Annotated in this window: 43 protein-coding genes, 1 tRNA gene, 1 pseudogene and 1 riboswitch (2 of these 46 cut by a window edge); of the genes and pseudogenes, 21 read left to right on the top strand and 24 right to left on the bottom strand. The window is 60.0% G+C overall.

Annotated features, from left to right (window positions below; genetic code table 11):
• Together dnaN and dnaA are read right to left on the bottom strand one after the other, a co-directional pair.
• Positions 1 to 181, bottom strand: partial view of a DNA polymerase III subunit beta gene (gene dnaN / locus H3V08_RS06750; protein ID WP_198182034.1) — the start only. 944 nt of this gene lie to the left of the window's left edge; only the first 181 of its 1,125 coding nucleotides appear in the window; its start codon is at positions 179 to 181; the stop codon falls past the left edge of the window.
• Between the two features lie 411 nt (positions 182 to 592).
• Positions 593 to 2,362 (bottom strand): chromosomal replication initiator protein DnaA, encoded by a 1,770-nt coding sequence (gene dnaA, locus H3V08_RS06745; protein WP_198182033.1) that lies wholly within the window; start codon positions 2,360 to 2,362, stop codon positions 593 to 595.
• A 440-nt stretch (positions 2,363 to 2,802) separates the two neighbouring features.
• Between dnaA and rpmH the strand changes: the two genes are divergently transcribed.
• The 7 genes from rpmH to H3V08_RS06710 all read left to right on the top strand — a co-directional run bounded on the left by rpmH (position 2,803) and on the right by H3V08_RS06710 (position 9,069).
• Complete coding sequence (gene rpmH / locus H3V08_RS06740; protein WP_033491033.1) at positions 2,803 to 2,937, top strand: 50S ribosomal protein L34; 135 nt, start codon at positions 2,803 to 2,805, stop codon at positions 2,935 to 2,937.
• Positions 2,938 to 2,961: 24 nt separating this feature from the next.
• Entirely contained in the window at positions 2,962 to 3,426 is a 465-nt protein-coding gene (rnpA, locus tag H3V08_RS06735) for a ribonuclease P protein component (RefSeq protein WP_081830847.1), read from the top strand.
• Positions 3,423 to 3,734 (top strand): membrane protein insertion efficiency factor YidD, encoded by a 312-nt coding sequence (gene yidD, locus H3V08_RS06730; protein WP_052108982.1) that lies wholly within the window; start codon positions 3,423 to 3,425, stop codon positions 3,732 to 3,734. Before rnpA ends, yidD begins: the two co-directional genes overlap by 4 nt.
• Before the next feature lie 2 nt (positions 3,735 to 3,736).
• Positions 3,737 to 4,759 carry a membrane protein insertase YidC gene (gene yidC, locus H3V08_RS06725; RefSeq protein WP_033498480.1) on the top strand — a complete coding sequence of 341 codons (1,023 nt, stop codon included), beginning with the start codon at positions 3,737 to 3,739 and terminating at the stop codon, positions 4,757 to 4,759.
• Between the two features lie 145 nt (positions 4,760 to 4,904).
• Complete coding sequence (locus H3V08_RS06720) at positions 4,905 to 5,489, top strand: Jag family protein (protein WP_033491035.1); 585 nt, start codon at positions 4,905 to 4,907, stop codon at positions 5,487 to 5,489.
• 121 nt (positions 5,490 to 5,610) lie between these two features.
• The gene (locus tag H3V08_RS06715; protein ID WP_232340181.1) at positions 5,611 to 6,453 is read left to right on the top strand and encodes a 16S rRNA (guanine(527)-N(7))-methyltransferase RsmG; all 843 of its coding nucleotides are present in this window, start codon (positions 5,611 to 5,613) and stop codon (positions 6,451 to 6,453) included.
• Positions 6,454 to 8,076: 1,623 nt separating this feature from the next.
• A complete protein-coding gene (locus tag H3V08_RS06710) occupies positions 8,077 to 9,069 on the top strand; it encodes a ParA family protein (protein ID WP_332461786.1) in 993 nt (330 codons plus the stop codon).
• Positions 9,070 to 9,190: 121 nt separating this feature from the next.
• Here H3V08_RS06710 and H3V08_RS07695 read toward each other — a convergent pair whose 3' ends face one another.
• Positions 9,191 to 9,475, bottom strand: a complete 285-nt coding sequence (locus H3V08_RS07695) for a hypothetical protein (RefSeq protein WP_198182166.1) — start codon at positions 9,473 to 9,475, stop codon at positions 9,191 to 9,193.
• 352 nt (positions 9,476 to 9,827) lie between these two features.
• On the opposite strand from H3V08_RS07695, the pseudogene H3V08_RS07690 reads away from it, so the two are divergent.
• A pseudogene (locus tag H3V08_RS07690) lies at positions 9,828 to 10,542 on the top strand (ParB/RepB/Spo0J family partition protein); the annotation flags it as partial.
• A 547-nt stretch (positions 10,543 to 11,089) separates the two neighbouring features.
• Here the strand turns inward: H3V08_RS07690 and trxB are convergent.
• On the bottom strand, positions 11,090 to 12,031 hold the full coding sequence (gene trxB, locus H3V08_RS06695; RefSeq protein WP_033491039.1) for a thioredoxin-disulfide reductase: 942 nt from the start codon (positions 12,029 to 12,031) through the stop codon (positions 11,090 to 11,092).
• Between the two features lie 111 nt (positions 12,032 to 12,142).
• On the opposite strand from trxB, the gene H3V08_RS06690 reads away from it, so the two are divergent.
• Complete coding sequence (locus H3V08_RS06690) at positions 12,143 to 12,469, top strand: hypothetical protein (protein WP_033491040.1); 327 nt, start codon at positions 12,143 to 12,145, stop codon at positions 12,467 to 12,469.
• A gap of 3 nt (positions 12,470 to 12,472) precedes the next feature.
• On the opposite strand, the gene H3V08_RS06685 is transcribed toward H3V08_RS06690, so the two are convergent.
• From H3V08_RS06685 to H3V08_RS06665, 5 genes are all read right to left on the bottom strand, one after another.
• On the bottom strand, positions 12,473 to 13,639 hold the full coding sequence (locus tag H3V08_RS06685; RefSeq protein ID WP_232340177.1) for a D-alanine--D-alanine ligase family protein: 1,167 nt from the start codon (positions 13,637 to 13,639) through the stop codon (positions 12,473 to 12,475).
• 1 nt (position 13,640) lies between these two features.
• Positions 13,641 to 14,936 carry an aminotransferase-like domain-containing protein gene (locus tag H3V08_RS06680; protein ID WP_198182032.1) on the bottom strand — a complete coding sequence of 432 codons (1,296 nt, stop codon included), beginning with the start codon at positions 14,934 to 14,936 and terminating at the stop codon, positions 13,641 to 13,643.
• A 127-nt stretch (positions 14,937 to 15,063) separates the two neighbouring features.
• On the bottom strand, positions 15,064 to 19,254 hold the full coding sequence (locus H3V08_RS06675; RefSeq protein ID WP_198182031.1) for a murein biosynthesis integral membrane protein MurJ: 4,191 nt from the start codon (positions 19,252 to 19,254) through the stop codon (positions 15,064 to 15,066).
• Entirely contained in the window at positions 19,251 to 21,581 is a 2,331-nt protein-coding gene (locus H3V08_RS06670) for a DUF6049 family protein (protein ID WP_198182030.1), read from the bottom strand. The genes H3V08_RS06675 and H3V08_RS06670 overlap by 4 nt, the downstream gene beginning before the upstream one ends.
• A complete protein-coding gene (locus H3V08_RS06665; protein WP_198182029.1) occupies positions 21,578 to 22,294 on the bottom strand; it encodes an NUDIX hydrolase in 717 nt (238 codons plus the stop codon). The genes H3V08_RS06670 and H3V08_RS06665 overlap by 4 nt, the downstream gene beginning before the upstream one ends.
• Positions 22,295 to 22,376: 82 nt before the next feature.
• Between H3V08_RS06665 and H3V08_RS06660 the strand changes: the two genes are divergently transcribed.
• Positions 22,377 to 23,798 (top strand): CCA tRNA nucleotidyltransferase, encoded by a 1,422-nt coding sequence (locus H3V08_RS06660; RefSeq protein ID WP_198182028.1) that lies wholly within the window; start codon positions 22,377 to 22,379, stop codon positions 23,796 to 23,798.
• Positions 23,799 to 23,816: 18 nt separating this feature from the next.
• Here H3V08_RS06660 and H3V08_RS06655 read toward each other — a convergent pair whose 3' ends face one another.
• From H3V08_RS06655 to H3V08_RS06625, 7 genes are all read right to left on the bottom strand, one after another.
• Positions 23,817 to 24,428 carry a LytR C-terminal domain-containing protein gene (locus H3V08_RS06655; RefSeq protein ID WP_033491045.1) on the bottom strand — a complete coding sequence of 204 codons (612 nt, stop codon included), beginning with the start codon at positions 24,426 to 24,428 and terminating at the stop codon, positions 23,817 to 23,819.
• 39 nt (positions 24,429 to 24,467) lie between these two features.
• The gene (locus tag H3V08_RS06650) at positions 24,468 to 25,397 is read right to left on the bottom strand and encodes a 4-(cytidine 5'-diphospho)-2-C-methyl-D-erythritol kinase (protein ID WP_198182027.1); all 930 of its coding nucleotides are present in this window, start codon (positions 25,395 to 25,397) and stop codon (positions 24,468 to 24,470) included.
• A complete protein-coding gene (rsmA, locus tag H3V08_RS06645; RefSeq protein WP_198182157.1) occupies positions 25,394 to 26,332 on the bottom strand; it encodes a 16S rRNA (adenine(1518)-N(6)/adenine(1519)-N(6))-dimethyltransferase RsmA in 939 nt (312 codons plus the stop codon). Before rsmA ends, H3V08_RS06650 begins: the two co-directional genes overlap by 4 nt.
• Positions 26,332 to 27,759, bottom strand: coding sequence for a G5 domain-containing protein (locus H3V08_RS06640; RefSeq protein ID WP_198182026.1), 1,428 nt, complete (start codon positions 27,757 to 27,759; stop codon positions 26,332 to 26,334). Before H3V08_RS06640 ends, rsmA begins: the two co-directional genes overlap by 1 nt.
• Before the next feature lie 409 nt (positions 27,760 to 28,168).
• Positions 28,169 to 28,242 (bottom strand) — tRNA-Thr (locus H3V08_RS06635).
• 148 nt (positions 28,243 to 28,390) lie between these two features.
• Positions 28,391 to 29,329: a DsbA family protein gene (locus H3V08_RS06630; protein WP_033491053.1), complete on the bottom strand. Its 939-nt coding sequence runs from the start codon at positions 29,327 to 29,329 to the stop codon at positions 28,391 to 28,393.
• 65 nt (positions 29,330 to 29,394) lie between these two features.
• Positions 29,395 to 31,536, bottom strand: a complete 2,142-nt coding sequence (locus H3V08_RS06625; protein WP_198182025.1) for a serine/threonine-protein kinase — start codon at positions 31,534 to 31,536, stop codon at positions 29,395 to 29,397.
• A 227-nt stretch (positions 31,537 to 31,763) separates the two neighbouring features.
• Between H3V08_RS06625 and H3V08_RS06620 the strand changes: the two genes are divergently transcribed.
• The 3 genes from H3V08_RS06620 (at position 31,764) to H3V08_RS06610 (ending at position 35,302) form a co-directional block, all read left to right on the top strand.
• On the top strand, positions 31,764 to 32,162 hold the full coding sequence (locus H3V08_RS06620) for a carboxymuconolactone decarboxylase family protein (protein WP_198182024.1): 399 nt from the start codon (positions 31,764 to 31,766) through the stop codon (positions 32,160 to 32,162).
• Positions 32,163 to 32,492: 330 nt separating this feature from the next.
• The gene (locus H3V08_RS06615) at positions 32,493 to 33,620 is read left to right on the top strand and encodes an ABC transporter ATP-binding protein (RefSeq protein WP_033491057.1); all 1,128 of its coding nucleotides are present in this window, start codon (positions 32,493 to 32,495) and stop codon (positions 33,618 to 33,620) included.
• A gap of 200 nt (positions 33,621 to 33,820) precedes the next feature.
• Entirely contained in the window at positions 33,821 to 35,302 is a 1,482-nt protein-coding gene (locus tag H3V08_RS06610) for a DUF4032 domain-containing protein (RefSeq protein WP_045921926.1), read from the top strand.
• Between the two features lie 82 nt (positions 35,303 to 35,384).
• Here the strand turns inward: H3V08_RS06610 and rlmB are convergent, their stop codons facing one another.
• The 5 genes from rlmB to H3V08_RS06585 form a co-directional block, all read right to left on the bottom strand.
• On the bottom strand, positions 35,385 to 36,368 hold the full coding sequence (rlmB, locus tag H3V08_RS06605) for a 23S rRNA (guanosine(2251)-2'-O)-methyltransferase RlmB (protein WP_033491245.1): 984 nt from the start codon (positions 36,366 to 36,368) through the stop codon (positions 35,385 to 35,387).
• Between the two features lie 49 nt (positions 36,369 to 36,417).
• Entirely contained in the window at positions 36,418 to 37,149 is a 732-nt protein-coding gene (locus H3V08_RS06600) for a carboxymuconolactone decarboxylase family protein (protein WP_198182023.1), read from the bottom strand.
• A 270-nt stretch (positions 37,150 to 37,419) separates the two neighbouring features.
• Complete coding sequence (gene dcd / locus H3V08_RS06595) at positions 37,420 to 38,001, bottom strand: dCTP deaminase (protein ID WP_033491059.1); 582 nt, start codon at positions 37,999 to 38,001, stop codon at positions 37,420 to 37,422.
• Between the two features lie 713 nt (positions 38,002 to 38,714).
• The gene (locus H3V08_RS06590) at positions 38,715 to 40,118 is read right to left on the bottom strand and encodes an MFS transporter (protein WP_198182022.1); all 1,404 of its coding nucleotides are present in this window, start codon (positions 40,116 to 40,118) and stop codon (positions 38,715 to 38,717) included.
• An 11-nt stretch (positions 40,119 to 40,129) separates the two neighbouring features.
• Entirely contained in the window at positions 40,130 to 41,122 is a 993-nt protein-coding gene (locus tag H3V08_RS06585) for a nucleoside hydrolase (protein WP_033498467.1), read from the bottom strand.
• A 317-nt stretch (positions 41,123 to 41,439) separates the two neighbouring features.
• Here H3V08_RS06585 and fbaA point away from each other — a divergent pair, with 317 nt between their 5' ends.
• The 4 genes from fbaA (at position 41,440) to ilvC (ending at position 46,539) form a co-directional block, all read left to right on the top strand.
• Positions 41,440 to 42,501, top strand: a complete 1,062-nt coding sequence (gene fbaA, locus H3V08_RS06580) for a class II fructose-bisphosphate aldolase (RefSeq protein WP_198182021.1) — start codon at positions 41,440 to 41,442, stop codon at positions 42,499 to 42,501.
• Between the two features lie 262 nt (positions 42,502 to 42,763).
• Positions 42,764 to 44,062, top strand: coding sequence for an adenylosuccinate synthase (locus H3V08_RS06575; protein WP_045921643.1), 1,299 nt, complete (start codon positions 42,764 to 42,766; stop codon positions 44,060 to 44,062).
• A 91-nt stretch (positions 44,063 to 44,153) separates the two neighbouring features.
• A complete protein-coding gene (locus H3V08_RS06570) occupies positions 44,154 to 45,164 on the top strand; it encodes an FAD:protein FMN transferase (RefSeq protein ID WP_198182020.1) in 1,011 nt (336 codons plus the stop codon).
• 271 nt (positions 45,165 to 45,435) lie between these two features.
• On the top strand, positions 45,436 to 46,539 hold the full coding sequence (gene ilvC / locus H3V08_RS06565) for a ketol-acid reductoisomerase (protein WP_332461787.1): 1,104 nt from the start codon (positions 45,436 to 45,438) through the stop codon (positions 46,537 to 46,539).
• 122 nt (positions 46,540 to 46,661) lie between these two features.
• On the opposite strand, the gene H3V08_RS06560 is transcribed toward ilvC, so the two are convergent.
• The 3 genes from H3V08_RS06560 to H3V08_RS06550 all read right to left on the bottom strand — a co-directional run bounded on the left by H3V08_RS06560 (position 46,662) and on the right by H3V08_RS06550 (position 51,780).
• Positions 46,662 to 48,134 carry an amino acid permease gene (locus tag H3V08_RS06560; protein WP_198182018.1) on the bottom strand — a complete coding sequence of 491 codons (1,473 nt, stop codon included), beginning with the start codon at positions 48,132 to 48,134 and terminating at the stop codon, positions 46,662 to 46,664.
• 274 nt (positions 48,135 to 48,408) lie between these two features.
• Positions 48,409 to 49,923, bottom strand: coding sequence for an amino acid permease (locus H3V08_RS06555; RefSeq protein ID WP_198182017.1), 1,515 nt, complete (start codon positions 49,921 to 49,923; stop codon positions 48,409 to 48,411).
• A 103-nt stretch (positions 49,924 to 50,026) separates the two neighbouring features.
• Positions 50,027 to 50,204: riboswitch (Lysine riboswitch) on the bottom strand.
• An 85-nt stretch (positions 50,205 to 50,289) separates the two neighbouring features.
• Complete coding sequence (locus tag H3V08_RS06550) at positions 50,290 to 51,780, bottom strand: amino acid permease (protein ID WP_198182016.1); 1,491 nt, start codon at positions 51,778 to 51,780, stop codon at positions 50,290 to 50,292.
• A 305-nt stretch (positions 51,781 to 52,085) separates the two neighbouring features.
• Between H3V08_RS06550 and H3V08_RS06545 the strand changes: the two genes are divergently transcribed.
• From H3V08_RS06545 to H3V08_RS06530, 4 genes are all read left to right on the top strand, one after another.
• Positions 52,086 to 53,609 (top strand): amino acid permease, encoded by a 1,524-nt coding sequence (locus H3V08_RS06545; protein ID WP_232340174.1) that lies wholly within the window; start codon positions 52,086 to 52,088, stop codon positions 53,607 to 53,609.
• A 233-nt stretch (positions 53,610 to 53,842) separates the two neighbouring features.
• The gene (locus H3V08_RS06540; RefSeq protein WP_198182015.1) at positions 53,843 to 55,561 is read left to right on the top strand and encodes an FTR1 family iron permease; all 1,719 of its coding nucleotides are present in this window, start codon (positions 53,843 to 53,845) and stop codon (positions 55,559 to 55,561) included.
• A gap of 85 nt (positions 55,562 to 55,646) precedes the next feature.
• Positions 55,647 to 56,285, top strand: coding sequence for an iron transporter (locus H3V08_RS06535; protein WP_033491077.1), 639 nt, complete (start codon positions 55,647 to 55,649; stop codon positions 56,283 to 56,285).
• Between the two features lie 184 nt (positions 56,286 to 56,469).
• Positions 56,470 to 57,671, top strand: partial view of a Fe-S-containing protein gene (locus H3V08_RS06530; RefSeq protein WP_198182014.1) — the 5' portion only. 73 nt of this gene lie beyond the right edge of the window; 1,202 of the gene's 1,275 nt are visible here — the first part of the coding sequence; it begins with the start codon at positions 56,470 to 56,472; the stop codon falls past the right edge of the window.

Below are 57,671 nucleotides of genomic sequence, written 5' to 3'. Positions count from 1 at the left end.
CTCCTGCTTCGATGTGGTTCCGTGCGGAAACCTCGTAATCGAAAGCGGAAAGTTTCAGTGTTCCGTCGCTTGCTTCAAGCTTGATGCCGGCCAGGATGGGCGATGCCGGACGCGACGGGATGACGCGCGTCGTCCAGGCGATGGCGTCCGATAAGGCGGCTGAGTTGACTTCGACTTTCATGTGGGCCTTCTTTTCGATGAGTGATCTGGATTCATTCTATCGAACCGGTCTGCTTTTCAATCAGGCCTGCCCTGGTTGTCTGATTGAGACGATGATGAGTTGCATAAATATTCATGAGTTCGTAGTAGTAAGCATGGTGGATTGTGTGGATAAGTTTTAATTTCCGTGCAACCAGGTGGATAAGAGCAGATTGGTGATTGTGGATAAGCTGGTTAGGAAGTGTGCATAAGAAGCCGATTTATCCACAGGAGCCGAGAAATTCTGAAATATCCACATTTTCAGGGTGCTTATTCGCTGGTACTCCACCACTTTTCCACGATAAATCGGTGGGTTATTCCCAAGGTTTGCCCACATCTGGGGATAAGTGGGTGGATAACTTTTCTGATTCGTCCCCCGCATACCAGCGTGTCGCTATGCGTTTGCGGGCTGTTTGAGTCTGACCGTCAACTCCATGACATAGTTGTAGATTTCCCGCTTCTCCTGCATCTCATTGGATATTCGGGTATAGGCATGCATGACCGTGGTGTGATCCCTGCCTCCGAAGACCTCACCGATATCGACCAGGGACATGCTGGTCATCTCCCTGGCCAGGTACATGGCAATCTGCCTGGCCAGAGCGATGTTCTTGGTCCTGGTGCGGCCCACGATGTCATCAAAGGTCAGATGGAAGTACTTGGCCACCTGGGTAATGATGTCGGTCGGCTTGATTTCTATGTCGGTTGCGAAGAAGTCCTGCAGGGTCTGTTCGGCCAGTGCCGGAGTGACCGGCTGATTGTTCAGGCTGGCTACGGCCGTGACCCTGGTCAGAGCCCCCTCCAGTTCCCTGATATTCTCGGTGAACCGCTCGGCTATCAGATCCAGGACCTCGTTGGGGATGCTGACCCCGTTCATCGAGGCCATCATGCGAAGGATGGCCACACGGGTTTCACGGTCCGGGGGCTGGACATCGACGGTCAGTCCGGAATCGAAACGGGAAATCAACCGTTGCTCAAACCCTTTGAGGTTCTTGGGTGGAACGTCCGAGGCGATGACGATGCGCTTGTTGGCATCATGCAGGGCATTGAAGGTATGGAAGAACTGGTCCAGGGTAGCTTCCTTGCCGCCCAGGAACTGGATGTCGTCGATCAGGAGGACATCCACCTCCCTATAGCGTCGGTTGAACTCGGCGATCTGCCCGTTCCCCTGGGTGGAATTCTGGAGGGCGTCAATGAACTCGTTGGTGAATTCCTCGGAGTTGACGTATCTCACCCGGAGCGACGGATCCTTGACCAGGGCGTAATTTCCGATGGCATTGAGCAGGTGGGTCTTGCCCAGGCCCGAACTGCCGTAAATACAGAGCGGGTTGAAATTCTGCCCGGATCCCTCGGCCACGGCCAGGGCGACGGTTCTCGCGAAGCGGTTGGAGTCGCCGGGGACGAAGGTGTCAAAGGTCGCGTTCTTGTTGAGATGGGTTTCGGAGTCCCTCTCCACCCTGTTCTGACCCATGGGGAACTGGGGGACCGAGAAGGGTTGGTGCTTCTGAGGTAGGGAGGTCTCACCCGGTTGCTCACCCTCATGTATCCCAACGGGAACAACGGAAGGCTGTTCAGCGAGTTCCGCCTGCATATCAAGGGTCATGGGTACATAGGTGCCCTGATGGAAGTCGCTGCTCGAAATAATCGGGGTCTTTTGACCGGTGTCCTGAGCGGCCCCTGCCTGGGAGACGGGGTTTCCCTGGTTCGGCTGCCATCCGGTTGAAGTCTGCTGCTCGCCCTGATCGGTTTGGGCCGGCTGGGAGGGCTGATATGAGGGAAGGACTTCAGCTTCCTTGGCTGCATCTGGCTGGGTGTTGGGGACCTGCCTGAATTCCCCGCTGCCCACGAAGCCTGCCTGAGGATTCTCGCCCTGTTCCGAATTGGCCTGCTGGGGGTAGACGATTTTGATGGCGGGGAACATTTCCTGATTGGTGACCAGCTGGAGGGCGTTGAAGAGGGGCTGGCTCAGCGGACCCTGTACCGCCTCCTGGGTTTCCTTTGAGGAGACACGCAACACGATAGTGGTGCCGAACACGGCCTCGGGGGTGATGTCCTCCAACCATCCCTTATCGCGGGAGGTGAGTGAGTTGCTGTAGCGAAGCACCTGCAGAACCGCGTCCCAGATTCTCTTGGCCTGGGCCGTGGCATCCAGCGGATCCTGCGCCATCTCCAACTCCTCTCATACGTCCAGGCCGTTCCCGATGCATCGCGTGTGCTCAGTGGCGTCCTTACGGATAGACAGTAGACCATTGTTACACCCTTGTAAGGAGGTTATCCACAGGCTCGCGTGTTGTTCCATGGTCGAATGTGAATAACAGTGATGTAATTTGTGGATAAGTCCGATGCTTGATTCCCCTCTGTTTACGGGGATTTCACCAGCCTGGAGGGCACGAATCCAAAAGCTGATGGCCGGGAAAAGTCGTCTCAGGTTCTCTTCCATTTCGACCTTCGCCTGAACGTGACTCAAGAGGTTCCTCGAGGAAGGGGCAAATGTGGCGAACTCGGGACCATTTTGTTTTGACTCGGTCCCGCCTGATGTGTACCGTAGTATAGCTTGACTCATGACGAGCCGTACTCGAGTATGACTACAACCAGGAGCGATTAATCATGAAGAGGACATTCCAGCCCAACAACCGCCGTCGCCACATGAAGCACGGATTCCGCGCCCGCATGCGTACCCGCTCGGGCCGCGCCCTGATCAACCGTCGTCGGGCCAAGGGTCGCAAGTCCCTCTCTGCCTGAGTCGGACTCGACCTCCCGCAGACGGTGGAACGGCTGAAAAGCCACCGCGATTTCACCACGGTGCTCAGACGGCGTAGGCGAGTCAGCAGTCATGATCTGGTCATCCATTATCTGATACCTGATTCTGTGGCGGTTACCTCACCTCCTGCTCGGGGCGATCAAGCAGCCTGTGACGAGCTGGTTCAAGACCGTCGTCGCATGGGTCTTGCCGTATCCAAGAGCGTGGGCAATGCCGTAACCAGAAACAAGGTAAAGCGGCGGTTCCGCCAACTGGCCCGCGCCAAGGAGGGTCTCCTCCCATCTTGCTGTGACCTGGTCATCCGAGCAAAGCCCGGTGCGGCCGATGTGCCTTTCCAGGACTTGGATCAGCAGATGGACCGTCTTTTCCGTGATCTGACCTTGAGGGTCGGTGGAGGCCGGTCGGTTCCCGGGGGTGCGGGAAGAGCTGACCACTTGACGAATGAAACCGGAGAGGCAGGTGTGGCGTGACGCTGTCTCCGACCGGTGTGCTTGAGGGTGCCATCCGCTGGTACCAGAGACACCTGTCACCGCTGTCACCGCCACGTTGCCTGTACTACCCGACCTGTTCCCAGTACGCCCTGACCGCAGTCGGGCGTTTCGGCGCCCTGAGGGGGTCCCTCCTGGCCCTTCTGCGTCTTTTGCGGTGTACCCCCTTCAACAGCGGGGGCATCGATGATGTGCCACAACGGTATTCACCCTTCTATCGATTCTCATGGTCCAAGGCCCATGAAGAACCAAGACTGACGCCTATGGTCTCGGACAAGGAGACGGCCTGACAATGTTCCAGAACACGCAAACCTTTACTTTCGATACGGGCATATACGGCTTCTTCTATAAGATTCTGTACCCCATTGAGTGGCTGATGACCTACATCATGTACTTCTGCCACGAGTTCCTGACCCTTATCGGTCTGCCCGACGGGCCGGGGCTGGCCTGGGCCCTGTCTGTGGTTCTTCTGGTGATCGTGGTCAATATCTGCGTCCTGCCGCTCTTCATCAAGCAGCTCAGATCCATGCAGCGTATGCAGGCCATCCAGCCCAAATTGATGAAGATCCAGAACAAGTACAAGAACAAGAATGATCCGGCCAGCCGTGAAGCCATGAGTCGCGAGACCATGAAGCTGTACCAGGACCACCACGTCAATCCTGCAGGATCCTGCCTTCCCATGCTGGTCCAGGGACCGGTCTTCATGACAATGTTCTATGTGCTCTCTGCGGTCCCCTTCATTGCCCGGGGGGTACGCAAGCCACTGGGCGCCTTCAACGTCGATGTGGCCAAGGAGTTCGAAGACACCACCTTCTTCGGCCTGAAGATATCCGACAACTTCACGTCGGCCCAGGGAGCCGGCCGCATCGTCATCGTCGTTTTCATCATTCTGATGTGCCTGGCCATGTTCTACTCGCAGTTCCACAACGTCCGTAAGAACATGCCGCGCTCGGCCATGCAGGGCCAGCAGTACAAGATGCAGCAGATGATGGCCTTTATCTTCCCGGTCATGTATATCTTCTCCGGCATCTACTTCCCCTTCGCCGTGCTGATCTACTGGTTGACCAATAACCTCTGGAATCTGGGACGGACCCTCTTCCAGGTGAGGCACATGCCCACTCCCGGGTCTCCTGCAGCTGAGGAGAAGGAGGAGCGCGATCACCGTCGGGAGAACGCCCGCCGTAGTCATCAGGGCCTGCCATCTCTGGAAGAGGAAGAGCTGATTGAGGCCAAGAAGGCCGAGGAGGAAGCCCGTAAGAACAAGGGTGTATCCCACCAGCGCACTCAGCCCCGCCGCAAGCGTAAAGGTCATTGATTCGAAGTGGTGAATCACCAGATGAATGGTGGTTTGCAATCGTCCCGACCGTGTATCCTCGGTATTGGACACTCGTTCTATGGCGATTGAAGAAGTGGCCCGACCAGTCATCGGACGAATGTAAACGCGTGTAAGGAGATTATGAATGTCTCAGGAGCAGGAAAAGACGATTGACCAGCTCAATGAGGAAGCGGATATTGCCGCCGACTATTTGGAAGGTCTCTTGGATATCGCCGATTACGAGGGTGATATCGAGATGGGAGTTCGGAACCATCGCCCGACTGTGCAGATTGTGGCTGATGATGACGAAGATATCAAGCATCTGATTGGGCATGATGGCGAAGTTGTGGATGCCCTTCAGCAGCTGACGCGTCTTGCAGTGCAGCAGAAGACGGGGGAGCGGTCGCATCTGATCGTCGACGTGGATGGCTTCCTGCAGAAGAAGAGGTCGCTCCTGCGTGAGCGGGCCCTCGATGCCATCGATGAGGTCCGTGAAACCGGTGAGCAGGTTGATATGCCGCCGATGAACTCCTTTGAGCGCAAAATCGTTCACGACATGGTTCGTGAGGAGGGGCTCAAGTCCCGGTCTCATGGCGAGGAGCCACACCGTTACGTTTCCGTATACATCAAGGCTGCAGGTCATCAGGACGACGACAAGCCCGTCCCTGAGACATTCGATACCCCTGACCAGGTCGATGAGGTTGATGGGGATTTCGATTCCAAAGAGTAGGGCTTGCATGACCAGGGACGCTGGTGCGTGAGCGTCCCTGGTTCTCTCCTGCATTGATATTGGGATTGTTGTGAGATGCCGGCTTGTTGGAGCAGGTCTATGAGGTTGGAAAGAATACAGCATGATTAAGGATGCAGGGAATGGAGTCTCTGCGGGCATGGATCTGCCCCAGACCGATGTTCTGGAAGGGAATCAGGTCCTGGCTCAGGTGCTGGGTGATGCTCTGGCCCCTCTGAAGGTCTTCCATGAGAAGCTAGCCCGTGAGGGTGTAGAGCGCGGAATCATAGGTCCGCGCGATCAAGGAATCATCTGGGAACGTCATATCCTCAACTCTGCGGCCATTGTTCCTTTTGTTAAGGAGGCCTTGGCTGAAGGAATCGGGCCAAGAATCGCGGATGTTGGTTCAGGTGGAGGATTCCCCGGGATTGTGCTCGCCTCCTGCATGCCCAGTTGCGATGTGACCCTCATTGAGCCCATGGAGCGTCGGGTTCTCTGGCTTGGTGAAGTCATTGACGAGATGAACCTGGAGAACGTGACTGTGCTTCGGAAACGTGCCGAGGAGGTCATGCCTTCTTCCAAAAAGGTGGATAAGTCAGGTCGCCGGAAAGTACGTCGTCTAGAGAATCATCCCCGTCATGGGAACTCGGGCATGGGCGGCTCTAATCATCGAGGCTCCGAAAGAGGAGCGAATGAGTCCGAGATTGTCGGAGATTCTTCTCAAGCGCCATATGATATGGTGACCTGCCGCGCTGTGGCACCCATGACCAAACTGACTGGCTGGACCCTGCCCCTGCTTCATGCAGGCGGCCGGCTTATAGCACTGAAGGGTAGGTCGGCAGAGGCTGAAATAGACAAGGCCGCAAAAGAGATAAAGAAGAATCGTGGGATGAATCCCCGGGTCTGTGAAGCACCTGTTGGTCCGGGTCTTGAAGAAACCCATGTGGTTCTCGTCGATAAGGTGTGAGTGAGTAGAGTTCCTGGAAATTACAAGCGTGTAGTTTGTGGAGCCGGATCGTTTGGAATTCCTTGTTGGTGAGCGCTTAGCCGTAGATCAGTTCTATAGATTAGTCTTGGCGTAACTGCTCTAATAGAACTGCTTCGATGTTTCACGTGAAACAATCCCGCTGCAGACGTTCAATCTGCACTGCGCTGCTGCAGTAATTGTCTTCTGCCATTTTGATTTACGATCGGTGGAGTGAGCGGTACATATCTAATAAGCATTGGGGGCAAGCCGCATCATATATGATTAGGACCTGCTGTTCTCCGAACAACAGTGTGGCTACAGAGCAGCTGAAGTGTGATTACTGCTCCCGACACTGTCCTCGTGATAAGACTTCAAGTAATAATGTGTACGAGATGGTTGGCCAGAGCTCTACCTTCTGAAGAAACTGTCTTGCAGAGTCTTATGGACTACTAGACTGCTTGTAGACTGCATAATACTCGATTACTGATTAGCTTCCCCGGCCATTTGTTTCACGTGAAACATGCAGTCTCTTGCTTGGACTTTGGAAACCTCTGGTGTTTCTTCGAGAAAGAGTGAACAGACCTCTTGGAGTGGTTGTTAAGGATGGCCGAGCTCTGATATTTGGCTTTCGGTGTACTGACAGAGCGAAGATGAGCTTCTCGATTCAGTTTTATAACCCCTTAGATTCCGTTAGTGAGACTAGAGCAAATGAGGTCTGGCGCACTCTGCTGCATAAGACAAGACTGTCTTCGGTGAGCACCCTTTTACTAGGGAAGTGAGTTTCCCCATGGTCCAGCGCTCTTCAGTGAACTGATAACCGTAATGCGGGGGATGGAGCAGTTAGGCTGTCGATGTTTCACGTGAAACAGTCTCATTAGAAAGGTAGGAGATGGAGGATGTAACGTTGCCCTCTGTTCACTTAGAAACAAGTCAATCAAGGTAGGAACGAACAGCAGACATAGTTGGATAGAAGATGTTCTCGATCTCACCCGCTGTCTGAAACATGCTGAGGCGACGTGGTAGCGGAGTTCCTATAAACGAACCTGTTTTAAGGTGGTTTGTTTATGCCCAACTAAAGTGCTAATTTTATTTGGCCATGCTAAAGACTGAGGAGCGCTCGACTATTTGAAGTCTCAGCCGTCGAGTGAGCGAAGTTGCAAAAAACATGTTTCACGTGAAACGTACTCTTCAGAGATATGCAAGAAAAACGGTTTCAGGGTGCTGTACAAGATTTTGAGCTGCAGAACCTCAGAGAGCTTAGTGTTAGAAGAAGACCGAATATGCTCACTGGCGCAATGGGTGAAAAGAGGAGAGCAGAAACTCAAGAGCAGTTATACACAATTTGGGGGACCTTTGAAACTTATCCACAACCGATGAAACGGATCTCAAGAAGAGTGATTTGCGGTCTAAAGAACCACCTTATTTCAACGGATTTGATTCGACAGTCAGAAATAAGTGATAAATCAAGAGGGCCGAAACCTGTCCACACTTATCCACAGTTATACACAACGACTGTGCACAACTGTGGACAATACACATGTCCATGAGGAACGGGAAAATTGTGCGAAGTATAAGGAGGAACGATTGGTGTCTGAATCGAAAAAGAGGGAACCGGGTTCTCAAGTGACCTCGGATACCGGGCAGCGGAGCGAACCCGGATCTGAGGGTATTGAAACCGCCTCCGATATTCTTACAAAGATCTTCTCCGACGGGTCGGGCTCCTCCGCGGGAGCCGAGATGGCCGATCTCAATGCCAGGTATCAGGCACTGCAGAAGGTCACCGTCCCGCAACCTCCTCAGACGCGGTTTATAGCTGTGGCCAATCAGAAGGGGGGAGTGGGGAAAACAACCACGACCGTCAATCTGGCTGCGGCCTTTGCCTCATTAGGGTCCCAGGTCCTGGTTATAGATATGGACCCTCAGGGGAACGCTTCCACGGCACTCGGGGTACCTCACGAAAGCGGCGTCCCCTCCACCTATGACGTGTTGGAGGGCCGATACGGCATCGAAGAGGTCAAGGTTGCATCACCCGGTTTCGATACTCTTGAGGTTGTGCCTTCTTCCATTGACTTGAGCGGTGCCGAACTTGAGGTGGCGGAACTGCCCGAGCGCAATCACCTTCTTAAGAACGCATTGGCGAAGTTCCTCAAGGGGAGCAAGAAGCACTACGACTACATCTTTATTGACTGCCCTCCGAGCCTCGGACTTCTGGTTTTAAATGCGATGTGCTCGGTGAACGAGGTGCTGATCCCAGTACAGGCTGAGTACTACGCCTTGGAAGGGTTGCAGCAGCTCTTGCACACTATAGGGCTGGTTCAGCAGTCATACAATCCGTATCTGGTCATCTCGACCATGCTCCTTACCATGTATGACAAGCGGACCCTGCTCAGCAAGGAGGTCTTCGACGAGGTGCGTGAGCACTATCCCGAGATTGTGCTGAACACCACCATTCCCAGGTCAGTCAAGATTTCTGAAGCTCCGAGTTTCCAGCAGAGTGTCATCACATATGATCCGCGGGGAGCAGGAGCAATTTCATACGAAGAAGCTGCTTTGGAAATAGCGTCGAGATCAGAGCAGGTTTTGGAGCGCATCACCAAGAGGAAGCAAGGGGAGTGAAGAGCATGGCAAGCCGGTCACGTTTAGGTAAGGGCCTGGGGGCCTTATTCCCCGCACTTCCTGGTGAGGACTCTTCGGATCAGGCCACTGGTTCGGAGGATTCAGCAGCTCAGGAGGCCAGTCAGGCAAAATCGGCTCCTGCGCATTCCGGTACCCGAAAGCGGGTTGGCGCCAAACCAACGACAGCGGATTCTGCTGCCTCACCCTCTGCCGGAACCAAGGCTTCGAGTAGCGGGTCGTCAAGTACAAAGTCAAGCACCGCAAAGGCTTCGGCGGGATCAGGTGCGAAGAAATCAAGTCGCAAATCCGCTGCCTCTACGACCAAGACGGACGGCAAGTCCGGTAGTAAAGGCAAAATTACTCGCACTTCCCAGGCACAGGGCAAAGCAAGTGCAAAGAAGACCAAGAGCAGCACCTCGGGGGCGGGGGACTCTGCTGGTGCAGAAGGCGCACAGACCAGGCAGGAGTCTCCAACTGGTACCGCAAAGACGAAGAGCGTTTCACGTAGAACCTCTGCCTCCGGCGGACGGAAGAGCATCTCCAAGATGCCGGATTTGGACAGTCTGAAACATCCAAGCGATCTGTTCTTTGGCTCGACAGTGACCGGTGTTTCACGTGAAACATATCGGGAAATGTCGTCTGCATCCGAGGCAGGGAGTGAAAGCCAGAAGAGCCTCGCGCATTCGGCAACCCGTCCTGTACGGGAAAAAACCGTTGAGTCCGGCAAAGCTGTTCAGGATGCCGTATCCGACCATGACCTGAAGCCGGTCCAAGGCGGATATCTCATGGAGTTGAGGACTGACGAAATCGGCCCCAATGCCCAGCAGCCCAGGCATATCTTCGATGAAGACGAGTTGTTGGAGCTCTCCCGCTCCATACAAGAGGTCGGTGTCCTGCAGCCCATTGTTGTCAGGAAGATTGCCAAGGGTGGTAGTCAAGAACCCTATAAGGACTCAGCTTCCGAAAAGTCGGTGAATCAGCCCGTCGAGAAGAAGACGGGGGCGCTTGCTGGCAAGACCGCCGGGTCGGAAAACCAGGGTCCTACCTATGAAATCATCATGGGAGAGCGGCGGTGGAGGGCCACACAGCTGGCTGGTCTGGAAACCATCCCGGCTATTGTCAAAACCACCGCTGATGACGCCATGCTCAGGGACGCCTTGCTGGAGAACCTTCACCGGGTTGCCCTCAACCCGCTGGAAGAGGCGGCGGCCTATCAGCAGATGATTGATGAATTTGGTCTGACCCAGGAAGGGCTGTCAAAGTCGGTCTCCAAGTCGAGGCCGCAGATAACCAACACCCTGCGACTTCTGAAGTTGCCGCCCAGCGTTCAGAAAAAGGTCAGCTCCGGAGTTCTTTCGGCCGGGCACGCTCGAGCCCTGCTGACGTTGCCCACTGAAGATGATATGAACGCGTTGGCCAATAAGATCATCGCGGAGGGTCTATCGGTGCGTTCCACCGAGGAGTTGGTGGCGCTGAAAACCGGCCAGGTCAAGCAGAAGGCCAGGAAGTCCCGGCCGGATATTTGGAGCGACAGCCCGGTTAGACAGAACCTGGAAAGCAGATTCGATACCAAGGTTGCCATCAAGGGAACGAAGAAGCATGGAAGGATCGAGATCGTCTTCTCTTCCCCTGAAGACATGGATCGCATCCTCACCATGCTGCTTGATGGTGGGCAGAACGGCACGGGCCCATCCGACAAGGCAGACGGTTGGGTCTGACGGGGCGAACGGAGATGCTGGATAGCCGGCTGGCTGCCGCACCCCTTAAGGCAGACAGAAGGTAGGGAACAAAGAAATGAGCTGGGGCTCTGACCGGTTGGGTCAGCGCCCCAGCTTCGTATCAATGATGGCAAAGGTGCCTGCAACGAAGACATGAGGGTAACGGTAATTTACCTGTGCAGGCTGGTCGGCTCCACGGTCCTGACGCGAGGGCGCCGAAAAGGAGTGTGCTTGGTGCTTCCGATCTGCTGCAGAGGGCGAAAGTCAGAACATGCCCAAAAAGGTACCTGGGAGGGCCGCTATCAGCCTTCCAGGGTGTTGAGGTACTCCTGAGCGTCTAGAGCTGCACGGCAGCCCATGCCGGCCGCAGAGACGGCCTGACGGTATACCTTATCTGTCGCGTCGCCTGCAGCGAAGATGCCTGGGGTGGATGTTCGGGTGGAGGCCCCCTCGACCAGGATGTACCCGTCCTCGTCCAGATCGACCTGCCCTTTCAGGAAACCGGTCTGGGGAACAAAACCGATTGCCACGAAGACACCGTTGGCCGGGACCGTGGTCGTCCGTCCGGTGGTGGTGTCGCGGATGTCGATTGAGGTGACCCCGCTTTCATCCCCATTCACCTTGGTGACGACGGAATCAAGGACAAAGTCAATCTTCTTGTTCGCCTGGGCCCGATCAACCATGATCTTTGAGGCACGGAAGCCCTGACGACGGTGAATGAGCTGCACCGAAGAACCGAATCGGGTCAGGAAGTCCGCGTCACCCATGGCGGAATCGCCGCCCCCGATGACCACGATGGGCTTGTCCTTGAAGAAGAACCCATCACAGGTGGCGCAGTAGGAGACGCCCCTCCCCGAGAACTCGCGTTCTCCGGGAACCTCCAATTTGCGATATTGGGAACCGGTGGTGACCACCACGGCTCTGGCGAAGTACTCCTCGCCGCCGTCCGTGGTGATGCGCTTGATATCGCCGGAGAAGTCAACGGAAGTGACATCGTCATACTCGATTTGGGCACCGAAGTGCTCGGCCTGATCGCGCATCTGATCCATCAGGTCCGGTCCCATGATTCCCTTTGGGAAGCCCGGGTAGTTCTCAACCTCGGTAGTGTTCATGAGCTGCCCGCCAGGTGTCAAGGCGCCTGCGATAACCAGGGGGGCATATCCGGCTCTACTCAGGTAAATTGCGGCTGTGTAGCCGGCGGGGCCGGATCCGATAACTATGGCATCATGAACGGTTCGGGTCATGATGCCACTCTATCTTTGAAGCCTGACCGGGTGGCAAGCGGAGGGCGTAACAGGTCCGTCTTCTCTGGCGGGGAGGGGCCGGTCGAGCCGGGAAGGGGATATGGTTGCTGTATGGAGAAAACAGTCATCGTGGCCATCATTACCAATCTTGGTACCTTGATTGTGCTCTTCTGGTTCCTGGGCAGGGTTCAAAAACTCCTGCGTGAGCACCCCTCGCAGGACCAGGGCGACGAAAGCAAGGTCGATGACGGCTGGCACAGCTGGCGCTTCTGGTTGCGGTCCGACGACAGTGAGACCGACCAATCGGCCCAACCCGTTGAGGGTGATGACCGGGCAGAGACCAGCTCTGAGCCAGGAAAATCGGGGGAGGATGGTCCTTCTCTGCGTCAGAAGGGCCTCGGGACATGTCAGGAAGGCCCCGAGGCTCGGCGAGGATAGGTCTCAGTCAGCGCGGTTCTGGTCAAGAACGGACTGCACCAGGGCCGTATAAAGGTCCGGAAGCTCATAGCCGGCGGCCACGGCGGACTGGGGCAGAAGAGAAGTGTCGGTCATTCCGGGTGCGACATTGGCCTCAAGGAACTGGGGTCTTCCCATCTCATCAACGATGAAATCCGTGCGGGAGATGTCTCTCAGTCCGAGGACTCTATGGACAATCAGGGCGGCCTCCTTGACGGCGTGCATTGCCTTGGAATCCAACCTGGCAGGCACATAGAACTCTGTTGGCCCTGGGGTGGTTCTGGCCTCGTAATCATACGTGCCTGAAGGGGTCCAGACCTCCAGAGGAGGCAGAATCAGCGGGTGTCCGTTCAGCTCGAGGATGGACACCGACACCTCGGTTCCGGTGACGGCCTGTTCCACCAGGGCGACCTCTCCGTAGGCGAAGCAGTTGATCAGAGCCTGAGGGAGGTCCTTCCCCTCCTTGACGAGGGTGCATCCCATGGCGGACCCACCCTTGGTCGGCTTGATGAAAAGGGGAAGCCCCAAGGATTTCAGCAGGAGGTCGATAACAGGCTTGACTCCCAATTCCCTGAACATGGATTCCGGCAGGGTGACCGAATGCGGGGTGGCCAATCCGGCCATTCGGACCAGGTTCTTGGCGATGGGCTTGCTCCAGGCTGTACGCGAGGCCTTGGCCCGGGACCCTATGTACGGCAACCCCACCATTTCGAGTATGTCGCGGATGGATCCGTCCTCACCGTTGGCTCCGTGCAGGAGGGGCCAGACCAGGTCGGGGCGTGTCTTCTCATCAGTCAGGAGACCAAGCAGATCACCGTCCATATCCTGAGCACTGACCGTCCATCCGGCCTCTTCCAGGAACCCCTGGACCCGATGGCCTGAGCTCAGGGAGAAGTCGCGCTCATGGCTGAGTCCACCACAGATGACAAGTATGGACTTGTCATCGCGACGGGTTGCCTTCTGCACCAGAGACCCAACATCCTCCTTGGTGGCAGGGGCGATTCCGTTCACATGGAGGGAAGTATGCCCATGGCGGCCCAGTTTCCTGCCATGACGGGTCTCGCTGGCCCTCCCGGCTCCCTCTGCCGCGGCCTGGGACTGCTCTCTCCGGGCATCAACCTGCTCGGGTGCCTTGTTCTGCCTGGTCTCCATGTCAGCCCCTTTCCTTGCGAGTGCCTGTGCCGACCTCTGGTTCAAAAAGACGCACTGTGTCGAGTTCGTTGTCGATGACCGTCGAGAGCCTACGGATGCCTTCCCGGATTCGCTCGGGGGTGGGATAGCAGAAGGAGAGCCGCATGTGGTCGGCTCCCTGCCCGTCATCGTAGAAGGCCGTACCGGAAACATAGGCCACCTTGGCTGTGATGGCCCTGGGCAACATGTCCTTGGCGTTGAGTCCGTCGGGAATCTTCAGCCAGATGTAGAAGCCGCCCTTGGGCTTGAGCCAGGAGCAGTAGGGCAGATACTCCTTCAGGGCCTCATCCATGGCATCGCAACGCTCCTTGTACATCCCCCGGTAGTCGTTGATCTGTGATTTCCAATCGAAGTTGTCGAGATAGGTGGTAATGGTCATCTGACTCATGTTCGATGGGCAAAGAATGGCGGATTCGTTGGCCAGAACCAGCTTCTGCCGAATTCCCGGAGGAGCCACCATCCAGGCCACACGCATACCCGGGGCGATGATCTTGGAGAAGCTGCTCATGTAGACGATCCCCTCGGAGTCATAGGATCGCAAGGCCGGGTAGGTCTGGCCGTCGAAGGCCAACAGTCCATAAGGGTTGTCCTCAACGATCAGCACGTGGTACTTCTTGGCGATCTCGATGACCTTCGGGCGGCGCTCACGACTCATGGTGGCACCCGCCGGGTTGTGGAAGTTGGGAACCGTATAGAGCATCTTGACCTGTTTACCGGCCTTGCGCTGCTCGATGATGGTCTGCTCCAGGACCTCCGGAATCAGACCGTCCCCATCCATGGCCACGTTGACCACGTCCACCTGGAAGGACTGGAAAACCCCCAGGGCACCCACGTAGTTCGGGGCCTCGGCCAGGATTACATCGCCCGGGTCGCACATGACGCGGGTAATCAGGTCGATGCCGGACTGGGACCCGTTGACGATGACCACATCATCAGGCTGAGCGTCCTTGATGCCCTCCAGCTCCATGATCTGCAGAACGTCTTCGCGCAGGTGGGGGTCACCCTGGGCTGACCCGTACTGCCAGGCCACCTGGCCCTGCTTGCGGAGCATGTCGGCCACCTGATCGGCCAGCTCACCGAAAGGCATCCGGCCCAGATAAGGCATCCCACCCGCCAGAGAGACCACTTCAGGGCGGTTTGCCACGGCGAAGAGGGCGCGAATCTCAGAGGCCCGCATCCCTTCGGCTCGCTTGGCATAGGAGCCGAACCAGGGATCGTTCCGGATGACCTTGGACGGGATATTGGGATTATCCGCCATGACTGCAGCCGCCTTCCTGGGTTTACCGCCGCGTCCGATCGGATGGCGCGACCGGCAAGGTTATATGTATCGAAACTGTATTACCAATCGAGGTAACGGGCCAGGAAAAGCCCAATCACTCACCAATTCAGTACACAGAGACGGATGAGAAGTGCAGGGTGTTTCCGGGCATTCCGTCCATGGGCACCCAGATGACCAGATCCTGGGTTTTGACCGGTGCCTTCAGGGTCACGTGGGTGGTTCCTGAAGGGTCGAAGCTGAAGTCTGCCAGAGGCTGGCCCTGGTTGGGCTGGGTGGCCGTGGAGTTGGCGAAGATCTGTGCATGCCCGCCGCTCTGGCGAACCTTGATATCCAGGCGGGATACCTCCTGGGGTTCAGTCAGATGCATGTACCACCCGAAGCCCTGCTTGCCGGCTGGCTGGTTCAGGAAGGTCTCGTGTTCCACCTGATAGGGGGTGGTGTTTACGGACGCGCGGGGCGCAGGGACCTTACCGACCTTCCTGTCTGCTTTGCGGGCGGACTTTCCGGCATGGTGGTCGGCCTGTTTTCCATCCTTGTCGCTCGTTGCCGTCCTGGCCTGGTTACCGGTATCGCTTTGTTCCTCCGAGTCCTCATCGTCCGAGGATTGGCCAGGGAAGGGAACGTTCGACATGACCGGCCATCCGCCATCTTCGGTGGACTCGTGGGGGCGTCGTCCGATAACCGTGGACATGGCCCAGACCAAGGCCACCACAACAACCAGGACGGCCACGGTGATGACGACCGACCGGGTGGTGAAGTGCCCGAAGAGGCGGGTATCGGCCATGTCCCCGTCTTCAAGACCATCCTCCTGCTCGTCCTCCCCGTCGACTCCGTAGGTGTAGGGTGCGGGGGTGGAGTGGGCCTCAGGGGTGAAGCTGGGGGGCAGTGGCTCCATGGCGGTGGCATCGGGGCTGGAAACGGCCCTGGTTTCGGTCAGGGCAGCCCGGCCATCAAGGTTCTTATCCGAACCTGTTCCCAGCGTCGAAACAGCCGAGGCCCTACGGGCACTGTCTACTGTATCGCCGGCCTCCCGAGGCTGGAGGGCCTGTCCTGTTTGCTCGTCGGATTTCTCATCGGGCTTGTGGAAGTCCCACTCGGAGAAGCCTTGCTTGATTGAGGTTTCCGAGGTGGTGCCGGTGCCCAGGATGCCCCCATTATTCTGGTTAGGCGCAATAACCGGCATTCTGCCTGTCACGGCATTGGAATCCTCCAGGCTGCGGGGGGAGGCGGCGGTTCTCAGGCTGCTTACATCCATCGGGATAGTGGATTGGGTGCGGCCTGTGCCGGCATCTCTCCGTTGCCGTTCGTCGAAGAGGGAGAAGAGGTCGCTGCTGGTATCCTCCGGATTGATTATCTCAATCTCGCTACGACCGGGGAAGAGCAACTGGTTGGTGCCCCAATGCGGCTCATCCTGGCTCAAGATACGGGCGGCGGGTATATCGGAGACTGTCAGCTCCTGGGGGAGAGGAAGCACGTAGGCTGAATCGGTCCTGCGAAGGGAGACCGTCTCTACTGAGGCCCGCCCGTCCATATCAGGCCAGATAAGGTCGCTATCGGTCAGCTCCTCGGGCGGTACCCAGGGGCTGAGCAGGGCAGACAACTCGGCCAATGTGACCAGGGGGATGGGTCGCATACCCTTAACCCGGCTGAGGCCCAGACCGCGCTCGCAGACAATTCTGAACTCCTCGGGGGTATCTTCAGGCAGGGAACCGAGGCTGCGCTCGTCGTCTGCATGACCGGAGTGACCGGTCAGCATGTCGTAGAGGACGGTGGACAGTTCCCGGATCAGGCGCTCCTCATCGGTCAGTCCCTGCTCGTGCTTGGTCCTGAGAGGTGTGATCAGGGGGCCAATCGGGGCGTCCGCAAGCACGACCGAAGACCTGGAGAGTCTGATGGTCCTGGTGGATACGGTGTAGTCGGTCAGCCCGACTCTGCCCAGGATTCGCATTGCCTCGGTGGCCTCACCCAGGATGGTCCGCATGGCCTTGTAGCTCAGGGTCTCGGCCGCCGGACCCTGCATATAGTCCTGCAGGGCCAAGCCGGCATCCGGAGCGGTGACGATCAGGGAGACCCCGTCCCTGGTATGAAGCTGATAGACCGGAGTGAAGTGTCTGTCCTTCCTCAGGGCCAGCCCCGAGGTTGTGGTGTTGATCAGGTCGGTGGAGGAGGAGTCGTTGACGATGAAGAGTTGGCAGTCCCTGTCCAGTACCTTGTCACGGGCCCGCCAGGCACTCATACCGGCAGCTCGGCGCATGAGGGTGGTCAAGGTGTATCTGCCGAGAACGGTATCTCCGATATGCGGTTTCATGGTTTCAGGACTCTCGCGAAGGTTGGAGCGCTGCTCCCGAGGGGCGGCGCCACGGTTGACGGGTGGAGCACCCCCGGGATTGTTTGCCCGCAACACCGGAATCCTCTTTTGGGTGGTGCCTACAGGAACAATCCTAACGGGTTCCTTCTCATTTGACGGTTCCTTGGAGCCGCCTGTCGCGGTTTCTTCATCTGATGGGAAGGGCTGTTCTTCGAAGTTCTCCAGAGCGGCATCGAGCCCGACCTCGGCGGAGTCGGGTGAGGAGGAGTGGACCACCCTCACCGACTTGTCGGCAAGGCGGGAGGGTTTCTCAGCCAGGTCGTCAAGACTCTGGACCGGGTGGGTGAGGGACCTGCCCAGCTTGGCGAGCAGAGAGTTCAGGAGCTGGGTGAACTCGGTGGTTCTCAAGGCTATGAGGACCACCGAATAGACGATGCCCACCACCAGGGTGATGATGACGCAGATCAGAACGGCCTGAATCCAACTCATGTGCCCCTGCCGCCCCTGGACCCAGGCTCCGACCAGGTGGGTGACGGGTGTCTTGAGGAAGAGGGCTGCGCCCAGGGCCAGGAGGGCGGCCAGGAAGGCCTTGGCGTAGGTGGTCAGGATACGACGACCGTCCAGGTAGCCGTTGAAGGGCTTACGCAGCATTCTTGCCAGGACCGGGAAGCTGAGGATGTTGCTCAGGGCCAGGGTCGCACCCACCAGGGCCGCCCAATAGCGAGGAGGCGAGAAGCGAATGGCCACAAGGACCAGGATGACCTGGATCAGGTTGGAGACAGCCGCGAAGATGAAGGGGTGGCGGCCATCCTCGAAGGCGTAGAAGGTGCGCTGGATGAGCAGGAAGGCACTCATGGCTACCAGCCCCAGAGAAAGGCCCAACAGGGGACCCGAGATGAGCACGGCCTCATGGATGCCGACCGAGGGGAGGAGGGCCCGGGTGATTGGCACGGGTATGGCCAGCATGACCGTACTGAAGAAGAACATCATCAGTCCGACGTTGCGTAGAGCCCGGCTGAGTTCCTCCCTGGCATCATCAATCCGCCCATCCGACACCGACTTGGACAGGCGGGGGAAGATGGCCGTGCTGACGGAGACGGCTATCAGGGAGTAGGGCAGGATGAAGAGGGTGTAGGCGTTCTGGTAGGACCCGTTGCCGGCTATGTCGAAGGGGTTTCCCTCCAGGGGGGCGCCGTTGGTGATTCGGGCATTGACCACGTTGGCCAGCTGGTCGATGACGACCACCCCCAGGCTCCAGGCCGCCACTGACCCCATGGAGCGCAGGCCCATACCCCGAAGACCCCATCGGGGCCGATACCGGAAGCCACACTTCACCAGGGGGAGGAAGAGGATCACGGCCTGGAAGGCCACCCCCAGGCTCCAGGCACCGGCGGTCAGCGCGACCTTGCCGTTGTCCCAGAAGGTGACCGGCTGCCTCTGCGCATTGCCGAAGAGTTTGATGAAGGCCATGAAGCCCAGGCAACTGATTAGATTGGCACCGACCGAGCTCCAGGCGTAGGCCGTGAAGCGGCCCTTGGCTGCCAGGATCTGCCCCAGGACCGTATAGAGGCCGTAGAAGAAGACCTGGGGCATGCACCAGAGGGTAAAGGAGTTCGCCAAGGCCCGCTGTGCCGGGTTCCACTTGGAGTTCAGATAAATCGAGGTCAGGGCCGGCGTCGCCAGCATCAGGATCAAGGTAAGCCCGGCCAGGAGGACCATGGAGACCGTAATCAGCTTGTTGAGACGGTCGGTGGCGTCCTTTTCCTTCAATGTCCGGACGATTTGAGGTACCAGAACGGCGTTGAAAATGCCTCCGGAAATCAGTGTGAACATGACCTGGGGAATCATCGCCCCGGTCTGGTAGGCGTCAGCGGCGATACCGGTGGTCCCGATGGCCGCGGCCAGGAGGATGGTGCGAATCTGCCCGGTGACCCGGGAGGCCGCAGTACCTGAGGCCATGATGACTGAATTACGGCCCACAGAGCTCATTCGTCTGCATCCTTCTTGCGGTGGAACTGACGCCAGAGTCCGCACAGGCCCAGCAGAACGGCGATTACCACGATGATAAGGCCGCTCATGTCGCTCAGGCGGAGGTTGCTGGTGATGTGTGCCTGCCTGGTCTGGCCAAAGGGTTTGCCGTCACGGTCGATCAGGGAGATATCGACATTCGCCTGACCCGCCGTGGCGACCCTGACCTTGAAGGTGACCTGGGCCTCGGAGCGGGCCGGGATGATGGTATCGGCCGTGCGGGAGGTGACGATCTCCATGGAGTCGGTCTTGGCGCTGACCCTGGCATAGACCGGATAGGGGTGGCTGTTGCTGATTGTCACCGGCATCGAGGCGGTTTCGCTCACGACGGTCAAAGACTCGCTGGGGGTGATGCTGATTCCGTCCAGGAGCTGGTTCGATATGGCCCGAGCCTGGTCGGCCAGGCCTGGTGCGGACCGGATACCAGCCATGGCATGCAAGGCCAGGCAATCGTGGGCCTTGGTGATCCGCTCCAACCAGTTGGCGGGGTCCTTGGACTGACGGGCGGTGGTATCCGCATCCTGTCGTGCCAGGGCCTGGCTGTCGGACTTGCCGGTCGTGGCACTGGCGGTGGGGTGTGAGGAGGAGGGGTCGGCCAGGATGGCTTTCGAGAAGCGGGTGATGTCGTTGCGACTGTTCGTCAGCGAATCCAGGGTACCGGCGATGTCGGAGTCCAGCTTCTTGCTTGACTCGCGGTTCTCCTGAAGTCGGGAGGCACCGAGACTGTAGTCGTCGGCCTTGTCCAGGGTTTCCAAGGAGCCTAGGGATATCCAGGGCGCGTGTTCCAGCCCGGCCATGATCTGGTCAACCTGCTGGGAGTTCTGGCTGGTTTCGAAGCAGACCATCAGGTCGCGCTGATCGTAGGGCTGCTCCATCTGGTAAAAGGCGCTCTGAGCCATGAACCTGGCAACCTGTCCGGCCTGGGTCCGTTCTCCCGAGGCCTTGGTGGAGGTCGGATTCCCCTGGGCCAGATTGCTCAGTTCCCGCTGGGCCGTGAGGACCGTTACCTGTCCGGCCTGGGTGTCGACCGTGAACTTGCCGGTGTGGGCCGAGGCCCCTGCTCCAGCCTCGAACCCTCGGGGGGCTACGACATGGGTGTATCCGGCCTTGCGGGCTTCGGTGACGGATTCGACGGACCACTCCTGCCTTCCCTGCCAGGCGTAGGCATGGTCTGTTGCCACCTTGCCCTGATCCGGGTGGGTCCTGGCATAGAGGTCCGCTCCGGTCTTGGCGCTCCATGAATCCGGGGAGATGCCGGCCTTGAGGTATCGTCCGGCATCCTGCCCGGCATAGGTGCTGATGTCGAAGTCGGCGGGCTGGATGAGGCCGTTGATCTTCGGGTTTCCGTCGATGGCCGTCAGGTAGGTCGGGTCAGCCAGGACCTGCAGGGTGGGGTGCCGGTTCAGCAGTTGTCGCTGGGTTTCCTGGGTCTTGGTCGCTTGGCGGCTGAGGGTGATTACCTTGCCCTCGTTGGTTCGGGTGGAGGACTGGTCCTGTTGGTCCTGGGTCCTGGTCGCCGAGGGAGAGGGGGAAGATCCGTTGCCTCTGTCGGCCTCCTTTTTGGCGTCCTCAGCCACGGCCTCGTCGGTCTGGGTCATCAGGGCCTGCATGTTCTTGTCCTCCACCGTCCACTCCGAGGTGGTCAAGGGGAGGACCATGGTCATCGACATGGCGGGGGTTCCTGAGTTGGGCAGGCCATCCCAGGTCCTGGTGAGGAAGGTCCAGGTCTCTGCAAGAATTCGATTGTCCTTGCCGGTCAGTGAAAGGCGTACGGGCTTGGGACCCCAGGTCACCATTTTCCTGAGGCCCCCCGCGTCGGCAGGCACGGTAACGGTGACTTCGGCGCTTTGCCCGGGCTTGACGGAGTCCAGATCCCTGCTGTCCAGATTGTCTGGTGTTGGTATGCGTGTCTTCCCCTCGGACCAGGACTGCATGTCCGTGCGTGAGCTGAACGAGTAGAGGGCGTTGGTCCCGACCGTAAAGGTGGAGTCGCGCAGCTCCTGGCTCTCCAGGTTGGTCACGGTCGCCTTGAGGGTGTACCCGGACTTGTCGGTGACCACCGGGGTGGCTGATTTGAGGCTGATTTGGGCCTGATGCCCATGGTCGTCGCCAGGGACAGCCATGGCGGATGGCAGGAACATGCCCGGGGTCGCCCCCAGGATCAGGGCCAGGGTCAGGAGGAGTGTTCCCAGGATTGTGATCCAGGACGTTGCCCGCGCAGCCGATTCTTGACGGGCACGGGTTGACTGGGGGGTGCGCCGCCCAGGGCGCAGTGGGCTCTCGGTCATATCTGCTTCTTGTACTTCCTCGCGTACAGCCAGGCTATCTTCCGCTCATTGGGGTAACTCAGCACCGAGGCCAGATCCGAGAAGTCCACCCAGATGGCATCCTCAGCCTCGTGGTCCGGGTCGCCCTCAACGCTCAGGGTTCCGCCGATCATCTGCAGGACGAAATGATGCACCAGCTTGTGGACCCGCTGGTTGGTTCCGGTGAACCAATAGTCTATCGTGGCGATCGAATCGGTCACCTGCCCCAGGATTCCCGTCTCTTCCTGGACCTCACGGACGGCCGTCTCCTCGGGCGTCTCCCCTTTTTCGATATGCCCCTTGGGTAGGCACCATTCCAGGTGTCCCGACCGAGAATGGCGGGCGATGATGGCCACCCGCTCCTGGTGGTCGAAAATCAGGCCTCCTGCCGAGTACTCCCTGACCACGGGGAGTTCCTGGGCATCCAGGGACGCGAAGGTGGCCGGCTTGCCTGCGTTCTTGTGGCGAGGCATCAGGGCGGGGGTTGGTGTACCGTCGGCGGCTTCCTCCTGTTCCAGGGGTTGCCGGGCGAGGTGGCCATCGCGTAGCAGGGGGTCCAGGGACTCGCCCACCGAATACAGGAGGGGCGATCTCGGACCGGTCTCCCGGGGGGCATCCTTCGATTTGGAGGCATGACTGTCCGCAGGGTCGGCGCTTTGCGAGAGCATGCGCGCAAGGTCTGCGGGCGTAATCATAATTCCACTTTACGTAGGTTAATGTGCAGGTGGGGTAACGGTAAGCTAGTAGGCGCATGAACTCTATATGGAAAGGGTGAGCGTGGATTTCCAAGTCTGGCCCGAGGCTATCGAACTCGGACAACTGTTTGCCGATCAAGGATTTGAACTGTCGCTGGTGGGGGGTCCCGTCCGTGACCTGCTCCTGCATCGGCCATCGCACGACCTGGATTTCTGTACTTCGGCCCGGCCCGAGGAGTTTGAACCGATTCTGCACAAGTGGGGTTCCGGATTCTGGGACATGGGCCGCAAGTTCGGCACCTTGGGAGCCATGCGCCGCCGCCCGGATGGAACGGAAATCAAGGTCGAGGTGACCACCTATCGCAGGGACACCTACGATCCGGACTCGCGCAAGCCTGACGTGGATTATGGCGACAGCCTGGAGGGGGACCTCTCCCGAAGGGATTTCACGGTCAACGCCATGGCCCTGCGGGTGCCGGACCTGGTTTTCGTCGACCCCTATCGGGGTGCCAATGATTTGGCCAAGCAGGTGCTGCGTACCCCTGTGGATCCCGAACAGTCCTTCGAAGATGATCCGTTGAGGATGATGCGGGCCGTTCGTTTCGTGGCTCAGCTGGGTTTCACCATCGCCCCTGAGACGGCCGAGGCCATAACCCGGATGACCGACCGAATCAGTATCGTCTCGGCCGAGAGGGTCCGCGACGAGTTGACCAAACTCATGCTGAGCGCCCATCCCACCAAGGGAATCGAGGCCCTGGTCGAATCAGGTCTGGCCGATATCGTCCTGCCCGAGATTCCCGCCCTGGAACTGGAGCTTGATGAGCATCATCGCCATAAGGACGTTTTTGAGCACACCCTGATGGTGGTGGATCGGGCCATCGCCCTGGAGACCGGCCCAGACGGACCTGTGCCGGCCCCTGACCTGACCCTGCGCCTGGCGGCTCTCCTGCACGACATAGGCAAGCCCAAGACCAGACGTTTCGAATCCGGTGGGAAGGTGAGTTTCCACCACCATGATGCAGTCGGTGCCCGAATGGCCCGTACCAGGTTGAAGGCCCTGCGCTTCGACCACCACATCATCGATGACGTCTGCGACCTGATTGGCATGCATCTGCGCTTCCACGGGTACGTGGACGAGCGGTGGACCGATGCTGCCGTCCGGCGCTATGCCAAGGAGACAGGACCGCTCTTCGAGCGGCTGAACCGCCTGACCAGGGCCGATGCGACCACCAGGAACAAACGCAAGTCCCAGATATTCTCGGCCGCCATGGACGAGTTGGAGGAGCGGGTGCGCCAGCTGCGCAAGCAGGAGGATCTGGATGCCATCCGACCCGACCTGGATGGCGGGCAGATCATGGAGATACTGGACCTTCAACCCGGACCAATGGTGGGCAAGGCCTACCGGCACATGCTGGACTACCGCCTGGATATGGGGCCGGTCGATCAGGACCAGGCTGTGGAGGAGTTGAAGAGCTGGTGGGCCCGGGAGGGAGCCGAGGACTAGGCCCTGGGGGAATCCCGATCAGGCCTTGGGCGCCTCGGGCAGGTCTTTCATGCTTGCCGGATCGGCCACACACCCCTTGATGCCTTCGATGTCCTTGCCGACCGTGGAGGATTTGTCTTCATCGTTCAGGTCGTTGAAGGTTGCTCCGATGACCACATCGACCAGGTCATCACTCCGGTCGTCCATGATCATGATGGCGTCGTTGAACTGGGTCGCGACCGTATAACCACGGTCGATGCCCTGGATGCCGAAACGGATTTCGGTGCGTGCCGTCTCCGTCTTGTTGGGGTAGTCGCCGACCCCCTGCATGTTGAAACCGCGATTACGCAGGGCAGCTGCCACGGCCGTGCCCAGGCCGGATTTGCTGGTTCCGTTGAGGACCCTGATACGGATATCGGGGTGGTTGACCAGCTTGGAATCCTGGGGGGGACAGGGCAGACTGACCCCATAGTTGGGCTTGACGACCTTGCTTTCCTTGGTGGAGCGACCCACGGTACCGAAGATGACCAGACTGGCGACAATCATGATGACCACCAGGGCACAGACCGCGATGGTGAATACCATCTTCTGCCTGCGCCTCACGAACTGTCGGCGAGCCTCACGTTCATCGAGTGGTTCGGGATTCGTCATGGTCCACCTTCCGCAAATTACCTAGTCAACACTCTACCTTCAATGGGTGACGCTCACCGGTCTCACGACGGGTGCGACCGGTGAGTCGGCTTCGATGATCCAGTCCACGGCGCCTTCCCGCTCCCAGATCGCTTTCAGGGTCGCTGCCCTGTCCCCTTCGGGAACCATGGCGACCACTGAGGGTCCTGACCCGGAGATGAAGGCGGGGCCGGCTCCGAAGCCGCGGGCCAGGTCAAGGGCAAGACCTGAGCGAGGATGGAGGGTGCAGGCGGCCAGCTCCAGGTCGTTGAGGTCGTTGTGGCCCGACCCAACCTCGTCGAAAGTCCGGTAGACACGGGCCGTGCTGAGTTCCTTCTCGTAGGCACCGATCAGCATATGCCCGGTGAGCCCGGTCTCGGTCAGTCGGGCGACTTCGGTGCCGTGAGTATCCAGGGGAGTCAGTTTCTGGCCGAAGTCGGCCCCCTTGCAGATGCCGCCATGCAGGCAGAAGGGAAGATCGGCACCCAGGTCCGCGGCGATTGGTTCCAGGCTGGTCATAGGGAGACCGAGTCCCCAGAGCTTGTTCAGGCCCAGCAGGGTACCGGCGGCATCGGTCGATCCTCCGGCCAAGCCTGCACCGACCGGTATGCGCTTGGTGATGTGGATGGAGACGTCAGGCTGGTGACCGGTGGTTCCGGCCAGGGCCAGAAGGGCCTTGACGGCCAGGTTGGCTTTGGGGTCGGCATGGCCGTCGGCCAGATCGCCCAGGTGGTCCCCCTCCAAGGTCAGCGCGAAGCCGGAGCCCGGTTCCCGCAAGGTCAGGTCGACCCGGTCATGGAGGCTGATGGCGCTGTAGATCGTATCCAGTTGGTGGCGGCTACCCCACTCATCACGACTGGGCCCGACTTTCAGCCTCAGGTTTATCTTGGCCGGGCAGTCCAGGCTTATGCTTCTGCCGGTTGGTTGTCCGGCTTCTTCCGGTTGTGTCATTCCTCCGTCTCCCGGCAGGCCCGGGCCAGGGCGGCGAACTCTTCCACGCGCATGGTCTCGCCGCGCCGCGTGGGGTCTATGCCGGCCTCGGTGAAAGCCTCGGGGGGTACCAACCCCTTCAAGGCCGCATGGAGGGTCTTGCGCCGTTGCCCGAAGGCGGCATCCACCAGGGCAAAGACTTCTTTTCGCTGGGACTCCACGGCTTCCGGCGAGGTGGACGGCGCGGTTGCACGGGTGAAGGAGACCAGGGCCGAGTCCACGTTCGGTGCTGGCCAGAAGACATTGCGCCCGATTCGGCCTGCGGATTCGGCCCGTCCGTACCAGGCCAGCTTCAGACTGGGGGCCCCGTAGACCTTGGACCCGGGGGAGGCGACCAGGCGATCGGCCACTTCTTTCTGCACCATGACCAGGAAGCGATTCAGGTTGGGGAAGCGCTCCAGCAGGGTCAGGATGATAGGTGTGGCCACGTTGTAGGGGAGGTTGGCCACCAGGGTCAGGCTCCCTGCTGCCGCCAGGTCGGCTTGGTTGTCCGCGGACAGTGTCAGGGCATCCCTGTTGATGACCGTGAGGCGGTCTTGGGCGTCGGGCATGAAGTCGGCGATCGTTTCGGGCAGGCGGGTGGCCAGAGCGGGATCGATCTCGACGGCCGTTACCTTGCTGCCGGCTTCCAGGAGGCCGAGAGTCAGAGAGCCCAGCCCCGGTCCGACCTCCAGAACCGGGTCATTGGCGCCCACCTCGGCCAGACGGACGATTCGGCGCACGGTTCCGGGGTCGATGACGAAATTCTGTCCCAGTCGCTTGGTGGGGTGGATCCCGGCCAGGTCGGCTATGCGGCGGATATCCGCAGCTCCGAGGAGGTGTCCGGTCTCGGCCTGGTCCGTATCGGTGGTGTGGGTGATCTGGTCGCCCTGTGCATCTGGGGTGGGCAGGGGCATCAGTACCATCCGGTCTGTTCCGAGTGCCGCCAGGCCCCGCTGGGGTTGCCGTACCTGCCGGCGATATAGCTCAGGCCCCAATCAATCTGAATGGCTGCGTCATCACGCCAGGCGGCACCAGCCGATGCCATCTTGCTGCCAGGTAGGGATTGGGGTATTCCATAGGCGCCCGAGTACTGATTCTCCGCGTACCAGAGCCATCGCGATTCCCTGTTCCAGAGTTTGACCAGGTCATCGAACTGGCTTCCGACCCATCCCCTCTGTGCTGCGGCTCCCGCTGCGTAGGTCATGGCCGCTTCCGGAGAGGCGTGCCAGAGTCCGCTACTTGGTGTCGGTGGCGTTGGTGGTGTTGGTGGTGTCGGGGTGGGAGGGGCCGGGGGCCGGACTGGCTCGGGTGGTTGTGCGGGTTGCGGATTCTGGGTCGGCTGTGCGGGTTCGGTCGGTCTGGAGGTCTGGGGAGGGGTGGTGGGCTGGGTCGGCTTATCCTGGTCGGAGTCCTGCTTCGACTCGTTCTTATCCTTGTTCTTGCCCTTGTCCCCATCATCCGTCTTGCCTTGGTCCGGTTTGGTCTCCTGCTTGTCCGGACCGATGGCCACCACCTGGTCGATGGGCATGCTGACGGTCTCTTCCTTGACTACGCTCTCGGATTCCGCCTCTCCATCCACATAGGTGACCTGTATGGTCTCCTGCTTCTCTCCGTCGACGCCCTGCTGGCGAATCTCAATCTGCCCCGGGGCCAGATTAGGGTCAATCACCGTTCGGATCCCAAAGGCCAGGGGGGTGCTTCTGACGGTCTCTCCGTGGGTGACGCGTCGTACCCGCAGGACCGTGGTGTCCTGGTCCTTTTCGACCGAGACGCGATCCTCCTTGCCCAGGACTATCCCCTTGGAATCGAGGATGGAAGCCGCTGGCAGCTTGCCGTTTGGGGCCACGGAGCTCTTCCCGTCGGCAATGACCGTCACAGGCCCTTCCTGGTTGATGACCAGACCGCCGGTCAGCTGGTTGTAAACGTTCTTCACGTCCACGGTGACCTTCATGGCGTTGCGTTGGTTGGCCTCGAAGAAGCCAAGGAGCTGGTTGACGCTGGTGGCCGTGGTCCAGAAGGCAACCTGCTGCCCCTGGATGTTGATTGTGGTCTGGTATGCGGAACGGACGGTAACCACATCGTGGTTGCGAAGCTGTCCGCCAGAGGTCGAATCGACCAGGTCGTGGGTCTTGACCTTGACCCCGGCCTGTTTCAGGAGTCCGTCCACGCTGTAGGCATAGGTATTGATGGTGCGCGTCTGCCCATTGACGCTCAGGGATACGCTCTTGTGGGCCGTGAGGCCGAAGGTGATGGTCATTGCCACGACGGTCAGGATGGCGCACAGAGCCACGCGTACCCGTCTCTGTACGATGAACCGCCGCGGTGTCCAGCGTCTGGCCATCCCGTCTCCCTCCGAACCTGAAGTCGTCTGGTGTACCCTCCCGTGAATCTTAGCGGGTAACGGCTCGGTCCCGGCTGTGGGGGCGACAAGAGCCAGATAAATGTACACATTTGATGGGACCTGAGATAGCAGAAGAGCCCGGTCGGCCATCGTGGTCGACCGGGCTCTTCCGGGTCGCGCGGTTTTGCTCGCGGACCTAACGAGGAGAGGACGGGAATGAAGGGGAATGATCCCGTCCCCCAATACGGAGCGGAGATGGTTGGGGAATGACTCCGGTCCGTACCTTCGAAGGCTGAGCCTTCGAAATGACTTACTCGAGGGAAGCTCTGTAGTTATCTTTAAATATCCTATCGCAACCTGTAGAAAATTGAACCTCTTGCGGGGAATCAACGCAATTCCGTTACGAATGAGCCTCCTGTCAGATTCGAACTGACGACCTGCCGCTTACAAGGCGGCTGCTCTGGCCAACTGAGCTAAGGAGGCGGTCCTGTTCCGACAGACACAGGTCTCAATACAGTGGATTATCCTAACACCATCCATGCACTGCCGGGAACGCTCTCTTTGCGCGAACACACATCCTGCATGGGATTGAGAGAGCGAGCCGGCGTTCCGTGCGTATGCGCGAGGGGTGTTACAAGGCCAGTGGGCTGCCCTTGGGGCCGATTGAAGGCAGGACATCATCCTGGCCAACCTGCTCGGGGTCGAGGCCTATGGCCTTGAGGAGCCCGGCCTTGTAGTCCAGTCCGGACGTGGAGAGTTGCCCCAGGTCCCAGAAGGTCCCGTTGATGCGGACGGTCGGTGTGGACATCTGTCCCTTGTTGTGCCCCGAGGTATTCCACAATTCCTTACGGGTCGGGGTGTACTTGTCCAAAGCACTCAGCCACGCCCTGTACTCGCCCTTGAGGGAACGGTCTGCCATCTCTGGGCTGATGCCGGCCTTGATGGCCTGCTGGCGGATCTGCTTGTCGCTGACCGGCTTGTAGTTCTCCTCGTCGGGCTGGAAGTCCTTGTCGTAAAGACTGGCCATGAAGGGCAGGAAGTGATCCGGATCGTTCTGCGCGATGTAGACCGCGGCGGAACCTGCACGGGATGAGTACTCGTCGGTGGTGAGTCGGTCCATGAACGACATGGGGTAGATGACCAGGTTGATCTGCCCGGCCTTCACCATGGCGGTCAGGGTGGAGTCCAATCCGCGATGAAGGGCACCGCAGCCCGGGCACATGAAGTCCATGTAGATCTCCACCGTGGGGGCCTGCTCAACCGACTTGTCCACTCCGGCCTTGCTGATCAGTATGCCGCCCTTGTCGTTGGCGACCGAGGGCTTCACCTTGACCTTCTGGACGGTCTCGTAGGCGTTTTCCACCTTGACCGGCTTGTGGCTGTTCCAATAGAGGAATCCGCCCAGGGCAATCAGGGCCACCACCACGATGGTGACGATAAGTCCGATCAGGGTCTGCTGCTTGCGTTCCCGGGCGGCCTCCTGCTGGCGGGCCTCCTCCTCGGCCCGGAGCCTGGCCTTGCGGTTCTGCTGCTGCCTGGCCTGGGTGGACTGGCGGCTGGACTTGGACATGTCACGGGTCCTTTCATTTGAATACTGAGCAAAGTCTAATCGCGGTCCATGAGGTCGAGGACGGATTACGAGTGAAGAATGGGTATAGGTGACCAGTCCATGGAAGGATGCAGGGCGACCAGGGTCAGGACGGCGGCCAGAACGAGTACCCAGACCAGGACCATGGTCCAGGCCCGGCGATGGCCCTTGGGCTTGGATGAGGCGGATTCGGTCTCCGATTGGTCCTGCATGGCCTGTGGGTCGGTGCTCGGATTGACCGCCTGGTCAACGGCACCCAGGGGGAGCCAGCCTGCACCAAGGCGGACCATGTAGGCCCATCCGGCCGCCTTCTTGGCATCCGGTCCGGTCTCCCCGACCAGTACGGTGGAGAGCCAACCCACCATGGTTGCCAGCCCCATGGTCAATCCCACCAGGGAGAGGGGGGCTCCTGCCGGAAGAGGGAAGCGCAGGAGGTGCCCGCCCAGGTTTATATACCCCGAAACCGTTGTCTGTCCGCCAAGCCAGGTGGCCAGTGCGCCGATTACCAAGACCACCAGGGCCAGGATGAGGATGCGGGGGAGGCTGAGCAGAAGGGCCTTGAGCAGGTGCCAGGGCAGGGCGGCCGCATTCAGGGCCCGGTCATGCCCCCTGCGTTGGCCTCCCCGCTTCAGCTCCCGATTGATCTGGCCCTGCAGACTCAGGCCGGCGGTACCCAGGAACCACATCAGCATCCACGCCAGGATCAGGGCGGAAATGGGGGCCACCAGAGCCATGAGGGCCGGAATGAAACCGATGATGACCAGTACCGCTGTGCCGGCATGGAGATAACGGGTCTGTCGGATTAGGGCTGGAGGCTCCTGAGCCTGGGGCTGATCGCCCAGCCAATGACCGGTGTCCTCCGGGGGGAGGGGACTGGCGGCCGGCAGGGGCGGACCCTGGTAGCTCGTGGCCTGGGCGTCCTCCATATCGGACTGCGGTTGGCGGTCGTCCCATACCCCCTGGGGGAAGGCGTGGGTCTGCAGCATCTGGGTTCCGCCCAACCGGGTGGTTTCCTCGGGGTCGTCACGGCTGAGCGCATCCAGGGTGGCGGTGGCTTCATCGGCAGAGGACCAGGCCATACGGGGATTGCCCTGGGCCGGAATCACGGACGTTCCTGCTTCCAGGGTTCGGGTTTCGGGGTCAGACAACGGTATGGCAGGCTCTACCACCTGTGTGGCAGGTTCCACCACCTGGGTCGGTTCTTCCTGTCCCGAGTCATCCCTTGAAGAGCTTGCGCCAAAAGGGCGCACCCCCTCCTTCCGAGTGCCTTGATCCTGGGCCGGCTGATGTGTTGTGTTGTCTCCTGTGGCAATTCCGGAGCCCCCAGCGCCGGGGTCCATGGCATCCCTGGTGATGGCGCCCAGGAGGTCTTCGGGGCTGCAACGGGAATCGCGGTCAGGGGAGAGGGCCGCCCTGAAGGCCTTCATGGTGTCGAGGGGCAATCCGGACAGGTCGGCATTGCCCGAGGCCTCCCGCTCCAGGACCGCCATCATGGGTTTGCTGCCGAACACGGGCTTGCCGGTGGCGGCGAAGGCCAGGACCGCCGCTGTGCTCCACCAGTCCGTACCCTGGTCGGATTCGGCCCCGTCGATGATTTCAGGGGCGATGAATCCCGGGGTTCCCATGACCAGCCCCGTTCGGGTAACGTGGCTCTCCCCCTGGCCCATGGCGATGCCGAAGTCGACCAGGACCGGCCCCGAGGCCGAGATCATCACGTTGGTGGGCTTGATGTCACGGTGGACGATGCCCGCCCGGTGAACAGCCCTGACCGCATCGATCATCTTGCTGGTCAGCCGTTCGAGGTCATCGCCCGTATAGGGACCATTGGCCGCCACATCATCCCGGAGGTTCCGCCCCTCAATCAGCTCGGTCACGATGAATGCCAGGGCATCATCGAGCTCCATATCGACTATCTGGCAGACCCCGGGATGGTTAATTCGCTTCAGGGACAGGGCCTCGCGGCGCAGGCGCTCGCGGGCGGAGGCTCGGTCGCGGGCTTCGGGACTGTCGGGCCGGTCCTGGTCATCCTCCGTCAGGGACTCCCGCAGGATCTTCATGGCGTAGTCCTGGCCTCCGTCATCCCTGGCACGCCAGACGGACCCCATGGCACCGCCGCCAAGGGGTTCAATCAGGGTGTAGCCCCCAACCAGCCGACCCGGTTCCAGATTCAGCCCTTCAAGATCACTCATATCTCCATTGTGCCCCGACTTGGTGAAAAGGACCTGATTCAGGCTTTCGGTCGTTTCCCTCCTCTCCGTGTGAGGATGCCTCCGCGAAGAAATCGAATCCTGGTGGAGGCCGGCCCCTGGTCGGTCGGGTGGCCAGGTGCTCTGAGGGGACAAATCGGTCTTTGCAAATAGTCGCTGATACAATATTCGCGAAGGGGAAATCTTACTAAGTAAGGAAAAGGAACTTCATGGAAGCTTCGCGTTTTGAGCAAGGATCAGAGGCCCTGGCAGCCATCGATGGCAAGGGAGGTCAGGATGTCATCGACTCCCTGCAGGATATAGCGCCCGACCTGGGTCGTTGGATTGTCGAATTCGCCTTTGGCGACATATACACCAGGGAGGGGCTCAGCCTGCAGCAGCGGGAGCTGGTCACCATAGGCAGCCTGGTCACACAGGGAGATACGGCCCCGCAGCTGGCTGTTCACATCCAGGGTGCCCTGAATGTTGGGCTGAGCAAGGAGTCCGTCATCGAAGCCATCCTCCAGTGCGTGCCCTACGTGGGCTTCCCGAGGGTCATCAATGCCATCAATGTGGCACGGAAGGTCTTTGCAAGTGCCGATGAGGATTCCACCGAGTCCAAGGCCTGAGTAGGAACGACCTCCTCGCACTTGCCTGAGTCGCACCGGCTTGGCAATCCCGCGAGCGCAAATCCCCCAGTCGCTGTGATGCAACAGTGGCTGGGGGATTTGAATAGTCCGGCGCCAAGGCCGATGAGAGCCGACAAATGGGCGCGAACCGAGATCGATCCTTGGTGTATAGTGATAAGTGGCTCGAGGGAGAGTTTCTCTTAACCGACAAATAAAAACCGTTGTGCGACACGGCCGAAGTTGGCTTGGTCTCAAGACGGAAACCACAGTGAAAAATCAACCCTTCACTACGGATCGTTCGGCACGTACCTGCCGATGAAAGGATGAACAATGGCAGAAGTGGTATTCGACCACGTCACTCGTATCTACCCGGGCAATGATGAGCCCTCGGTGAGTGACCTCAGTCTTGATATCAAGGACGGCGAGTTCCTGGTCCTGGTTGGCCCCTCCGGTTGCGGCAAGTCCACAACCCTGCGCATGCTGGCCGGCCTGGAGGAAGTCAACAAGGGGCGCATCCTCATCGGTGACACGGATGTCACGACCATGCAGCCCAAAGACCGTGACATCGCCATGGTCTTCCAGAACTACGCCCTCTACCCCCACATGACCGTTGCCGACAACATGGGCTTCGCCCTGAAGATTGCCGGGACGCCCAAGGACGAGATTCGCCAGCGGGTCGAGAAGGCGGCTGAGGTCCTCGACCTCACCGAGTACCTGGATCGCAAGCCCAAGGCACTGTCCGGTGGTCAGCGCCAGCGTGTGGCCATGGGTCGTGCAATCGTGCGCCAGCCCAAGGTCTTCCTGATGGATGAGCCTCTTTCCAACCTGGACGCCAAGCTCCGTGTGCAGACCCGTACACAGATTGCCGCCCTGCAGCGTCAGTTGAACGTCACCACCCTGTACGTGACCCACGATCAGACCGAGGCCCTCACCATGGGCGACAGGATTGCGGTCATCAAGCTGGGTATCCTGCAGCAGGTCGGCGCTCCCACCGAGCTCTATGACCGCCCTGAGAACGTCTTCGTGGCCGGCTTCATCGGCTCGCCTTCGATGAACATCAACATTCACCCGGTCGTCAACGGTCAGGCCAAGATTGGTGAGGATACCGTCAGCCTGCCCCGCGAGGCCGTCGACAAGCTGACTCCCGAGGACGAGGGCAAGATCGTCGTGGGCTTCCGCCCCGAGGATGCCTCCCTGGCCGGCCCCTCCGAACCTGACGCCTTCTCCCTGAAGGTCGCCAATGTCGAGGACCTGGGTTCCGACGGATACATCTACGGCAACATTCTGACCGACGACAGTGCAGCCGAGCAGGCTACCGTTATGTCCGACCAGAACAAGCTGACTACAATCCGCGTCAGCCCGCGTGCCCTGCCGAAGGTCGGCGATGTGGTGAAGATCCACATCGATCCTGCGAAGATGCACCTCTTCTCTCCGGCCACCGAGCTGCGTCTGAACTGATTGCACCGGGATTCGTGCGGTCGGGTCCAAAGGATCGGATTCGTCCGCACGGTCCCTTTTCCTCTTCCCTTTCCTATTGGTCGGGTGACCAGGAGCCCTGTGCGACAGGTTCGCGCGGGGCTCTTCCCGTGTGGGAGGGGCGACGATTAGATTGGTGAAGCATGACCAGTGTGAATATCAACCGGGCCACCGCAGCCTCCATGGATCCCAGGGCCGTCCAGGCCACATCCATACAGGTGCCGGATTCCTCCCAGCCTGAACGGGAACCCGCCGCCCTGCACATCACCGCCTCAAGTTCCAATCCGAAGATGTTCACCCTGCCCTGGGAGGATCCACTGGCGACCTGGCCCCAGGAGCTTCTGGCCAATCTGCCCCGCGGCATCTCCAGGCACGTGGTCCGCTTCGTCCATGTGGGCGATGACGTATATGCCATGAAGGAGATTACCCAGCGGGTGGCCGAACGGGAGTATGAGCTGCTCCGTAAGCTCCAGAAGCTGGAGCTGCCCACGGTCAATCCGATTGCCGTGGTCACCGGGCGTCACACCCGGGATGGGCAACCCCTGGAGGCCATGCTGGTCACACAGCATCTGAAGTTCTCCCTGCCCTACCGTGCACTCTTTGCGCGCAACCTCCGCCCCGATACGGCCGAACGTCTGATTGATGCCCTGGCGGTCCTCCTGGTCAGGTTGCATCTTGGCGGTTTCTATTGGGGTGACGTATCCCTGTCCAACGTGCTCTTCCTGCGTGACGCAGATGCCTTCTCGGCCTTCCTGGTTGATGCCGAGACCGGTGACCTCCATGCCAGCCTGACCGATGGTCAACGCGAGTACGATATCGACCTGGCCAGGACCAATATCATCGGCGAACTGATGGATCTCCACTCGGGCAATCTCCTCTCCGGCGATGTGGACGAGGTGGATGTGGGCAACCGTCTGGTCGACCGCTACCATTCCCTGTGGAGTGCCCTGACCGACGTCGACAGCTTCGACCCTGACGAGATGTGGAAGATCGAACGCAGGGTCAACAAGCTCAACGACCTGGGCTTCGATGTGGATGAGCTTGAGATGAAGACCGAGGAGGACGGGAACCGTGTGCTGGTGCGACCCAGGGTGGTCGATGCCGGGTACGCCTCCCGCAAGCTTCTGCGCCTGACCGGCCTGGATGTTCAGGAGAACCAGGCTCGTCGCCTCCTGAACGATCTGGATGCCTATCGGGCTTCGACCTGGCGGCAGGGCGAGGATCTGGAGATTGTGGCGACCGATTGGATGCGCGAGGTCTTCGAGCCCACCGTTCGGATGATACCGTCCGAGTACCGCAGCCAAATCGAGCCGGCCCAGTTCTTCCATGAGGTCCTGACCCATCGTTGGCGCCTGGCGGAGAAGGCCGGGCATGATGTACCCATGGCCGAGGCCGTACAGAGCTACATCAAGGAGTCCCTGCCTGAATACAGGTTGGACTCGGAAGATATGAAGACCATCAACGAAGAAGCCGACTCCGGTGTCGTGGATGATGAGATGCACTGGAAGCAGCGCGGAGACGGTGGGAGGGGTGAAACCGTCGGAAGTGATGACGACCGAAGCGACCCAGTCAATCCGGTCTTCGGGGGCGGACTCACCCCGGGAAGTCTGGAGGCCGCCGCTGACCAGGATGATCAGGATGCTGCGGTCTGGGCTTCCAGCTGATGAACCAGGTCTGATGACAATTCAGCCGACCACGGGGTTGAACGCCCGTGGTCGGCTGAATTGTTCTGACGGCCCTGCCTGTCTACTCGACGGACTTGCGCCGGGCCGTGGAGACGGCATAGAGGCTGATACCTGCCGCCACTGAGGCGTTAAGGGATTCGACCGAGCTGGAGATGGGGATGGAGGCCAGGGCATCACAGCTTTCACTGACCAGGCGGCTCAGCCCCTTGCCTTCGGAACCCAGAACCACGATCAGGGGGTCGGTTTCAAAGCCGGTCTCACCGACGATTGCCTGGCCTTCGCCTGCCAGACCAACGGCATAGTAGCCGCGCTCCTTAAGTCCCTGGATGGCCTTGGTCAGATTGACCACCCTGGCTACGGGCATATGGGCTGCCGCCCCGGCCGATACCTTCCAGGCGGCTGCGGTGACCGAGGCGCTGCGCCGTTCGGGCAGGATGACACCTGAAGCCCCGAAGGCGGCGGCCGAGCGGATTACGGCTCCCAGATTCTGTGGGTCGGTCACCCCGTCCAGGGCGATGAAGAGCGGACGGGCGTTGACCCTTGCGGCTCCGCTGGCCTTGCTCAGGGCGGAGGCGTGCTTCTCGGCCCTGTCCACCAGCTCCTGCAGGGAGGAGTACTGGTAGGGCTGCACCTTGAGGACCACACCCTGGTGGTTGCTGGACCGGGCAATCCGGTTCATTTCAAGGCGGTCGGCCTCAAGGAGGTTCAGTCCCTCCTGTCCGGCCAGGCGGACGATCTCCCGGGTTCGGTCGTCGTGTTCCATGCGCGCAGCCAGGTAGAGCTGGCTGGCTGGCACCCCTACACGCAGGGCCTCAAGTACGGCATTCCGGCCGATGACCAGGTCATCGGAATCCGAGGTGAATCGGTCGGCACGGCGCCGCGCTGCCAGGCGAGGGTCCGCAGCCTGGCGGCGCTGGGCCGCCTGCTTGGCCTTGTATGCCTTGTGATATACCCGATCCTCGGCCTTGGGGGTGGGCCCCTTGCCTCGAAGCTTGTTGCGGTGCTTGCCGCCCGAACCCTTGGTCGGGCCTTTCTTCATAGCCATGTTCTCCATATTAGGGGCAGGCGGGAACCTGCCGGCCCCGTGCAGAGTCTCAACCCAGGGCGGACACCTCGGTGAGATCGGGGAAGTCCAACCACTCGGCTGGTGATTCGCCCTTGCTGGTAGGGGTGATGGCGATGTGGGTCATGGAGGAGTTCTTCGAGGCCCCATGCCAGTGCTTGACGCCGGCCGGGCAGAAGACCACATCGCCAGGCTTGAGTGGCCGGGGTTCCTGCCCCTCCTCCTGCTCCCAACCCAGTCCGGACGTAACCAGGAGGAGTTGCCCATGGGGGTGGATGTGCCAACGGTTGACGCATCCGGGGGCAAAGGTGACGTTTCCTGCCGGGCACTCCACACCCGGCTCCGTCAGATGCCGCAGCCATACATGGCCGGTGAAGTTGGGTCCGTCAGCGGGGTCACCCAGAGGATACGGCCCGGAGTCGGGAAGGGTGCTGGTCGGGGTTTCGTCGCCGTATATCTCCTTGGCCAGGTTGAAGGCGCTCCAGGCCTTGGGCCAGCCTGCGTAAAAGGCCAGATGGGTGATCAACTCCACCATTTCTGACTTGGTGACCCCATTGCGTCTGGCTATGTTCATATGGCTCTCCAGCTGAGGGAAGAGTCCCATCGCCATCAGGCCGGCACAGGTGATCATACTGCGGTCGTGGGCGGAGAGCTCCTCCTCCCGGGACCACACCTCGCCGAAGAGTACATCGTCATTGAGATGGGCGAAGAGCGGTGCGAAGTCACCGAGCATGTCATGCCCGGCTGTCTGTTTGATTGCCATCTGGTTCCTCCTTCTTCCGGTCCCCGGTTCATACTGCCGACAATCGGGGGCGATGTCGATTCGTCCCCGCCGGGCGAACCGGCGGAGCGTCTGACTCGGAGCAGGGCAAGGCCTCAGGGGTGCAATGGTCACTTGCGTGCCTTGAAGGCGAGTGCATGCTTCACTGCATGTATACGCCTTCAAGTGGGCTTGAAGTCAAACGGATGAATCAGAAGAGAGGGGGGGGGAATCCGCCCCGCCCCTGGCACCTGGGAGGGTCAGGGGCGGGAATCAGCTGGAGACGTCGGCCTTGTAGAAGTCGACATAGGAACGTGAGGGGGTGGGGCCCCGCTGACCCTGGTAGTGGGAGCCGTTGTGCTTTGATCCGTAGGGGAATTCGCTGCCAGAAGTGAGTTCGAAGAAGCACATCTGTCCGATTTTCATCCCCGGCCACAGTTTTACCGGCAGGTTGCTGACGTTCGACAGCTCCAAGGTGATATGCCCCTCGAAGCCGGGATCGATGAAGCCGGCCGTGGAATGGGTGAGGATGCCGAGACGCCCCAGCGAACTCTTGCCTTCCAAACGGGCGGCCAGGGTGGAGTCGATTTTTATGTACTCCCAGGTTGAGCCCAGTATGAACTCACCAGGGTGGAGAATCCAGGGATCGCCCTGGCGCACTTCGAACTGCTCGGTCAGTGCACCCTGGTCTTCGGCCGGATCCACATAGGTGTACTCGTGATTGTTGAAGACGCGGAAGTACTTATCGAGACGAACATCAATACTGGCAGGCTGGACCATTTGCGGTGTCCATGGGTCCAGGGCGAGGTGCCCTTCATCATGGGCTTTCAATATGTCACGGTCGCTGAGCAGCATGTGCCTGTTCTCCTTTTGCAATTCACTCTTAAGCCGATGCCTCTACAATACTGAGATGTTGCGAGATGCGTGAGCATGAGTCATGTATCAGTCTACAGTGCCGGGAGTTGGGTCTGATTCCTGGGGCGCTTTGGCGGTAACCTGCGTACTGCATGCCGGGGCTCGGTAGGCCCTGATTCCGGGTTGTCAGCACTTTTTCAGGTAATCCCATCGTCTTCCCAAGGTCTCCGGTGTTTACTGTAATTGTCGGCAGTTAGTACCGCCGATCGGATGTCATTACGACATTTGCATAACTGATTTCCCTTTCTTCTCTCTGACCCGGCGGACCCAACTCCCGCCGGGTCTCTCTTATATGCGGTCCGTCGCTCCGTCTGGGAAGTTCCATCCTGGCGGACAAGGGTTGTCGCCCCACCCCTGCCTGCTCGTGGTATGTTCGCTTTCCCATGTCAGGAGGTATGAAAAAGGCCCCGTCCGTTATGGCAATGACGGGGCCTTCCAAAGGGGGAGGGGAGTGGCGGTTACGTCTCCGGCGGCTGAGGGAAGAGGGGGATATTACGATGCCGAAGGCATACCCACCGATGCTTCCTCCCCGGTATACATGGCCAACTCCGCGACAGGGGTTAGCGGGCGGTATTGGGGTACCGCCGACGTCCTGGTCGTGGCGTTGACCAAATCCTGATATTGGTGTTCGTGGGAAGTCTTGCTGTTCTTGGTTACTGGTTCTTGGGGGCCTTGGAAGACATGTTCCGATGGAAGATCAGAACAATGACCAGGGCCAGGGCCGCTGTCAGGCCCATTACCCAGAACATGTTGGCCGCCTGGGCCGGAGCGCCGGGCTCAACGCCAAGGAAGCCGCGTGAACCGAAGCTCTGGTTGGACATCAGCCCGCTGTATACGGCCATACCGATGGAGGCAGAGGTGTTCATCATCAGGTCGCCGATGCCGATTCCGCGTCCGTTCTGGTCCACCGGCAGGGTGGCCGAGAAGGAGTCGTAGAGCGGGGTGTACGACATGGTGATACCTGCGATGAAGACGCATGCCAGGGCGGTCAGGGTCCAGAAACCGGAGGAGATGAAGATGGCCGAGCCGATGCTGCCCACAATCATCAGTGCCGCCGAGAGGACCAGCATGGGGAGCCTGCCGATGGTCGAGAGAATCGAGCCGGACACGCAACCCACCAGGGTGGCCACCAGGTAGACGATGGTCAGGCAGATCGAGACCTGCTTCAGTGAGATCTGGTAAATCTGGTCACCGATCACGTTGTAGATCGGCACGCAGGCGAAGTTGAAGAAGTAGAAGACGAAGAGGGCCAGGAGCACCGACATGTAGGCCCCGTTGGTCACGAACTTCCGGCTCAGGAAGGGGTTGCTGCCCTTCCAGACATAGACCGCGAAGACAGCGATCAGGATGGCCAGCACAGCCAGCATCCAGGCGGCCGGGAAGGAGAAGTAGATGGCCACGAACCCGGCGATGAAGGCGAAGAGGGCGATGCCGAACGCATCGATCCGCTCTCCCTTGACGCTGGTGTCGGGGGTGTTCTTCAGGACCTGGGGAATGAGCAGGACGGAGATCAGGGGGACCAGGAAGAGGTACTTCCAGTCGATGGAGGTGATCAGGCCACCTGCGAAGATGCCCACGGCCGATGAGGCGTAGTAGACGGCGTTGAAGACACCCAGATAGAAGGCGCGCTCCTTGTCGCTCAGGTACTTCATGGCCATGACCAGGAAGACCGAGCCTGCCACCTGGCCGCCTGCGGTCTGGATCATGCGGGCCAGGACCACGGCCCAGAAGTTAGAGGCGCCAAAGAAGCCCAGGAGGCTGCCGATGATCAGGGCGCCGACCCCGAAGAGGGTCATCTTCCGGGGGGAGATGTAATCGCAGAGTGTCCCGTAGAGCATGCAGACCACACCCAGGACGATGCCGGGCAGGGTGCTGATGAGGGAGGCATTCGCGGACATTCCCAGGGAATCGCCTACGTTCTGGAAGACCAGGTTGAAGGCCTGGATCATCAGGGTGCCCAGGAGGAAGATGGTCAGGAGGGCGGGCAGGGCGCGCTTGGTCCTGACCCTGTTCTCATCGGCTTCGGTGGTGTTCACCGTTTCGGCTGTTTCGCTCATCGTTTCCCTTTTCATCGTTCGGTCGTCTGGCCGGTTGCCAAGGACATCAGTCGTTCCATGAACTGGCTGGTGAAGCGCTCGGCATCCACCGAGAGGGCCACCTTGGTGTTCTTGGTCTTGTCTGTGAGGCGGTTGGGGTCGCCGATGGTCCGGGCCCGCTGCGGTCCTTCGGTCTCCACCATCAGGTTGGTGGCGAAGGTGGTGACCAGGCTGGGGTCGATGGCGACGGCCGCAGCAAGAGGATCATGCAGGTTGCACCCGCCGAGGAAGACTCCCTCCTCCTGCTCGGTGATGTTGATGTAGTAGTCGGTCATGTCGGCCAGGAACCGCCCGATTGCGGTGCCTGTACCGCGCAGGGATTCGGTGTCTTCGCGGCTCATCTGTACCTGGGTGGTCACGTCCAGTCCGACCATGGTGATGTCGGCCGTGGTGGCGAAGACCTTGTTGGCGGCCTCGGGGTCCTGGTTGATGTTGGCCTCGGCGAAGGGGCCTACGTTGCCGGGTTGTGTCAGGCTGCCGCCCATCAGGACGATTCTGATCTTATCGACGATGTCAGGGGCCTTTTCCAGAGCGGCGGCGATGGTGGTCAGGGCACCGGTGGGAACGATGGCCAGCTCCTCCTTGGGGTAGCGCCGGACCGATTCGATGATGAAGTCGACGGAGCTCTCCTCCTGGGCCTTCCGGTCGGAGTGTGCCGGGATTTCGATGTTGCCGGTTCCATTGGCGCCGTGGAAGATTTCGGAATCCGGGGGCACGGAGAAGGAATCCGCGGTGCTGGGGTGGTCTATGCCCTTGAAAACGGGGACGTCGTCGCGCCCGTACATGGCCAGTAGGTTCAGGTCGTTGGCTACACCCTGCTCGACGACCACGTTGCCGTAGGTGCCGGTGATGCCGATCAGCTCGGCCTCTGGCGATGCCAGCACATAAGAGAGTGCCAAGGTGTCGTCGATGCCCGTATCAAGGTCCAGGATGATTTTCCTGGGCGTCTCTTTGGTTGCTGCCACGGTTGCTTCCTTCCGAGGAGGGCGGACCCAAGTCGTCCCCCACTTGTCCTCATTGCTCGACTTTCCTGGCTTGGCTTCCGTATGGTTCACGCTAATAACCGCAAAAGGTATAACGTTTCACCAAAACTGCTTGTTGATAAACTACTAGGGGTCGAAACTCTTGTCAATCTGGGGGCCTGTGCGTTCGCCCAAAGGAATGAATCGTAACGTTTCCGGGCAGGTGAGGGCGGTTTGGCAACAGGGTCGGAAAAAACACTCCGCATCATGCCGTCTCCCCGACGAGGCTTGAAGTTCCGGGATACTGGGATAATGGAATCATGACTCTTGCAACCCCCGAGCGGTATGCGCAGATGCTGGATGCGGCCAGATGCGGTTCCTATGCCTATCCGGCCATCAATGTGACCAGTACCCAGACCCTCAATGCCGCCTTGGAGGGGTTTGCCGAGGCGGAGTCGGATGGCATTATCCAGGTTTCGGTGGGCGGGGCATCCTACCTGTCGGGGCGGCGCCTTGCCGATCGGGTCGTCGGTTCGATTGCCTTCGCCCGATTCGCCCAGGAGGTGATCGACCAGTACCCCGGCATCACCGTGGCTCTTCACACCGATCACTGTGCCCCTCAATACCTGGACGAGTGGGTCCGTCCCCTCCTCGCCTACGAAAAGGACCAGGTGGCTCGCGGACAGGATCCGCTCTTCCAGTCGCACATGTGGGACGGTTCCTCCTTGCCCCTGGGGCAGAACCTGAACATCGCCAAGGAACTGTTGGAGGATTCCCGGGCTGCCCACACGATTCTGGAAATCGAGGTGGGTACCGTCGGCGGTGAGGAGGACGGTCACTCCGCGGCAATTGACGAGCGTCTCTATTCCTCGCCTGACGATGGGCTGAGAGTGGTCGACGAGTTGGGTCTGGGCGAGCAGGGTCGGTACATGGTGGCCTTCACCTTCGGCAATGTGCATGGGGCCTACAAGCCGGGCGTGGTCAGGCTCCGACCCGACCTGTTGGGAGAGATCCAGAGCCGCACCGCCCGTGCCATCGGTACAGGCCGGGTCCCTTCTCCTGGCCCTGGGGTTCCGGGCGACAAGCCCTTCCTTCTGGTCTTCCACGGTGGTTCCGGGTCCGAGCCTGCCGACATCGCCAGGGCGGTCTCCTACGGAGCGGTCAAGATGAATATCGACACCGATACCCAGTACGCCTTCACCAGGGCCATCGCCGGACACATGTTCGCCAACTACGACAAGGTCCTCAAGATCGATGGTGAGGTCGGCGCCAAGAACGGGTACGACCCCCGGTCCTGGGGCCGGGAGGGCGAAGACCACATGGCGGCCCGCGTGGTCGAGGCCTGCCGGATGCTGGGCAGCGCCGGCCGCGCTCTGAAGTAGGCGAAGGGGTTCCCGTCAGACGCTCGGCTGATGTGGGCCGGAGAGAGTTGGTTCACGGCTGATGCCCGCTTGACGGAGAGGGAACATCCCTGCGGGAGGCAACCTGCTTCGCTGCCGCACTCATGGTTATGGTCCCCGATGAATTTCCCTTGTGGAGCCGGGCTTTGGCACTGCCCGGTCAGCTCCATACGTCGGGATAGGCTCGTGTGTTGATGGCCCGCCCTTGCTCCTGAGGGAGGCCGCTGGAAAAGGAGCGTGTCGTATGCCTGGAATCGTGATTGTCGGAGCCCAGTGGGGTGACGAGGGCAAAGGCAAGGCAACGGATCTCATCGGCGAACGCATGGACTATGTCGCCAGGTTCAACGGCGGCAACAACGCTGGTCACACCGTGGTCGTGGGTGATCAGGAGTATGACCTCCACCTCCTTCCCTCCGGCATCATCCATCCATCCATCACGCCGGTCATCGGCAACGGGGTGGTCGTGGATCCCAAGGCCCTCTTCGAGGAGGTTGACGGGCTGGAATCGCGTGGAGTGGACTGCAGCCGGCTGCGCGTCAGCGAGTCCGCCCATGTCATTGCCCCCTATGACCGTACTTTGGACAAGGTGACCGAGCGTTTCCTGGGCAAACGCAGAATCGGTACCACCGGTCGTGGCATAGGCCCGACCTATGCCGACAAGATCAACCGTGTGGGCATTCGCGTCCATGACCTCTTCAACCCGGAGCACCTGCGCGACAAGGTCGAGGCCAGCCTCCACCAGAAGAACCAGATGCTGGTCAAGCTCTACAACCGGCGGGCCATCGATATCGACGCCACCGTGGATGAGCTGAACGGGTACGCTGAGCGCCTGCGTCCCTACGTGGCCAACACCTCGCTGATTCTCAACAAGGCCCTGGATGAGGGCAGGAACGTGCTGTTCGAGGGTGGGCAGGCCACCATGCTGGATGTGGACCACGGCACCTACCCCTTCGTCACCTCTTCGAACTGCACGGCCGGAGGCGCCTGCACCGGCACCGGTGTCGGTCCCACCCGAATCGATCGGGTGGTCGGTGTGGCCAAGGCCTATGTGACCCGTGTGGGTGAGGGGCCCTTCCCCACCGAGCTCGACAATGAACAGGGCGAATGGCTGCGTAAGCAGGGTCACGAATTCGGGGTCACCACCGGCCGTCCGCGCCGCTGCGGCTGGTTCGATGCCCTGGTCTCCCGCTATGCGGTTCAGATCAACGGCCTGACCGATATCGTCCTGACCAAGCTGGATGTCCTTTCCGGTCTGGAGACCATCCCGGTCTGCGTCGGATACGATGTGACCCGGGCCGATGGCTCTCGGGTCCGTGTCGACGAGATGCCCACCGACCAGGCCGAGTTCCAGTCCGCGCAGCCGGTCTATGAGGAGCTTCCGGGTTGGCGGGAGGATATTTCCGGAGCCCGCAGCTTCGATGACTTCCCCACCAGGGCCAAGGACTATGTCCGCCATCTTGAGGACCTTTCCGGTTGCCGCATCTCGGCCATCGGTTCGGGTCCCGGTCGCGACCAGATCGTACAGATTCACTCCCTGTGCTGACATGACGCCGGGATACGGCAGGTCGCCGGAGTCCGCAGATTGCGGAGGGGGTTGCGGGATGCACCCGAGTCCAGGAACGGGACCTGCCTCCATGCCCTATTCGACAGCCTTTCCCGAAGCGCTGGGAACCGGCATCATCATCAATACCTCCAAGCCGGTCGGGTCTGAGCTCCGTGCCGGACTGGGACGGCTGATCGAAGATTATGAATCGTCCCTGTCCAGGTTTCGGGATGATTCCGTTCCGGCGGACATGGCCCGAGCGAAGCGGGGTGGCAATTTCCGGTTCCCCGAATACTGCCAGGGCCTGTTCGACCTCTACGATTGCCTGTACCTCGCCACGGGGGGTGCTCTGGACCCGGCTGTTGGAGCTGATCTTGCGCGGTTGGGATATGGAAGGGATATGACCTTCCGCTTGAGCGCTGATGCGGCCGACCGTCTCGGGCGAATCAGGGGCAGGTCCACATGGGGGGATGATGTTGAGCGCGATGGTGTGACCCTGCGGACCAGGGGGACGGTTCAGCTGGACTTTGGAGCCCTGGGCAAGGGGTACCTGGTGGATCTCCTGGCTGATGTGCTCAACCGGACCGACGATGCCGAAGGTGTGGGAGACTACCTGATTGATGCCGGGGGTGATATGCGTATCCAGGCCCCTGGAGCGGTCTCCATTGCCATGGAGGATCCCGATGACCTGACCAGGGCGGTCGGGGTCATCAGGATGACAACCGGTTCTCTCGGCGCCTCGGCCCCCAGCAGGCGGAAATGGACCGTCCCCCGAGGGGGCGATGAGGAGGAGGGGCTGATGGCCCTCCACCATATCCTCAACGCTGTCGATGGTATGCCTGTCCGCCGTGTCAAGGCCACCTGGGTGGTGGTGGGGCAGGAGGACCGTTCGGGGAATCAAGGTCAGGAACTGGGCGACCCCCGGGATAATCGCCTGGCGAAACTGTATCCGACCGCGCTGGCGGACGGTTTATCCACGGCCCTCTTCCTGGTTGGACCCAATGGTCTGGCTGAACGGTTCCCCTTTGCCTGTGCCAGGCTCGATGATTCCCGTCATGCCGTGGTTTCCAAAGGATTCCCAGGCGCATTTTTCGTGGGGTGAGCTGCGGCCAGGGATGTACTCATGCCAGTGGGTAAACCGATTCCGGCGCTTCGTGCGGGCGTGAGCGGTTTCCGTTCCGCATTTGATAGTCGATATTTATCGGTGTCCAAACAATGAGTCGCATGGTGCTAGTCCGGCCACGCCGCGAGTAAGGTGGACGCAAAAGATGTATTAGTCGGTTGACCCTGGCAAAGGACAAAATCCGGAGTCGGAGCCAATGAGCAATGTCCGCTGAATAAGAACTAATCAAGTAGTCAAGTAATGTTTCGCGATCCCTGGCCGCAATGGGTGGACTAGAAGGACCGTTTATAAAGGAGTAAAGCTAATGGCAGCACAGATCTGGTATGAGAAGGATGGGGATCTCTCGGTTCTGGAAGGCAAGAAGGTGGCCATCATCGGCTACGGTTCTCAGGGACATGCTCACGCGCTGAACCTGCGCGACTCCGGCGTCGACGTGGTTGTGGGCCTGCGTGCCGACTCCAAGTCGGTTGAGTTCGCCAAGGAGCAGGGTCTGGAAGTGAAGACCGTGGCGGATGCCACCAAGGAAGCCGACATCATCATGATCCTGGCCCCTGATCAGTACCAGCGCACCATCTGGAGCGAGGAGATCGAGCCCAACATCAAGGAAGGTGCGGCCGTCGGCTTCGCGCACGGGTTCAACATCCACTACGGGTATATCAAGCCCACCGCCGACCATCCCGTCTTCATGGTCGCCCCCAAGGGCCCGGGCCACATCGTCCGTCGCGAGTACGTGGCCGGCCGTGGCGTGCCGGTGGTGGTGGCCGTGGAGCAGGATCCCCGCGGTGACGGCTGGGATATCACCCTGGCCTATGCCAAGGCTATGGGCGCCCTGCGTGCAGGTGCCATCAAGACCACCTTCAAGGAGGAGACCGAGACCGATCTCTTCGGTGAGCAGGATGTGCTCATGGGTGGCGTCAACCACCTGGTCGAGACCGGTTTCGAGGTGCTGACCGAGGCCGGATACCAGCCTGAAATCGCCTACTTCGAGGTCTGCCACGAATTGAAGATGCTGGTCGATCTGATGAACGAGGGTGGCCTGAACAAGGCACGTTGGTCCTGCTCCGACACCGCCCAGTATGGTGACTTCACCTCGACAGTGGTCGACGAGTCCACCAAGGACCGCATGCGGTACCAGCTCAAGCGCATCCAGGACGGCTCCTTCGCCAAGGAGTTCATTGACGACCAGGATGCCGGGGCACCCAAGTTCAAGGAGCTGCAGGAGAAGTTCTCCCACGAGAAGATCGAGGAGGTCGGTCCCAAGCTGCGCGCCATGTTCTCCTGGAACAAGGACGTCAAGGATGCCGACGAGGCCCAGTCCTTCACCGGCAAGATCGCCCGTTCCCAGGTTCAGTGATCCTGCGGGCCTGAGGGCCCCGAATCACGACCGGACAGGAACCGCCCCACGAATGAGCTTCTGCTCAACGTGGGGCGGTTCCATTTGCGGAAGGCGCGCTCGCGACCCTGCGCAGGAGGGGGTCAGTCGGCGGATCCGGCCCCTGAAAGGTCCATGTCCGCCAGCTTGACGATTTTGGTGTGGTTGATGAACTTGTAGCCCAGGTAGAGCGCAAGGACCAGAACCACGCTGAAGTAGGTCATGCCCAGGTGCGACCAGTCCAGGCTGGCCATGGAGGGGATGTCCTGCCCGGCAATGACGACCAGGCAGAGCACTATTGCCAGGATGGGACCCAGAGGGTAGAGCTTGGAGTGGTACTTGAGCTCGCTTAAATCATGCCCTTGCAGTTTGAACGCCCGGCGGAAGCGGAAGTGGCTCAGGGCTATGCCGATCCAGGCGATGAATCCGGTCAGGCCCGTTGCCGTCACCAGCCACATATAGAAGGTCTGTCCGAAGATGCTGGAGGCGAAGGTGGCCAGGGACATGCAGACGGTGGCCACAAGGGCGGCCATGGGAATGCCCCGCCTGGTGGTCCTGGCGAAGATCTTGGGGGCGTAGTGGTCCTTGGCCAGTCCGTAGAGCATGCGGCTTGAGGCGTAGGCGCCCGTGTTGACGGCCGAGAGGATGGAGGTCAGGACCACGGCGTTCATGATGCTGGCTGCCGAGGCGAGTCCTGCTCGTTGGAAGACCAGGGTGAAGGGTGACATGGCGATGTTGCCTTCTGATGCTCCGAGGAGGTGGGGGCTGGTGTAGGGGATCAGGGCCGCGATGACGAAGATGGAGAGGATGTAGAAGAGGAGAATCCGCCAGAACACCTCGTTTATGGCCTTGGGAACAGCCTTGCCGGGGTCCTCCGATTCGCCGGCGGTGACCCCCACCACCTCGGTGCCTTGGAAAGAGTATCCGGCTATCAGGAAGACGCCCATGATCGCGGGGAAGCCGCCCACGAAGGGGGCATCCTTGTAGGTGAAGTTGTGCAGGCCCACAGCAGGCTGGAACATGATGCCGAGAATCATGGCGAAGCCGATGACCAGGAAGACGATGATGGTGGCGACCTTGATCAGGGAGAGCCAGAATTCCGTCTCCCCGAAGGCCGAGACGGCCAGGGCGTTGATGAGGAAGACGACGACCAGGACCAGGAGGCTCCAGATCCAGCCCGGTGTATCGGGCAGCCAGTACTGAATCAGGAGCGCGGCGGTCGAAATGTCAACAGCTCCGGAGATGGTCCAGTTCAGCCAGTAGTCCCAGCCCATGGCGAATCCCAGGGCGGGATCCACATACCGGGCGCTGTAGGTGGCGAAGGAGCCGGAGACTGGCATGTGGGTGGCCAGTTCGCCGAGGCTGGTCATCAGGAAGTAGACCATGAGCCCCATGGCTGCGTAGGCGACCAGTCCGCCGCCTGGTCCTGCCTTGGAGATGGTGGATCCGGAGGTCATGAAGAGCCCGGTACCGATGCAGCCACCCAAGGCAATCATCGATATATGGCGGGTCTTCAGATTGCGCTTGACCATGCCCTGGGACTGTCCGGTCCCCTTGCCCTTATCATCTGAAGACATTTCGTCTCCCTTTCGGGTCTATAGGCCGCATGCCCGTAAACCGAGTGCTGATTATTCTGCGCCCACCCTTCCCGCCCGCCGTCGGGGAAGGGGTTCAGGCTGGTCGGATTATCCGTCTGGCCGGTCCCTGATATGGATGTCACCCGCGTCCTTCCGAGACGTTCGCCTTGTGGGCACTATGGAATCGGTGGGGATGCTGATGGGGGTGCTTGTCCCAATGCTCCATCAGTCTACTCGGCAGTGTGTCCCGGTCGCTGTCGTGGGTGGTCGGGAATCAGTCCTCCGTTCGGGATTCGAACTCGGGTGAAGAGGAGGTCAGGTCCATCTGGTCCAGGGGCACAATCTTGGTGTGGTGCTTGATTTTGTATCCCAGGTAGAGCGCCAGGACCAGGGGGATGCTGATGTAGGTGACCCCGATCTCCTGCCAGTTCCAGGTGACGAAGGCCTCGATGTTCTGCCCCCCGATGACCACAAGACAGAGCACCAAGGCGAGAATGGGCCCCAGGGGGAAGAGTTTGGCGTGATATTTGAGTTCACTGACCTTGTGTCCTTGGACCATCCAGGCCTTGCGGAAGCGGTAGTGGCTCAGGGCTATGCCGATCCAGGCGATGAATCCGGTCAGACCGGAGGCCGCCACCAGCCACATGTAGATGCGCTGGCCGAAGATGCTTGAGGCGAAGGTCGCCAGGGAGACCACCGTTGTGGCAGCCAGGGCCATCAGGGGAATGCCGTGACGGGTCGTCCTGCCGAATATGCGCGGTGCATAGTGCTCGTGCGCCAGGGCATAGAGCATGCGGGTCGCTGCGTATGCCCCGGAGTTGGCTGCGGAGAGCACGGAGGTCAGCACGATGGCGTTCATGATGCTGGCCGCTGAGGCGAGTCCTGCTCGTTGGAAGACCAGGGTGAAGGGTGACATGGCGATGTTGCCTTCTGATGCTCCGAGGAGGTGGGGGCTGGTGTAGGGGATCAGGGCCGCGATGACGAAGATGGAGAGGATATAGAAGAGGAGAATCCGCCAGAACACATCCCGGATGGCCTTGGGGACGGCATGGCTGGGATCTTCGGACTCGCCGGCGGTGACCCCGATCAGCTCGGTGCCCTGGAAGGAGAAGCCCGCAACCAGGAAAACGCTGAGTATGGCCGGGAATCCCCCGACGAAGGGGGCGTCCTTGTAGGTGAAGTTGTACAGCCCTGCGGCCGGGCGGTACATGATGCCGAGAATCATGGCGAAGCCGATGATCAAGAAGACGATGACCGTAAGGACCTTGATCAGGGAGAGCCAGAACTCCGTTTCCCCGAACGTCGATACGGTGAGGGCATTGATGAGGAAGATGACCACCAGCACCAGGAGGCTCCAAACCCAGCCCGGGATGTCCGGTAGCCAGTACTGGATCAGCAGGGCCGCGGTGGAGATGTCCACGGCCACGGTGATGGCCCAGTTCAGCCAGTAATTCCATCCCATGGCAAATCCCAGGGCGGGATCCACGTATTTGGCGTCGTAGGTGGCGAAGGAGCCGGAGACCGGCATGTGGGTGGCCAGTTCGCCGAGGCTGGTCATCAGGAAGTAGACCATGAGGCCCATGGCTGCGTAGGCGACCAGTCCGCCGCCTGGTCCTGCCTTGGAGATGGTGGATCCGGAGGTCATGAAGAGCCCGGTACCGATGCAGCCACCCAGGGCAATCATGGAAACGTGCCGGGTCTTGAGGTTGCGCTGTACCTGATTCCCTTTGCCCTGTGCAGCTTTACGCTTCGTGGACGGGCTCTCGTGCCCGACCCTGCTGGTCGCCATAGCCTTATCTCTCCTCGACATGGTCTGAGGGCGCCATGGCGATGGCTTCCGTATGGTTCCGCAATCGTTCCGGCGGAATCTCATGAGGCAATCAGCCTGTAACAAGGTCCATAGCGCTCCGCAGCATCAAGCTGCGACAGTCCCGGGCTTCTTCAACCCGGACCCAGCGAGCCGGTCGTGTAGGACCGGGCCGCTTCGGCCGAGTCTCCTTTCGCCGAGGGTCGTTGACACCACACTGTCTGACCTCGGTTACTGTTAGGCTCGGCACCTCTTCAGTGACTTGTGATTACAGGACAGCCTAGAGTATTTCTCTGACAAGAACCAATCAGCCCCCTATCCAGTCTCGGATTTTGACAGGCCGATGCTTCACCTGTGTTGGTGCCGATGGGTCAGCTGGTAGGCCACCAAGAGGATGGCCAGCCAGATGGGCCCGGCAATGACCGCCGGTCGGTAGCTGGGCAAGAAGCACATGAGCACCACCACGATTGCCATGAAAGCCAGGACCATCCAGGGGGTCACCCGGGCCCAGGGGAGCTTGAAATGGAGGGCTTCCAGGGCGTCTTTCCCGGTCCTGCCGGCAAGTTCGCCTGGTCCGTGCCCTTCGGCGACGGCCTTACGGAAGTGCATCTCGGTCAGCATGATGATGGCCCAGTTGAGCATTGCGGCGATGGTGGCTACGCTCATCAGGTAGTTGAAGGCGAATCGGGGCCAGAGAAAGACCACCACGACGGCCAGGGCGATGACGCAGGCCGAGGTCAGAACGCCGGCATAGGGCACCCCTCCCTTGGAGAGCCGGCCCAGATATCGTGGCGCATTGCCCTGCTTCGCCAGGGAGTAAAGCATGCGGGAGTTGGAGTAGAGGGCCGAGTTGTAGACGCTCATGACGGCCGTGAGGCAGACGAAGTTCAGGATACCGGCAGCGGCGTGGATGCCCACCGAATCGAAGATCTGCACAAAGGGGCTGATTACCATGCCCTGGGCGTTGGGCTTGCCGATGGCGTTCCAGGGAACGACGGCCATGATGACGCCGAGGGTAAGGATGTAGAAGACCAGTATTCTCCATACGACGGCGTTTGTGGCCTTCGGGATGGTCTTGCGAGGGTCCGCTGTTTCTCCGGCGGTGATGCCGAGCAGCTCGGTGCCGCCGAAACTGAACATGACCACGGCCAGGGCCATGAGAAGGCCGGTCCATTGCCCGTCGGCCCCCCGCTGCATCAGTCCATTGGGAAGGAATCCCCCACCGACGGTGAACCAGTTCGAGAAGGATGCCTTGAGACCGCCTGCCGTGGGCAGGGCCAGGATGACCACGGCCAGGCCGCCGACAATCATGGCGATGATGGCCGCGATCTTGATGATGGCGAACCAGAACTCGAACTCACCGAACTTGCTGACCCCCATCAGGTTGGTGGCCGTGATGACCACCAGGAAGAAGGCGGCGGAGACCCAGGCGGGGATGGACGGGAACCAGAAGTTGACGAAGGAACCCACCACGGAGAGCTCCACCATGGAAACCAGAACGTAGTTCAGCCAGTAGTTCCACCCGGATATGAATCCGGCCCTCTTGGACCAGTAACGGGTGGCATAGTAACTGAAAGCGCCGGATTTGGGGTCCTCTACGCTCATCTCGCTCAGCGCTCGGACGATCATGAAGATGGCCCAACCGCCAATCAGATAGGCGATGATGATGGCCGGGCCTGCCAGGGATATGGATTCTCCCGAACCATAGAAGAGTCCGGTGCCGATGGCCCCGCCCAGCGATATGAGTTGAATATGGCGGTTTTTCAGGGTTCTGCGCAGGGCTCCCTCCTGCGGGGTTGCCGGCGTATCCGTCTGCGCTGGGGGTGGGGTCTGAGTCATGTCTGGTCGCCGTTCCTTAGCTATGAAGCCATTGGTAGCCGTCAGCGTACCGGTGCTTACTGACGCGCCCACCGTATATGTCGACGGTTGCCCCGGTCGGTGCCGTGTTTGCATAGTGGAACGGAAGGCTTGTGATTTGTGGTCATGCCGTTCACTGGTAAGCAATCGGCGCGCAACAATACCGGTATGTGTGTGCAAGGATGCGGTCCACGTTGGGCGCTCGATTCGAATGCCAGAAGTGATTCTCAACGCTGCACCTGCGGTACCGATAAGGACCGACGCGCTGATGTTCGGCGATGTGGTCGATGAAGAAGGAAGAGGAGGTGGAACCGATGGGGCAAGCCGGGAATACGCAGACCTCCGGTACCGAACAGGGTGCCGACGGATCCCGCGATACATCCAATCAGATGGAGCGTGGATTGAGCAACCGCCATGTGCAGTTCATTGCCATTGGCGGCACAATCGGAACGGGTCTCTTCCTCGGGTCGGGTAAGTCCATCGCCCTGACCGGCCCTTCGATCATCCTGGTCTATATCGGCGTGGGCCTGGTCATGTATCTGCTCATGCGAGCCATTGGCGAACTCATGTATCGCAGCCCCAACCAACACACCTTCATCGCCTTCATCACCCGCTACCTGGGCAAGGGCTGGGGGTCCTTCGCTGGCTGGTCCTACTGGATCGTGCTGATTCTGATAGGCATGTCGGAACTGACGGCCGTGGGTACGTACTTCGTGACCTTCTTCGGCACCTTCGGTATCAACCTTGAGGCCTGGCGCGGCCTGATCGAGGTCTGCTTCCTGGCGGCCATGGTCTCCGTCAACCTGATTGCCGTCAAGGTCTTCGGCGAGACCGAGTTCTGGTTCTCAATGATCAAGATCACCCTGATTCTTGCCATGATTGTCACCGCTGTGGTCATGGTCATCGTCGGATTCCGCTACCCGGCCGTGCAGATGCCCGGTCTGGACCAGGTCAGCCCCGCAGGCCATGCCGGTCTGGATAACATACTCAACGGGCTCTCCCTGGCACCAAATGGGTGGTTGGCCTTCTTCATGAGTTTCCAGATGGTCTTCTTCGCCTACGAGATGATCGAGTTCGTGGGGGTTACGGTCTCCGAGACCCAGAACCCGCGGAAGGTCCTTCCCAAGGCCATCAACCAGATCATCATCCGCGTTCTCATCTTCTACGTCGGCGCCCTGATGGCCATCATGATGATCGTGCCCTGGCGCTCCTTCAAGCCCAACGCCGACGGGACCTTCGCCTCGCCTTTCGTCATGGTCTTCAGATACGCGGGCGTGGACTGGGCGGCGGGCCTGGTCTTCTTCGTGGTTATCACGGCAGCCTGCTCCTCCCTGAATTCCCTGCTCTATTCTGCCGGGCGTAACCTGTTCCAGTTGGCGGCAGGAGGCGGATCGCCTCTCATGCGGAGCCTGTACACAATATCCCGTCGGGGCAGGGTGCCAGCCAGGGCCATCATCCTCTCCGGCGTCCTGATCCTGCTCTCGCCAATCCTCCACGCCCTGCCCGGTTTTGAGAACACCTTCGTCCTCTTCACTTCGGCATCCAGCGCGGTCATCATCTTCATCTACATCCTGACCCTCTTGGCCCATCACAGGTATCGAGCCAGCGACGACTTCATGCCCGACGGGTTCCTCATGCCCGCCTACAAGGTGACCGGCCCCATAGCCATCATCTTCTTCCTGGTGATCTACGTCTCCCTCTTCTTTGCTTCCGATACCCGAATCCCCGCCATCTTCGGCCTCTGCTGGCTGGCGGTCTTTGGCGGCATCTGCCTGTGGAAGCATCGGAATGCGGTCGAGGCCGCAAGCTGAAACCCAGGATTGACCGGTTGGGTCGGAGCTGCGCCGGCGCGCCTGCCCAGGCAGAAGACGGGAAGAGCTCCATTGGATGATCCCGGCGTTGCTTAGTAGGGAAACTGAGAAAAATCAAGTCTGTTTTTTCAGGCTGCTGTGCACTAGATTTGCTCTTTGATACTAAGAGAGTGGAGCGGTTTGCGGATATGGCGTGATGTACGCCGGGAGATTGCTGAGGGGAGGGACCTGTTATGCGTCTTAAGGCCATGGCAAAACAAGCCTTGGCAGTAACGGGTTCCCTCCTGGCCTGCCTGCTGACTATCCTGGTCATATCCGCTTCCGGTCTTCTTCCTGCTCAAACAGCTTTTGCCGCCGACAAGGCCTCCGGTTATGACACCTGGACCGATGTATCCACAGCCATGGCCGAGGAACTGGATTCCGGGCGTGAGGCCTACGCCCGTGGCGATAACGCAGGTGCGGCCTCGGACTTCATGGCGGCCTACAACTCTGTTTATGTGGCTTCCAATTTTGTAACGGCAACGGTCTCCACACTGGGGCAGGACAGTCGCTCCAATCTGGATCAGCGGTTCCAGTCCCTCCAGTCGCAGGCCTACGTACCCGGCAACCAAGGGCAGATCGATCAGGATACGCAGGCCCTGAAAGCCGATTTGGCCGATGCCGCCGCCCAGCTCGATGCCAATGGTTCGCTGGCCAAGCCGAGGCAGTATGCCAAGGCCCAGGAGGAGCAGATCAAGGCGGACCGGAAACGTCTGGATGCCGCGAAGAAGCATAAAAATACAGGCAAAGGCGACAAGACCTGGACCCAGGTGGCCGGCGAGATGACCCCCATCCTGGACCAGGCCTACCGGGCCGCAGCCGATGGCAGAGGCCAGGAGGGCTCCGATCTGGTCAACAAGGCCTACTACCAGTATTACGAAAAGCTGGGCTTCGAGAAGAACGTCATGAATGCCATCAGCGGTAGCCGGGTCTCACAGGTGGAGTACCAGTTCAAGGAAACCCGTATGGCCATGGTCGGCGGGGAGTCACCGAAGAAAATCAAGGGATTGGTTGACGACCTCAAGGGAATGCTGGTCACTGATGCGGGCATCCTGGACGGAGGGGCGGCCGACAACGTCAACAAATGGACCACCTTCCTGACCTCGGCCTTCGGTCAGGCCTTCATTGTTCTCCTCCGTGAGGGTCTTGAGGCCATCCTGGTTGTGGCCGCCATCATCGCCTACCTGGTCAAGTCCGGTTACAAGAGCAAGATTCGATACATATACTGGGGCATCCTTGCCGGTCTGGCCGGGAGCGGCCTGGTGGCCATCCTCTTCACGCTCCTGTTCAACGGGAACGGTCCTGAGCAGGAGATTCTGGAAGGCGTGGTCGCCCTGATTGCCATGGTCATGCTGCTCTACACCAGCAACTGGATGCTCTCCAAATCCTCTGTGGACTCCTGGAACAGGTACATCAAGAACAAGACCGTGGCCGCCATATCCCAGGGCAGCGTCATATCCCTGGCCCTTCTCTCCTTCCTGGCCGTCTTCAGGGAGGGAGCGGAAACGGTCATGTTCTACCAGGCCATCTTCGCCATGGCCCCCAGTGGCAGCAAGGAGATATGGACCGGATTTGCGGCGGCTGCTGTGGTGCTGGTCATCATCTTCGTCCTGATTCGGTTCACCTCGGTCAAGATACCCATCAGGCCCTTCTTCGTCATCACCAGTGCCTTGATGGCCATCATGGTGGTCATCTTCGCGGGCGGCGGTGTCCACGCCTTGATTGAGGGCGATCTGGTGCCGGCCACCTACTTGCCCGGCGTGCCGACCAGCGACTGGATAGGGCTTTACCCCTATGTGCAGTCCATCGGTGCCCAGGTCCTGGCACTGGTTGTGGTCATTGTCTTCGCCGTCATTTCGATTATCAGGAAGAACCGGAAGGAGTCGGTCCAGGAGTCCGGTCAGGACGACTGAGACCCATGCCGCGACCTGCCCGGCACATATTTCAAGACTCATACCAATGAGACAGTCAGAAAACCAAACGAACAAAGGAAAGAAAATGAAGAAGAGGAAATTCGCAGCTCTGGCTGCCCTGGTGCTCTCCGGAACACTGGTCCTGGCCGGTTGCGGTGGGGGCAAGAACGAGGGGGCCAAGGAAGCTCCTGCCCCCGATACAACCGCCAATTCCAAGTCGGAAGGCGACAAGGAAGACAGCAAGGGCGCAGGATTCGAAGAGATTCCGATTCCGCCCGATGATCAGCAGAAGGGACCGCTGAATATCGGCACCGTCTTCTTCCAGCCCATCGATATGGAGCCTGCCTCCATGGGTCTCAAGGCCGCGGATGCCAGCCTTCACCTGGAAGCCGATATCCATGCCCTGGCCGACAACAACCTGGGCTATGCCAAGGGTGAGTTCATTCCTGACCTGACCGTCAACTACACGATTGAGAACAAGAACGACCCCAATGACAAGCAGTCCGGCACCTTCATGCAGATGAATGCCTCGGACGGCCCTCACTACGGTGCCAACATCAAGATGGACAAGGCCGGCTCCTACAAGCTGACCTACTCCATCGAGTCCCCCGAAAAGAAGGGGTGGATGCTCCACGTCGATCCCGAGACCGGGGTCAAGGACCACTTCTGGACCGAGCCCATCGTGGTCAGCTGGGATTGGGACTACACGCCTCACCAGTGGTGATATGAGGGCTGGGTCGGTCTGAGTCCCGACAATGGGGTGCAAGTTCGACCGGCCGGAAAAGCGGAAGGCGGCATACGGGCGCAGCGAGGATTGATTGGGCCCTGTATGCCGCTTCGTGCGATTAGCATGGTCGGGTGGGTGCTGGTCACCGCCATGCACAGAATGTACGTGAAAGGCAGGCAAGATGCTTGAGCAATTCGTCGCGGTCCTGCCGGGGACGCTCGGGCCGGCCCTCCTGGTCATGGTACTCAGCGTGCTACTGACCGTCGGTGAGGGGCGAGACAAGCCCCTGTCGTCCTCCTGGCGTCTGGTCGGGCTGGGTGTGGGCACCCTGGCGGCCATCGTATTTGCGGCACTCAGGGCCACCGCGGTCATCAACCGACGCAGTATGGTCAATTTCCCCACCCTGATAGCCTGCGTCATAGCCGATCTGGCTCTGATCTGGGTGGTGCTGGCAGCCGGGAGGCTGACCCGTGACTGGCATGACCACAGGGCCTCTCTGAACCTGGCCAACGGCCTGGCTGCCCTTGCCGTCGCCCTCAGTGTCTTCCGGGCCCTGCCTGATGTGATTCTCCAACTGACGGCTTTTGTGGAGCCCAATTCTCCCGTCTTCACCTCAGATATGCTGCTTCGGGCGCTCGGTTTCGTTCTGGCCATAGCAACAGTCGTCATCGTGGCTTCCATCTTCCGATCCATGCATCGGACCTGTTCCCATAAGGCGTTTTCGCTGGCTGCCCTCCTTGTGGTCGTGCTGACTCTGATTCAACATGGCACCGGGTTGCTGGCCCTGTTGCAGAACACCGGAGAGCTCATCCTGCATGGTCTCCCCTTCAGGATTATGGCCCTGCTTTACAACGCCAACCAGGCCATGGTCATCGTCCAGGTCTGCGTCTTCGTCATTCCGGCCGTGGCCTGCATGGTTGCGGGGTTCCGCATGCCTGTGGAGGGGCGGACCGCGTCAGTGAGCAGGCAGCACAAGGCCTTCCGTCGGCGAGCCCTGGCCTCATCCGTCTGGAGCCTGGTGGCGATGATCTTCGTTACCCTGGCCCTGACCGTGGGCACGGCACAGGCCCACAAGGTGCCTGTGCTTTCGCCGCCCGAGGCTTACTCCCTATCCAAGGAGACGGCGACCATCAAGTTCTCCCAGGTCAGCGATGGGCACCTGCACCGCTTCCAGTACAAGGCCAAGGACGGCACGGTCATGCGGTTCATCATCATCAAGAAGAACGGGGCGGCCTACGGAATCGGGCTGGATGCCTGCGAGAACTGCGGTGATGCCGGGTATTACGAAAAGGATGGCAAGATCATCTGCAAGAAGTGCGATGTGGCCATCAACCTGGCCACCATTGGCTTCAAGGGTGGATGCAATCCGATTCCATTGCCCTA

The organism is Bifidobacterium sp. M0307 (genome assembly GCF_016100445.1).
GTDB lineage: Bacteria > Actinomycetota > Actinomycetes > Actinomycetales > Bifidobacteriaceae > Bombiscardovia > Bombiscardovia coryneformis.
This window is presented reverse-complemented; position numbering and strand designations above follow the sequence as displayed.

Bases quoted from the DNA above. Each gene is read 5' to 3' on its own strand.
- dnaA (WP_198182033.1), bottom strand. From the start codon at position 2,362: ATGGCGCAGGATCCGCTGGATGCCACGGCCCAGGCCAAGAGAATCTGG.
- rpmH (WP_033491033.1), top strand. From the start codon at position 2,803: ATGAAGAGGACATTCCAGCCCAACAACCGCCGTCGCCACATGAAGCAC.
- yidC (WP_033498480.1), top strand. From the start codon at position 3,737: ATGTTCCAGAACACGCAAACCTTTACTTTCGATACGGGCATATACGGC.
- H3V08_RS06720 (WP_033491035.1), top strand. From the start codon at position 4,905: ATGTCTCAGGAGCAGGAAAAGACGATTGACCAGCTCAATGAGGAAGCG.
- H3V08_RS06715 (WP_232340181.1), top strand. From the start codon at position 5,611: ATGATTAAGGATGCAGGGAATGGAGTCTCTGCGGGCATGGATCTGCCC.
- trxB (WP_033491039.1), bottom strand. From the start codon at position 12,031: ATGACCCGAACCGTTCATGATGCCATAGTTATCGGATCCGGCCCCGCC.
- H3V08_RS06690 (WP_033491040.1), top strand. From the start codon at position 12,143: ATGGAGAAAACAGTCATCGTGGCCATCATTACCAATCTTGGTACCTTG.
- H3V08_RS06685 (WP_232340177.1), bottom strand. From the start codon at position 13,639: ATGGAGACCAGGCAGAACAAGGCACCCGAGCAGGTTGATGCCCGGAGA.
- H3V08_RS06680 (WP_198182032.1), bottom strand. From the start codon at position 14,936: ATGGCGGATAATCCCAATATCCCGTCCAAGGTCATCCGGAACGATCCC.
- H3V08_RS06675 (WP_198182031.1), bottom strand. From the start codon at position 19,254: ATGAGCTCTGTGGGCCGTAATTCAGTCATCATGGCCTCAGGTACTGCG.
- H3V08_RS06670 (WP_198182030.1), bottom strand. From the start codon at position 21,581: ATGACCGAGAGCCCACTGCGCCCTGGGCGGCGCACCCCCCAGTCAACC.
- H3V08_RS06665 (WP_198182029.1), bottom strand. From the start codon at position 22,294: ATGATTACGCCCGCAGACCTTGCGCGCATGCTCTCGCAAAGCGCCGAC.
- H3V08_RS06655 (WP_033491045.1), bottom strand. From the start codon at position 24,428: ATGACGAATCCCGAACCACTCGATGAACGTGAGGCTCGCCGACAGTTC.
- H3V08_RS06650 (WP_198182027.1), bottom strand. From the start codon at position 25,397: ATGACACAACCGGAAGAAGCCGGACAACCAACCGGCAGAAGCATAAGC.
- rsmA (WP_198182157.1), bottom strand. From the start codon at position 26,332: ATGCCCCTGCCCACCCCAGATGCACAGGGCGACCAGATCACCCACACC.
- H3V08_RS06640 (WP_198182026.1), bottom strand. From the start codon at position 27,759: ATGGCCAGACGCTGGACACCGCGGCGGTTCATCGTACAGAGACGGGTA.
- H3V08_RS06630 (WP_033491053.1), bottom strand. From the start codon at position 29,329: ATGTCCAAGTCCAGCCGCCAGTCCACCCAGGCCAGGCAGCAGCAGAAC.
- H3V08_RS06625 (WP_198182025.1), bottom strand. From the start codon at position 31,536: ATGAGTGATCTTGAAGGGCTGAATCTGGAACCGGGTCGGCTGGTTGGG.
- H3V08_RS06620 (WP_198182024.1), top strand. From the start codon at position 31,764: ATGGAAGCTTCGCGTTTTGAGCAAGGATCAGAGGCCCTGGCAGCCATC.
- H3V08_RS06615 (WP_033491057.1), top strand. From the start codon at position 32,493: ATGGCAGAAGTGGTATTCGACCACGTCACTCGTATCTACCCGGGCAAT.
- H3V08_RS06610 (WP_045921926.1), top strand. From the start codon at position 33,821: ATGGATCCCAGGGCCGTCCAGGCCACATCCATACAGGTGCCGGATTCC.
- rlmB (WP_033491245.1), bottom strand. From the start codon at position 36,368: ATGGCTATGAAGAAAGGCCCGACCAAGGGTTCGGGCGGCAAGCACCGC.
- H3V08_RS06600 (WP_198182023.1), bottom strand. From the start codon at position 37,149: ATGGCAATCAAACAGACAGCCGGGCATGACATGCTCGGTGACTTCGCA.
- dcd (WP_033491059.1), bottom strand. From the start codon at position 38,001: ATGCTGCTCAGCGACCGTGACATATTGAAAGCCCATGATGAAGGGCAC.
- H3V08_RS06590 (WP_198182022.1), bottom strand. From the start codon at position 40,118: ATGAGCGAAACAGCCGAAACGGTGAACACCACCGAAGCCGATGAGAAC.
- fbaA (WP_198182021.1), top strand. From the start codon at position 41,440: ATGACTCTTGCAACCCCCGAGCGGTATGCGCAGATGCTGGATGCGGCC.
- H3V08_RS06575 (WP_045921643.1), top strand. From the start codon at position 42,764: ATGCCTGGAATCGTGATTGTCGGAGCCCAGTGGGGTGACGAGGGCAAA.
- H3V08_RS06570 (WP_198182020.1), top strand. From the start codon at position 44,154: ATGCCCTATTCGACAGCCTTTCCCGAAGCGCTGGGAACCGGCATCATC.
- H3V08_RS06560 (WP_198182018.1), bottom strand. From the start codon at position 48,134: ATGTCTTCAGATGATAAGGGCAAGGGGACCGGACAGTCCCAGGGCATG.
- H3V08_RS06555 (WP_198182017.1), bottom strand. From the start codon at position 49,923: ATGGCGACCAGCAGGGTCGGGCACGAGAGCCCGTCCACGAAGCGTAAA.
- H3V08_RS06550 (WP_198182016.1), bottom strand. From the start codon at position 51,780: ATGACTCAGACCCCACCCCCAGCGCAGACGGATACGCCGGCAACCCCG.
- H3V08_RS06545 (WP_232340174.1), top strand. From the start codon at position 52,086: ATGAAGAAGGAAGAGGAGGTGGAACCGATGGGGCAAGCCGGGAATACG.
- H3V08_RS06540 (WP_198182015.1), top strand. From the start codon at position 53,843: ATGCGTCTTAAGGCCATGGCAAAACAAGCCTTGGCAGTAACGGGTTCC.
- H3V08_RS06535 (WP_033491077.1), top strand. From the start codon at position 55,647: ATGAAGAAGAGGAAATTCGCAGCTCTGGCTGCCCTGGTGCTCTCCGGA.